At 71.8% G+C, this 56962-nt stretch carries 50 protein-coding genes and 1 pseudogene (2 of these 51 only partly in view); 29 read left to right on the forward strand and 22 right to left on the reverse strand.

Annotated features, from left to right (window positions below; translation table 11 throughout):
* The 4 genes and pseudogenes from IPI43_16535 to IPI43_16550 all read left to right on the forward strand — a co-directional run.
* A protein-coding gene (locus IPI43_16535; protein MBK7775714.1) for a hypothetical protein crosses the window boundary here: on the forward strand, window positions 1-732 show its 3' portion. It extends 1290 nt beyond the left edge of the window; the window shows 732 of its 2022 coding nt (coding positions 1291-2022); its start codon lies off the left edge, out of view; its stop codon occupies window positions 730-732.
* 375 nt (window positions 733-1107) lie between these two features.
* Window positions 1108-2023 (forward strand): annotated as a pseudogene (locus IPI43_16540) (MBL fold metallo-hydrolase).
* Window positions 2024-2052: 29 nt separating this feature from the next.
* Complete coding sequence (locus IPI43_16545; GenBank protein ID MBK7775715.1) at window positions 2053-3513, forward strand: sigma-54-dependent Fis family transcriptional regulator; 1461 nt, start codon at window positions 2053-2055, stop codon at window positions 3511-3513.
* Between the two features lie 176 nt (window positions 3514-3689).
* Window positions 3690-4358: a hypothetical protein gene (locus tag IPI43_16550; GenBank protein ID MBK7775716.1), complete on the forward strand. Its 669-nt coding sequence runs from the start codon at window positions 3690-3692 to the stop codon at window positions 4356-4358.
* Here IPI43_16550 and IPI43_16555 read toward each other — a convergent pair.
* Window positions 4259-6952, reverse strand: coding sequence for a right-handed parallel beta-helix repeat-containing protein (locus IPI43_16555; protein ID MBK7775717.1), 2694 nt, complete (start codon window positions 6950-6952; stop codon window positions 4259-4261). The two genes, IPI43_16550 and IPI43_16555, sit on opposite strands and share 100 nt — an antisense overlap.
* A 1446-nt stretch (window positions 6953-8398) precedes the next feature.
* On the opposite strand from IPI43_16555, the gene IPI43_16560 reads away from it, so the two are divergent.
* Entirely contained in the window at window positions 8399-9364 is a 966-nt protein-coding gene (locus IPI43_16560) for an NADPH:quinone oxidoreductase family protein (GenBank protein MBK7775718.1), read from the forward strand.
* Window positions 9365-9432: 68 nt separating this feature from the next.
* Window positions 9433-10218 carry a class I SAM-dependent methyltransferase gene (locus tag IPI43_16565; protein MBK7775719.1) on the forward strand — a complete coding sequence of 262 codons (786 nt, stop codon included), beginning with the start codon at window positions 9433-9435 and terminating at the stop codon, window positions 10216-10218.
* Window positions 10219-10227: 9 nt separating this feature from the next.
* On the opposite strand, the gene IPI43_16570 is transcribed toward IPI43_16565, so the two are convergent.
* Window positions 10228-10536, reverse strand: coding sequence for a tetratricopeptide repeat protein (locus IPI43_16570; GenBank protein ID MBK7775720.1), 309 nt, complete (start codon window positions 10534-10536; stop codon window positions 10228-10230).
* 192 nt (window positions 10537-10728) lie between these two features.
* On the opposite strand from IPI43_16570, the gene IPI43_16575 reads away from it, so the two are divergent.
* From IPI43_16575 to IPI43_16585, 3 genes are all read left to right on the forward strand, one after another.
* Window positions 10729-11634 (forward strand): hypothetical protein, encoded by a 906-nt coding sequence (locus IPI43_16575; protein MBK7775721.1) that lies wholly within the window; start codon window positions 10729-10731, stop codon window positions 11632-11634.
* Between the two features lie 133 nt (window positions 11635-11767).
* The gene (locus tag IPI43_16580) at window positions 11768-11983 is read left to right on the forward strand and encodes a hypothetical protein (protein MBK7775722.1); all 216 of its coding nucleotides are present in this window, start codon (window positions 11768-11770) and stop codon (window positions 11981-11983) included.
* 71 nt (window positions 11984-12054) lie between these two features.
* The gene (locus IPI43_16585) at window positions 12055-12348 is read left to right on the forward strand and encodes a hypothetical protein (protein ID MBK7775723.1); all 294 of its coding nucleotides are present in this window, start codon (window positions 12055-12057) and stop codon (window positions 12346-12348) included.
* 10 nt (window positions 12349-12358) lie between these two features.
* Here the strand turns inward: IPI43_16585 and IPI43_16590 are convergent, their stop codons facing one another.
* On the reverse strand, window positions 12359-14692 hold the full coding sequence (locus IPI43_16590) for a hypothetical protein (protein MBK7775724.1): 2334 nt from the start codon (window positions 14690-14692) through the stop codon (window positions 12359-12361).
* A 144-nt stretch (window positions 14693-14836) separates the two neighbouring features.
* On the opposite strand from IPI43_16590, the gene mtnB reads away from it, so the two are divergent.
* The 3 genes from mtnB to IPI43_16605 are packed head-to-tail and all read left to right on the forward strand — an operon-like array spanning window position 14837 to window position 17255.
* Window positions 14837-15505 (forward strand): methylthioribulose 1-phosphate dehydratase, encoded by a 669-nt coding sequence (gene mtnB, locus IPI43_16595; GenBank protein MBK7775725.1) that lies wholly within the window; start codon window positions 14837-14839, stop codon window positions 15503-15505.
* Window positions 15502-15951, forward strand: a complete 450-nt coding sequence (locus tag IPI43_16600; protein ID MBK7775726.1) for a cupin domain-containing protein — start codon at window positions 15502-15504, stop codon at window positions 15949-15951. Before mtnB ends, IPI43_16600 begins: the two co-directional genes overlap by 4 nt.
* Window positions 15952-15959: 8 nt before the next feature.
* On the forward strand, window positions 15960-17255 hold the full coding sequence (locus IPI43_16605) for an acetyl-CoA hydrolase/transferase family protein (GenBank protein ID MBK7775727.1): 1296 nt from the start codon (window positions 15960-15962) through the stop codon (window positions 17253-17255).
* An 11-nt stretch (window positions 17256-17266) separates the two neighbouring features.
* Here IPI43_16605 and IPI43_16610 read toward each other — a convergent pair whose 3' ends face one another.
* On the reverse strand, window positions 17267-18106 hold the full coding sequence (locus tag IPI43_16610; protein ID MBK7775728.1) for an alpha/beta hydrolase: 840 nt from the start codon (window positions 18104-18106) through the stop codon (window positions 17267-17269).
* A gap of 2 nt (window positions 18107-18108) precedes the next feature.
* A complete protein-coding gene (locus IPI43_16615; protein MBK7775729.1) occupies window positions 18109-18738 on the reverse strand; it encodes a hypothetical protein in 630 nt (209 codons plus the stop codon).
* 120 nt (window positions 18739-18858) lie between these two features.
* On the opposite strand from IPI43_16615, the gene IPI43_16620 reads away from it, so the two are divergent.
* The 5 genes from IPI43_16620 (at window position 18859) to cofH (ending at window position 25452) form a co-directional block, all read left to right on the forward strand.
* On the forward strand, window positions 18859-20154 hold the full coding sequence (locus IPI43_16620) for a L,D-transpeptidase (GenBank protein ID MBK7775730.1): 1296 nt from the start codon (window positions 18859-18861) through the stop codon (window positions 20152-20154).
* A 28-nt stretch (window positions 20155-20182) separates the two neighbouring features.
* Window positions 20183-21457 carry a beta-lactamase family protein gene (locus tag IPI43_16625; GenBank protein MBK7775731.1) on the forward strand — a complete coding sequence of 425 codons (1275 nt, stop codon included), beginning with the start codon at window positions 20183-20185 and terminating at the stop codon, window positions 21455-21457.
* 160 nt (window positions 21458-21617) lie between these two features.
* Window positions 21618-22817, forward strand: a complete 1200-nt coding sequence (locus tag IPI43_16630; GenBank protein MBK7775732.1) for a cytochrome P450 — start codon at window positions 21618-21620, stop codon at window positions 22815-22817.
* 71 nt (window positions 22818-22888) lie between these two features.
* Complete coding sequence (gene cofG, locus IPI43_16635) at window positions 22889-24163, forward strand: 7,8-didemethyl-8-hydroxy-5-deazariboflavin synthase CofG (GenBank protein ID MBK7775733.1); 1275 nt, start codon at window positions 22889-22891, stop codon at window positions 24161-24163.
* Window positions 24163-25452 (forward strand): 5-amino-6-(D-ribitylamino)uracil--L-tyrosine 4-hydroxyphenyl transferase CofH, encoded by a 1290-nt coding sequence (gene cofH, locus IPI43_16640; GenBank protein MBK7775734.1) that lies wholly within the window; start codon window positions 24163-24165, stop codon window positions 25450-25452. The genes cofG and cofH overlap by 1 nt, the downstream gene beginning before the upstream one ends.
* A 5-nt stretch (window positions 25453-25457) precedes the next feature.
* On the opposite strand, the gene IPI43_16645 is transcribed toward cofH, so the two are convergent.
* Window positions 25458-25964, reverse strand: coding sequence for a hypothetical protein (locus tag IPI43_16645; GenBank protein MBK7775735.1), 507 nt, complete (start codon window positions 25962-25964; stop codon window positions 25458-25460).
* Window positions 25965-26028: 64 nt separating this feature from the next.
* On the opposite strand from IPI43_16645, the gene IPI43_16650 reads away from it, so the two are divergent.
* Complete coding sequence (locus tag IPI43_16650; protein MBK7775736.1) at window positions 26029-26436, forward strand: hypothetical protein; 408 nt, start codon at window positions 26029-26031, stop codon at window positions 26434-26436.
* A gap of 366 nt (window positions 26437-26802) precedes the next feature.
* The gene (locus tag IPI43_16655; protein MBK7775737.1) at window positions 26803-29205 is read left to right on the forward strand and encodes a hypothetical protein; all 2403 of its coding nucleotides are present in this window, start codon (window positions 26803-26805) and stop codon (window positions 29203-29205) included.
* 99 nt (window positions 29206-29304) lie between these two features.
* Here IPI43_16655 and IPI43_16660 read toward each other — a convergent pair whose 3' ends face one another.
* From IPI43_16660 to IPI43_16690, 7 genes are read right to left on the reverse strand one after another with little or no spacing between them, the layout of a single operon-like run.
* The gene (locus tag IPI43_16660; protein ID MBK7775738.1) at window positions 29305-29820 is read right to left on the reverse strand and encodes a DUF4112 domain-containing protein; all 516 of its coding nucleotides are present in this window, start codon (window positions 29818-29820) and stop codon (window positions 29305-29307) included.
* Complete coding sequence (locus tag IPI43_16665; protein MBK7775739.1) at window positions 29795-30844, reverse strand: alpha/beta hydrolase; 1050 nt, start codon at window positions 30842-30844, stop codon at window positions 29795-29797. The genes IPI43_16660 and IPI43_16665 overlap by 26 nt, the downstream gene beginning before the upstream one ends.
* A 12-nt stretch (window positions 30845-30856) precedes the next feature.
* On the reverse strand, window positions 30857-31147 hold the full coding sequence (locus IPI43_16670) for a hypothetical protein (GenBank protein MBK7775740.1): 291 nt from the start codon (window positions 31145-31147) through the stop codon (window positions 30857-30859).
* A 9-nt stretch (window positions 31148-31156) separates the two neighbouring features.
* Window positions 31157-32476 (reverse strand): hypothetical protein, encoded by a 1320-nt coding sequence (locus IPI43_16675; GenBank protein MBK7775741.1) that lies wholly within the window; start codon window positions 32474-32476, stop codon window positions 31157-31159.
* Window positions 32473-35100: an Hsp70 family protein gene (locus tag IPI43_16680; protein ID MBK7775742.1), complete on the reverse strand. Its 2628-nt coding sequence runs from the start codon at window positions 35098-35100 to the stop codon at window positions 32473-32475. The genes IPI43_16675 and IPI43_16680 overlap by 4 nt, the downstream gene beginning before the upstream one ends.
* Window positions 35097-35534: a hypothetical protein gene (locus IPI43_16685; protein MBK7775743.1), complete on the reverse strand. Its 438-nt coding sequence runs from the start codon at window positions 35532-35534 to the stop codon at window positions 35097-35099. The genes IPI43_16680 and IPI43_16685 overlap by 4 nt, the downstream gene beginning before the upstream one ends.
* Window positions 35531-36796, reverse strand: coding sequence for a hypothetical protein (locus IPI43_16690; protein MBK7775744.1), 1266 nt, complete (start codon window positions 36794-36796; stop codon window positions 35531-35533). The genes IPI43_16685 and IPI43_16690 overlap by 4 nt, the downstream gene beginning before the upstream one ends.
* Before the next feature lie 1888 nt (window positions 36797-38684).
* On the opposite strand from IPI43_16690, the gene IPI43_16695 reads away from it, so the two are divergent.
* Window positions 38685-39233, forward strand: coding sequence for a putative metal-binding motif-containing protein (locus tag IPI43_16695; GenBank protein ID MBK7775745.1), 549 nt, complete (start codon window positions 38685-38687; stop codon window positions 39231-39233).
* A gap of 112 nt (window positions 39234-39345) precedes the next feature.
* Window positions 39346-40641, forward strand: coding sequence for a putative metal-binding motif-containing protein (locus IPI43_16700; GenBank protein MBK7775746.1), 1296 nt, complete (start codon window positions 39346-39348; stop codon window positions 40639-40641).
* 3 nt (window positions 40642-40644) lie between these two features.
* On the opposite strand, the gene IPI43_16705 is transcribed toward IPI43_16700, so the two are convergent.
* From IPI43_16705 to IPI43_16715, 3 genes are all read right to left on the reverse strand, one after another.
* Window positions 40645-41814, reverse strand: coding sequence for a CoA transferase (locus IPI43_16705; protein MBK7775747.1), 1170 nt, complete (start codon window positions 41812-41814; stop codon window positions 40645-40647).
* Between the two features lie 42 nt (window positions 41815-41856).
* Window positions 41857-42180, reverse strand: a complete 324-nt coding sequence (locus IPI43_16710) for an SCP2 sterol-binding domain-containing protein (GenBank protein ID MBK7775748.1) — start codon at window positions 42178-42180, stop codon at window positions 41857-41859.
* Between the two features lie 87 nt (window positions 42181-42267).
* Complete coding sequence (locus tag IPI43_16715; GenBank protein ID MBK7775749.1) at window positions 42268-42849, reverse strand: hypothetical protein; 582 nt, start codon at window positions 42847-42849, stop codon at window positions 42268-42270.
* A 103-nt stretch (window positions 42850-42952) separates the two neighbouring features.
* On the opposite strand from IPI43_16715, the gene IPI43_16720 reads away from it, so the two are divergent.
* Entirely contained in the window at window positions 42953-44017 is a 1065-nt protein-coding gene (locus IPI43_16720) for a YkgJ family cysteine cluster protein (protein MBK7775750.1), read from the forward strand.
* Between the two features lie 3 nt (window positions 44018-44020).
* Here the strand turns inward: IPI43_16720 and IPI43_16725 are convergent, their stop codons facing one another.
* On the reverse strand, window positions 44021-46237 hold the full coding sequence (locus IPI43_16725) for a bifunctional SulP family inorganic anion transporter/carbonic anhydrase (protein ID MBK7775751.1): 2217 nt from the start codon (window positions 46235-46237) through the stop codon (window positions 44021-44023).
* Between the two features lie 135 nt (window positions 46238-46372).
* Here IPI43_16725 and IPI43_16730 point away from each other — a divergent pair, with 135 nt between their 5' ends.
* Window positions 46373-47107, forward strand: coding sequence for a glutathione S-transferase (locus IPI43_16730; protein ID MBK7775752.1), 735 nt, complete (start codon window positions 46373-46375; stop codon window positions 47105-47107).
* Window positions 47017-47703, forward strand: coding sequence for a DUF501 domain-containing protein (locus IPI43_16735; protein MBK7775753.1), 687 nt, complete (start codon window positions 47017-47019; stop codon window positions 47701-47703). The genes IPI43_16730 and IPI43_16735 overlap by 91 nt, the downstream gene beginning before the upstream one ends.
* 979 nt (window positions 47704-48682) lie before the next feature.
* On the opposite strand, the gene IPI43_16740 is transcribed toward IPI43_16735, so the two are convergent.
* Window positions 48683-49030 carry a hypothetical protein gene (locus IPI43_16740; protein ID MBK7775754.1) on the reverse strand — a complete coding sequence of 116 codons (348 nt, stop codon included), beginning with the start codon at window positions 49028-49030 and terminating at the stop codon, window positions 48683-48685.
* Window positions 49031-49139: 109 nt separating this feature from the next.
* Window positions 49140-49463: a DUF2752 domain-containing protein gene (locus IPI43_16745; protein ID MBK7775755.1), complete on the reverse strand. Its 324-nt coding sequence runs from the start codon at window positions 49461-49463 to the stop codon at window positions 49140-49142.
* A 283-nt stretch (window positions 49464-49746) separates the two neighbouring features.
* Here IPI43_16745 and IPI43_16750 point away from each other — a divergent pair, with 283 nt between their 5' ends.
* The 5 genes from IPI43_16750 (at window position 49747) to IPI43_16770 (ending at window position 54597) form a co-directional block, all read left to right on the forward strand.
* Window positions 49747-50301 carry an RNA polymerase sigma factor gene (locus IPI43_16750; GenBank protein MBK7775756.1) on the forward strand — a complete coding sequence of 185 codons (555 nt, stop codon included), beginning with the start codon at window positions 49747-49749 and terminating at the stop codon, window positions 50299-50301.
* Window positions 50294-51037, forward strand: a complete 744-nt coding sequence (locus IPI43_16755; protein MBK7775757.1) for a hypothetical protein — start codon at window positions 50294-50296, stop codon at window positions 51035-51037. Before IPI43_16750 ends, IPI43_16755 begins: the two co-directional genes overlap by 8 nt.
* A 66-nt stretch (window positions 51038-51103) precedes the next feature.
* Window positions 51104-52078 carry a PEGA domain-containing protein gene (locus tag IPI43_16760; GenBank protein MBK7775758.1) on the forward strand — a complete coding sequence of 325 codons (975 nt, stop codon included), beginning with the start codon at window positions 51104-51106 and terminating at the stop codon, window positions 52076-52078.
* Complete coding sequence (locus tag IPI43_16765; protein ID MBK7775759.1) at window positions 52078-53907, forward strand: putative metal-binding motif-containing protein; 1830 nt, start codon at window positions 52078-52080, stop codon at window positions 53905-53907. Before IPI43_16760 ends, IPI43_16765 begins: the two co-directional genes overlap by 1 nt.
* Window positions 53908-54033: 126 nt before the next feature.
* Window positions 54034-54597: a hypothetical protein gene (locus tag IPI43_16770; protein ID MBK7775760.1), complete on the forward strand. Its 564-nt coding sequence runs from the start codon at window positions 54034-54036 to the stop codon at window positions 54595-54597.
* A gap of 79 nt (window positions 54598-54676) precedes the next feature.
* Here IPI43_16770 and IPI43_16775 read toward each other — a convergent pair whose 3' ends face one another.
* The 3 genes in view from IPI43_16775 to IPI43_16785 are tightly spaced (at most 10 nt apart) and all read right to left on the reverse strand, a layout consistent with a single transcriptional unit that may run on beyond the window.
* The gene (locus tag IPI43_16775; GenBank protein MBK7775761.1) at window positions 54677-55294 is read right to left on the reverse strand and encodes a DUF721 domain-containing protein; all 618 of its coding nucleotides are present in this window, start codon (window positions 55292-55294) and stop codon (window positions 54677-54679) included.
* A 10-nt stretch (window positions 55295-55304) separates the two neighbouring features.
* Complete coding sequence (locus IPI43_16780) at window positions 55305-56456, reverse strand: iron-containing alcohol dehydrogenase (protein MBK7775762.1); 1152 nt, start codon at window positions 56454-56456, stop codon at window positions 55305-55307.
* 10 nt (window positions 56457-56466) lie between these two features.
* Window positions 56467-56962, reverse strand: partial view of an NAD(P)-binding domain-containing protein gene (locus IPI43_16785; GenBank protein MBK7775763.1) — the final stretch only. It continues 512 nt past the right edge of the window; only the last 496 of its 1008 coding nucleotides appear in the window; its start codon lies beyond the right edge, outside the window; it ends in the stop codon at window positions 56467-56469.

The following is a 56962-nucleotide window of genomic DNA, read 5'->3' on the forward strand; positions in this document are numbered from 1 at the left end:
CGCGTCAACGACATCAAGCAGCGCGAGCGCTGGCGACCGCTGGCCCCGTCTGTCCTGGCGTCGGCACTGCCAGACTACTTCGAGATGCGCTGCCAGAACGCCTATATGCTGTTGGTCGCGCAGGTCACCGAGCGCGCGCGACGAGAGGCCCCCGCCATCGTCCACGTGGACGGCACGGCGCGTCCCCAGGCCGTCGAGCCCGACGCCAGCCCCTTGCTCCACGAGCTCATCACGGCCTTCGCGGCGCGCACTGGGCTCCCCATGGTGCTCAACACCTCGCTCAACACCAAGGGCGAGCCGCTCATCGAAAACCCAGAGCAGGCGCTGGTCTTCTTGCTGAGCAGCGGTGTCGATGCCCTGGTCGTCGGCAGCTTCGTGGCGCGACGCGGCTCGGGCGCTGGGCGAGTGCCCGCCATCACCGTACTCAAGACTCCGGATGAAGGGCCGCCCATCGATCTCGAGCGCTGCCGCCCGCATCTCGAGAGCGCGCTAGTGGGCCTCGATGTCCGGGACATCGCGTACTTCAAGGGCGAGTACCACGTGATCTTGGGGGTCGTGGTGGGGTCCGAGCAGCGAACTCTCGATCTGGGCTTCCAGGTGGTCGACGGTCGCGTCGGTTCGCTCATGAACCTCCGTCGCGGCAAGGCGTTTGCCGAGCGCCATCGTAGGCTGGTCGAGCCCTTCATCACCGCATTCGAGCGGTTCCTGGCCGAGTCGAGCGAGCCCAGATAGCTGAAGAAGCTTCCAGTCCGCGATGCGCCACTCGCCGACGTTCTCCGCTTCCCGCGCCATCCGGCTGGCCATGTGTGGCTGCACCGCCTGTGACCACCATGAGGAATGCTGCGGGGAGGCTCGCGAGCTGACGCGTGTCACGGTCGGGGACGCCGAGGTCACGCTCTCCGTGGACGTGCTGGACCATCACCGGCCGCTCATCCCTCGCGTGCGATCCAGACTGGAGCGGGCCGCCCGCAGGCTGCTCCACCATGGAGCGCGAGCGTGGTCACACTGCCGCACGGGGCCTCGGAAACAAGGGGAATGCGAGCTCCAGCGCGCCCGGAGCGCGGTGGCACGCGCCTCGCAACGCGTGTGTCTCGAAGGAGACCACCCATGACCCGCAACAGCACGCATCCCCCGTCCACCACTCTCTCGCGCGAGCGCACCAGCGTCACGTTCTGGGGCGTCCGAGGCAGCCTCGCAGCCCCCGGCGAGGCCACGCGCCGCATCGGCGGAAACACCAGCTGCGTGGAGCTGCGCAGCGGAGCCACCTCGCTGATCTTCGACGCGGGCACCGGCCTGCGCGCGTGCGGCGAGGCGCTCGTGCGTGAGCCCGCGCGCGACCTGCACCTCTTGCTCTCGCACCTGCACTGGGACCACATCCAGGGCTTCCCGTTCTTCGTGCCGGCCTACGTGCCCGGCACGCAGCTGGTGGTGCACGGGCCCTGTGCGCAGGACACGCTGCGCGAGACTCTCGAGACGCAGATGCGGGCGCCCAATTTCCCGGTGCGCTTCGCCGACCTGCGCAGCCACGTGGAGCTGCGGGGTACGCAGGCGGGAGTCACACAGCACCTGGGTGACTTTGCCGTGCGCGCGGCCCTCCTGAACCACCCGGGCGGCGTGTTTGCCTATCGCATCGAGTCGAGTGACGCGGTGGTGGTGTACTCCGACCGACCACGAGCACGGCAGCGCCGCGGACGAGCGCTTGGTGGAGCTGGCCAAGGGCGCCGACGTCCTGATCTACGACGCCATGTACACGCCCGAGGAGTACCGCGGCGAGGCCGGTCCCAGCCGCGTGGGCTGGGGACACTCCACCTTCGAGGAAGCCGCGCGCGTGGCCACGGCGGCGGGCGTGAGGCAGCTGGTGCTGTTCCACCACGACCCCTCGCGCAGCGACGACCAGGTGGACGCGCTGGTGTCCCGGGCGCGCGCGCTGTTCCCCAGCACCATCGCGGCGCGCGAGGGCCTGCGCCTGCTGCCCGGTGCGGGAGACCAGAGCGAGGCCGTGCTGCACGCACGAGTCGCGTGAACGCGCGGAGGCGAGTAGGCTCCGTGCACATGTCTCGGCTCTCGTTGCTGGTCGATCTGTCTGCGGTGCTGGGCCGGCAGATCGACCTCGACACGCTGCTCGCGGCAGCGGCCACCCGCATCGCCGAGGCCCTGCACGCCGAGCGCGCCACCATCTGGATCGCCGATCCGGGCGAGGGCGGCCTGGTCTCGCAGGTGGCCGTGCTGCCCGAGGTGGCGCGGCTGGTCCAGCCGCTCGGCGTGGGGCTCTCGGGGCGCGTGGCCCAGACCGGGGAGCGCCTGCTCATCCCCGACGTCACGCGCGATCCACGCTTCGACAAGCGCACCGACCAGCAGACCGGCTGGACCACGCGCAGCATGCTGGTGGTGCCCATCCGCGAGCAGCCCGACCAGCCCATCCGCGGCGTGCTGCAGGTGCTCAACAAGGTGTCGGGCACCTTCGTGCAGGAGGACCTCGACTACGTGACCGCGCTCGGCCGGCAGCTGGCGCTGGTGTTCTCGCTGACCAGTCTGCACGCGGAGCGGCGCACGCAACCGGGCCTCACGCTGCGCGGGCGCTTCAACAAGGTCATCGGGCGCAGCCCCGCCATGGACGCCGTGTACCAGCGCATCATGCTGGCCGCCGAGACCGACGCCACGGTGCTGCTGCAGGGCGAGACGGGCACCGGCAAGGGCGTGTTCGCGCGCGCCATCCACGATAACTCCAAGCGCCAAGCCGGACCGCTGGTGGTGCTGGACGCCACCACGCTGCCGGCCCAGCTCATCGAGAGCGAGCTCTTCGGTCACGAGCGCGGCGCCTTCACGGGAGCCAACCGGCGCGTGCTCGGCAAGGTGGAGCTGGCGCAGGGCGGCACGCTGCTGATCGACGAGATCGGCGACCTGCCGCTCGAGAGTCAGGGCAAGCTGCTGCGGCTGTTGCAAGACCGCGAGTTCGAGCGCGTGGGCGGGCGGGAGACCATCGCGTCCAGCGCGCGTGTGGTGTGTGCCACGCACCGGGACCTCGAGCGCATGGTGGCGGAGGGGCGCTTCCGCCAAGACCTGCTCTACCGCGTGAAGGTGGTGCAGATCGCCATCCCGCCGCTGCGCGAGCGCGGCGCCGCGGAGATAGCGCTGCTGGCGGCGCACTTCGGGCGCATGTACGCCGAGCGCTACGGTCGCCCGCAGCCCGAGTGGACACCGCGGGTGCTGGACTCGCTCGCCGCGCACGCGTGGCCCGGCAACGTGCGCGAGCTGGAGCACTGGGTGGAGAGCGCCGTGGTGCTGTGCCCGGACGGACAGCTGCAGCCCTTCGAGCCACATGCGTCCACGCCGCCCACGCTGCGCGACGAGCGGGTGGTGCTGTCAGGCATCCCGATGGGGCTGACGCTGGACGAGGCCATTCGCGCTTACGCCCAGCGCGCGCTGGACGACGCGGGCGGCAACAAGACCGAGGCCGCGCGTCAGCTGGGAATCGGACGCAACCGGCTCGCACGGGTGCTGGGTAGCGCCTGATCCAAGCGGCCACCGTGACAGCAGCGGGCCCGCGATCCGATCACCGCGGCGCCGACCGCCCCCCGGGGGGGGGTTGCGCAGCGGCGGAAAAATGTGCTCATCATGGAACCGGTGGTGTTCTCGCGCGGCGCTGCGCCTCGTCGTTGCGAGCCTCTCGGTGGCGCATGGGTGCGAACATGGCGCTGCACGATTTCTTCATGAAGCTCAACGTGGCTACGGCTGGGCAGAACCCGAACGACGGGCTTCATCGCGCCCTGGCCGGCGTAGGTCTCCAGCCGCGTAGCCAGAGCGGAGCGCAGGCCGAGTACGGTGGCCAGTTCGAAGGGCGGCCTGCGATGCTTCGTGTGGACGGTAGCGCCGTGACCGCAGCCGGAAACGCGGCATACGGCCGGGCCATCGGTACTGAGGTAGCGGCGGGCCTCGGGCTGATCTCGGGGGGCTTCGCCGACTGGCGCAACCAGATGAACGAGCTGCACTCCCGGCGCGGGATGCGTGAGGCTCGCATGAGCTTCCACTTCGGCCTGGATGGTGGGCGCCCACCGGCAGCGCAGGTGCTGGTCTCGCGCGACGCGAGCATGGGCCACCCCGTGGCGCAGGACGTGTTCGTGCAAACCAGCCAGGAGGCGTGGCCGCACGTGACCCAAGCCTTCGTGGTGCAGCGCCTTCAGCAGGGGTCGTTCGACCAGATCCGCACGCAGCCCAACTCGACCTGGATCGAGGCCATCTTCATGCCTCGCATGGCGGACTACCAGCGCGTGGCGGCCGACCCTGCCGCCTTCGGACGCATGGTGGGCGGGACGCTCGGGGCCATGTCGGGGCTCGTCCAGATCTTGTGCCCGCGGTGACCCACCTCACGGCCCAACACCGCTGCGTCACGGTCTCCACGTGAGCGCTTGCGCGGGCGCCGTCGCGACGCCGTGACCAACGCCATCGTCGCAAGGCAGGCGGGCCACGCGCTCGCGCCCTCTCCGCGTTCGACGCTGCATCCCCCGCCCGTGCTTGGCGGGACGGGGCCGGCATCCACGTTGCCCATCCCGGCGTCCGGCACGATGACCGGGTCGCCCACGATGATGCTGTAGCCCTGCGTGATGGCGCAGAAGTACATGCCCCGCGCGATGACCGTGAACGTGTAGACCGCGTCGCCCGCGGGCAGCGTGCCCGAAAGGGTGCCGTCGGTTGCGAGCGAGACGCCACCAGGGAGAGTTCCCGAACCCAGCATGTACGTGAAGTCGCCGCTCAGGCCCGTGACGCTCAGCGTGGCGTCGTAGCTCGCGCCCGGCTCACCTCCGGGCAGCGCCGCAGGCAGGAACGTGAGCGCTGGACACTGACCGATGGGCCTGACGTTCACGAGGCCCTCGCAGCCGTTCGCGTCGGTGGCCCGGATGTCGAGGTTGGTCTCCGACGAGTCCCCGAGCGTGCCCGACAGCGTGGCCGTGCTGGCGTCCCACATGAGCGGAGCCACCAGACCGCCAGTCGCGCTCCACGTGTACGGTCCCGTTCCGCCGCTGGCCGTGAACGTCTGCGCGTAGGGAACGCCCAGCACCGGGTTCGGAATGGTGGCCGGCGAGATCGTGATGGTGGGGCAGTCGGTCTCCACCGTGTACGTGCGCGCGACCGAGCAGCCCGTCGCGTCGGTGGCGGTGATGGTCACGGACCCGCTGGCCATCCCCCCCGTGGCGGTGCCGGTGATGCTGCTGCCGTTGATGCCGAGACCTGGTGGCAGCGAACCGCTGGTGACCTGGTACGTGTACGGCAGCATGCCTCCGGTGGTGGAGAGCGCCTGCGAGTACGGCACCGTGGACACCACGCTCGGCAGGGTGCTGGGCGACAGCGAGAGGGGGTTGCACACCTTGAAGCATGTGGAGAACGCCGACGTGTGGGAGGCGGCGATGCTGATGGCGGTGGCCGTGATGTAGCGGCCCAGCGGGACGTCCGCTCCGAACGACCCCACCAACGTGGCGTGCCCCGAAGCGTCGGTGGTGATGCCAGCGCCGCCGAAGAGAGTCTCGCCGCGGCCGCCCGCCTCGCAGCTCGCGCTGTCGAAGTACTCGATGGCGTACTCCGTCGACGGGTTGCCCTCGAACGAGCCCTCGAGCGAGATGCTCCCGGCGCTCGGCACCGCCGACGTGAGGACGGGCGTGCTCGGCAGGACGCTGCCGGTGATGCCCCCCGTGGCGTGATCGAAGATGGAGTTACCCTCCACGATGGCGGTGCCCCCGGACTCGAAGCGCACGCCGTGCCCGTTGTGCGCGATGAGGTTGCCGTTCATCAGCGAGCCGATTCTCACCGCGGTGGCTCCGGAGACCAGCACGCCCGTCCCGTTTCCGAGCGAGCCGCTGCCCGTTGCGGGCACACCGATGCGATTGCGGAAGACGGCCGCGCCCGACCCGAAGAACCCGATCTCGACGGCGGCGCCCGTGTTGCCGGAGATCACGTTGGCCTGGTCCGCCATGCCCCCTCCGATGATGGCGGAGCTCGCTTGCACGGTGACGCCCGTGCCGTTGGGGATGGCGAGCGTCCCTGTGTGGTCGGTGCCGATGTAGTTGCCCACCACGCGCCCCTGGTTCCCGCCCAGGTACACACCCGTGACGTTCCCCGAGATGACGTTGCGCGTGGCCGCCGAGTTGCCGCCGACGTAGGCGATGCCCAGCCCCGAGTGCACGCCGATGGCGTTCGGGATGGCCGCCGTGCCTAGCGCGTTGGTGCCGATCAGGTTGCCCGCCACGGTGAACGTGCTGCCGACGCTCCCTTCGACGCCCGCGCCCGTGTTGCCCGAGATGACGTTGCCCGGGCCCACGTACGCGCCGGTGGTGGAAGCGTCCATCTGGACACCCACGCCGTTTGGCGCGGCGGCTGTGCCAGCGCCGTTGGTCCCGATGTAGTTGCCGCGGATGACGGTGCCGTTGCTCGTCCCCGAGGCGAAGACCCCGGCGCCCACGTTCTCGCTGATCAGGTTGCGGTCGCTCGCGGCGGATCCGCCCACGGTCACCGAGCTCTCGTACACCCACACGCCGCCGCTGTTGTGGTGAACGTGGCAGGCGCGGATCACGGAACCCGGCGACGAGGAGAAGACCACCGCGCGGTCGCTGAAGTTGCGCAGCTCGAGGCCCGCGATGGTGGCGCTGACTCCGGTGACGAAGAAGGCCCGGGTGGCCGTCCCGCCCGCACCGTCCAGGGCCACTAGCGGCGTGCCGGCGTATCCCGTCTGCATGGTCCCGTCGATCGTGATGGCCACCTGCACCTGGGGCAGCGGCGTGGCCAGCTGGATGACAGCTGGCGTCGACGGCAGCGCGAACGAGATGGTGTGCGGCGCGCCCGCAGTGTTGGCGTTCGCCAGGGTGAGCGCCTCGCGCAGCGTGCCCGCGCCAGCGTCGTCGGTGCTGGTCACCGTGTAGGTCGCGGCGCTGGCTGCGGAGGCCGTGGCGAGCACGACGAACACTGAGGAGAGGAAGAGTGCTGCCGGAGCCGAGCGCATGACGTGGACCTTCGTTGGGGGAGCTCAAGGATACCCGGCGCGCCCATCACGCGCGACCGGGGCGGGGGGGGCGGGGGGGGGGGGGGGGGGCGGGGCCCGCCCCGCCGGGCCGGTCGCGGGGGCGGCCCGCCGGCCGGGCGCGCGGGCGGGGGGGGGGGGGGGGGGGGCGGGGGCGGGGGCCGGGGCGCGCGGGGGCCGGCGGGCGAGCGGCCCGGCCGGGCCGGGCGCCCGGCCGGGCCTGGGGGGGGGGGGGGGGGGGGGGGGAGGGGGGGGGGCGGGGAAGAAATCGGGCGGGGGGGGGGGGGGGGGGGGGCCGGTGCGCCCCAAAGGGGCCGGGCCGGGCGGGGGGGGGGGGGGGGCCGGCGGCCAGCGGGGAGGGGGCCGGCGCCGGGGCGGGGGAGCGGGGACCGCGGGGGGGCCCGGGGGGGCCGGACCGGGGGGGGGGGGGCGGGGGGGCTCCGAGCACCCCGGGCCCCCCGGGCGGGCGCGCGGGGGGGGGGCGGCCCAGGGGCCGGGGGAGCGGACGGGGGGCCACCACCTCGTGCTGCGCCGCGCGGGGTACGCCCGCGGCCCGGCCCGCGCACTGGGGCCCGGCCCCGGGGGCGGCGGGGACGGGGGGGGGGGGGGGGGGGACGCGGGGGGGGGGGGGGGGGGCGGACGGGGGGGGGGCGGGGGGCGGGACGGGGGGGCGGGGGGGGCGGGGAGAGGCCCGGCGGGGGGGGGGGGCGGGGCGGAGCGGGGGGACGGGGCGGGGCGGCGGGGCGGCGGGGGGGGGGGGGGGGGGGGGGGGGGGGGGCGGGGGGCGGGCGGGGGGGCCCGCGGCGGGGGGGGGGGCCGCGCGGGCGCGGGGGGGGGGACACCAGCGCGGGGGGGCGGGCGCGCACCCCGGGGCGGGGGGGGGGGCGCGCCGGGGCGGGGGCGGGGGGGCGGGGCGCGGCGCGGGGGGGGGGGGGGGGGGGGCGCGGGCGCGCGGGGGGGGGGGGGGGGGGGGGGCGGGGGGGGGGGGGGGGCGGGGGGGGGGGGGGGCGGGGCGGGGGGGGGGGGGGCCGGGGGGCGGGGGCGCAGGGGGATCGCGGGCCGGCCCCGGGGGGAGCGCGCCGCCGGCGGGGGGGGGGGCACCGCGGCGGGGGGGGGATGGCGGGGGGGGGGGGACGGGGGGCGGCGGGGAACCGGGATCGGCCGGAAGCCCGACAGCCCGCGGGCCCCGGGGGGGCCATCTGGGACCCGCCGCCGGGCGGGGGGGGGCCGCCCGGGGGGGGCCGGGGGGGGCCGGGGAGGGCGGGGCGGCGGGCCCGGGGACGGGGACGCAGAGGGGGAGAGGCCAAGGGGAGGGGCGGCCTGCGAAGCGCGGGGGGGTTGGCGGAGGCTCCTCCCGGTCCGTGACATCCTCCGCGCATGAAGCGGACTCAGATGATGATGGAAACGCTCGACGGCCCCAGCGCCCTCGTGCGCCGTGAAGACGACTGCCCCACGCCAGGGCCCGGTGAGGTGCTCGTGGCCGTACGCGCGGCCGGCTGCAACTTCTTCGACACGCTCATCACGCGCGGTCAGTACCAGGTGAAGCCGCCGCTGCCCTTCGCGCCCGGCGCCGAGCTGGCGGGCGACGTGCTAGCGCTGGGCGAAGGCGTGACCAGCCTCGCGGTGGGCGACCGCGTCGCGGGCTTGCTCGACTACGGCGCCTACGCCAGCCACGTGGTGCTCCCGGCCGAGCGCGTGTTCCGCATGCCCGACGAGATGTCCTACGACGTGGGCGCCGCGATGGGCATCGTCTACCAGACCTCGTACTTCGCGCTTCGCTACCGCGCGAACCTGCAGCCCGGTGAGACGCTGCTGGTCCACGCAGCCGCGGGCGGTGTGGGCCTGGCGGCGGTGCAGATCGGACGCGCGCTCGGTGCGCGGGTCATCGGCACGGCGGGCAGCGACGACAAGCTGGCCCTGGCGCGTGAGCACGGCGCCGAGCACGCCTTCACCTACCGCGACGATGCTTGGAAGGATGCTGTGCTGGAGCTGACGGGTGGTCGGGGCGCCGACGTGATCTACGACCCGGTCGGCGGCGACACCTTCGACCTGTCCACCAAGTGCATCGCCTTCTCGGGGCGCATCCTGGTCATCGGCTTTGCGGGTGGGCGCATCCCCACGCTCGCCATGAACCGCGTGTTGCTCAAGAACTTCAGCGTGGTGGGCCTGCACTGGGGCGCCTACTTCAAGCACGACCCGGCGCTCATCGGGCAGGCCCAGGCAGAGCTCTTCGAGCTGTATCGCGCCGGCAAGATCGCGCCGCTGGTCACGTCCACGTACGCCCTCGAAGACGCGGCGAAGGCGCTCGAGGACCTGGGCGGGCGGAACACGCTGGGCAAGGTGGTCCTGCACCCCTGAGCCTTCCGGTCGCCGCTTCCACCTGGACAACCCCTGCGCGTGACCCCCGACTTGGTCCAGGAGACCCCATGAGTCGCACGCACCTCGTCGAGCTCGAAGACCTTCCGTGGTTCCCGCGCGTCCTGCGTGACGGCGGGACTGCCTTCCTGGCCTTTGCGGAGCGCGCTTCAGGCCACGGGCGCATGCTGGTGGGCCCGCTCGAGAAGCTGCTCGACGCCACGGGCGAGACCCGCCTCGTGGACCTCTGCTCCGGCGGCGGAGGGCCGGCCGCCACCATGGCGGACGAGCTTGCCAAGCGCGGGCGTGCGGTGACCGTGACGCTCACGGACCTGTACCCCAACGTCGCGGCCTTCGAGCACGTGGCGGCGGGGAGCGGTGGCGCGGTGGTGGGCCGGCGTGAGCCCGTGGACGCCACCCACGTCCCCGCAGACCTAGCGGGCGTGCGCACCATCTTCAACGCCTTCCACCACTTCCGCCTCGAGCAGGCTCGCGGCATCCTGGCCGACGCGGTCGCACAGCGGCAGCCCATCGCGGTCTTCGAGGTGGTGAGCCGCGAGCTGCCCATGCTGCTCGGCCTGTTGCTGACCCCGCTGACCGTCACGCTCTCCATGCCGCTCTGGCGCCCGTTTCGCTGGGCGTGGGTTCTCTGGACCTGGCTCATCCCGGTCATGCAGCTCTTCGTGCTGTGGGACGGCCTCGTGTCCTGGCTGCGCATCTACAGCGTGCCGGAGCTGCAAGCCCTGGTGGCCGACCTCGACGCGCCCGACTGGGTCTGGGACATCGGCACCATTCAGCTGGGCAACGCGCCGCTGCACGGGACATACCTGGTGGGCTACCCCAAGCCGCCCGGCTGAACACGCCCGCTAGTCGTCCCCGAGCTGGATTCCCACGCGGTTCGGGTGCGACACCAAACGGTCGAGGTTCTGCTTCGCGGGTTCGTAGGTGGGCTCCACGGCGAGGCCTGCGCGGAGGAGGTCTACCGCCGCGTCGTGCCGTCCGTGCATCTCGCGCACGGCGGCGAGCAGGTTGTAGGCGGCCGCGCGCTCGGGATCATGCGCGAGGGCCTCGCGCGCCAGGTGCTCTGCCCGCACGCGGTCCCCCGAGCGAAACGCGTCACGTGCCTGCTGGATGAGCGCAACATACGCGCCGTCGGGACCGAGTCTTCGAGTCATGGTCGAGCTAGATTGACCACGTTGGGATCAAGTTTCCGTCAAGGTGACGCGCGGATTCGTCAAGAAGACCGACCGAGCTAGCATGGCTCGGTGTTGCAGACGCATCGCTACCGAGCTCACCCCCAGGCGGAAAGACCCGAGCCGCCGATCGAGCTCGCCCGACGCCTCGTGTTGGAGTGTGCCGAGGGACCCGTGACCTTTCGCGCGATGTTGCAGACGCCGCGTCGAGAGGTGGTCGCCCAGCTAGCGGCGCTCATCCAGCCTCCCAACGCAGACGTGGGCACGTGCTCGCTGCTGGCTGAGCCGCGCGACGTACCACTCGATGAGCCCGTGGAGGGGGAGACGCTGGCGTTCATCGAACAACACGGTGAGGTGGTGGGCCTCCTCCAGCAGTGGATCACCGTCTTCGTTGCGGCGGGCGAGGCGGGTGGCAGGACCACGCTGCACCTGCGCCTCGCGCGGGACGACGTGCACGCTCGAGGCACCATCCTGGCGCGCCTGCGGGCGTGTCAGGGCGCAGGTGTTCTGCCGCAGGATGCCGACATCGATGGGACTGTCGAACGTGTGCTTTCAGCCGACGTCGGCCCTGACCGCCCGCTCCGTGTTCCGCTCGGTGAAGGGTCGCTCCTCGCGCAGTCGTTCTTCGAGGGCTCGAGAGAGCTGCTCCTGAACCTGGAGCTGCCAACGCCCGCCCACGCAGGCCAGCTCCTGCGCACGGACCTCTGGAAGACGGACGTGCCCATCGAGCTGCGTCGCTACAGCACCGCGCTGGCCGCCCTGCGAGCGCCCCACGTGCAGCGCTTCGAGATCCACGCTCGGGAAGACGGGCCCCTCACCGATGCGCTCATCGCGGCGCGCTCGGTTGGCGAGGCGCTGACCGTCGAGTGGGAGGTCGCCGCAGAGTCCGAGCTCTGCGGTGTGATCGTGACCCACGAGGCGGGATCCAGGCTGCCCCACCTGGCCGACATGCATGCCCTTCACGTGGAGATCGAGGTCCGAGGAAGCGTGGACTGGGAGTACGGCCCGGACCCCATGGAGATGGCGGCGCCTCTCGCCGAGCGCGCACGCATCCAGGTGGAGCACCTGCACGGCGGGTAGTCAGGCGCCACGGTCGGCCGGAAACCACGAGACACAGCGTCCACCTCATTTCATTCAGGTGGTTGTGTTTGCACAATTGAGACTTAAGGTACCTCTCGAAATTGAGGTTCCCATGCGATCATTTGCTTTTCTGATGTTGACTCTCCCGCTCTGCTCGTTTCTCTCCCTCGCGGCCTGCGGGGACGAGCCCGAGGCCCCTGCGGAGAGCGCTCCCGCGACTTCACAGGGTTCGAGCGGCTCTGCCGACCGTCCCGCTCAGCGCGAGCGCACCACGGTGGAGATCAACGTGCCCCGGCCGCCCTCGGTGACCGTCACGCCGCCCCAGCCGGGTAGCGTCGAAGTCCGTTGAACGGTCTTCCGCTGATGTCACCACATAAACAATTCGAGGTTCGCATGCATACTTTCAAGATTCTTCCCATCGTGTCATTGTTCTCCCTGCTCTCCTTCACGGCCTGTAGCGAGCCGGAGGTGCCCGAGACGGCTCTCGAGCCCGCCAGCGTCACGTCGCCGGAGCCGCAGATCATCGTGCAGCCGGCGCCGGAGCCGCGCGTGGTCGTCCAACCGGCGCCCGAGCCGCGCGTCATCGTGGTGCAGCCCGCGGCGCCCCGCGTGGAGGTTCAGGCTCCCAGGCCTCCGAGCCTCGAGGTGAACATCCCGCGGCCGCCCTCGGTGCGCATCCAGGCGCCCACGCCTCCCAGCGTTCAGGTCAACTGAGCTCCGCCCCCTAGGGCGTGAGCACCGCCGTCGGAACGCGCTCGTCGAAGCCGTCGCCCAGGCTGCCGAGGTTTCGGTAGCCGCGACAGTGCCGCTCGGTGCCGTTGCGCAGGCCGCACAGGGCGCTGTTGTCGCCCGCCAGCTGGCTCCAGCCCGAGCTGGGGTCGATGGCCGGCGACGAGTTGAACCCGTTGTTGCTGCCGTTGTTCACGAAGCACCCCACGGCGCCCTGGCTGTCGAGCGCGCAGTAGGGGAAGCCCGGGCTCACGATGCTCACCCAGTTGGTGGCGGTGCCGACCTGGAACGCTCCCGCGACGGCCTGAAGGGTGCAGTGCAGGGTACCGTCGGTCTTGATGCCGCACTCGCCGAAGCCGGTGTCGTCCACGAGGGCCCAGTCCGCGCCCGTCACCTGCGTGGGGCTCGGCGCGGCGTTCACGCCCCAGTAATGGAACGACCCGTCGCTCCGGCGCGCTCCCGTCCGGTAGAAGCCCATCTCCACGGTGTCCCAGTTGGAGAGGGCCACCTGTGTGGGCAGCATGCGAGGCTCCGTGTCACCCACGCCGAGGTGCCCGTACGAATTCGAGCCCCAGCAGTAGAGGTCGCCGTTGGTGGCCACCGCGCACGTCGCCTGCACGCCTGCGGTCACGTGCTTCCAGCCCGTCACGCCTGGCACCGAGACCACCTGCACGGGCACCAACGACGTGGTGGTGTTCCCGGTGCCCAGCTGCCCCGCGTTGTTGTTGCCCCAGCAGTAGAGGGCCCCCGCGCGAATGCCACACGCGTGTGCCGCGTACTGCGTCGAGATCGACACGTGGGTCCAGTCGGTGTCGGCCGTGACCGCCGTGGGCGTCGCACGCGGCAGGCCCGCCGGGTCCCCGTTGGGCTGCGTGCTGCCCCAGCAGAGCAGCGACCCACTCGCCAGCCCGCACCCGCCATAGGGCGTCGTCGCGATGCGGTCGAACTGGTCGTCGATGAGCGTCATGGTGTCCTGGTTCGGCAACACGCCGCGACCGAGCAGGCCGCTGTCGTTCCGACCCCAGCACAGCGCCTCGCCCAGCTCGGACTGCCCGCACTGCGTGTCCGCCGTCCCGCTGATCGTCCGCAGGCCCGCGGTGGTGCTCACCGGCGTCGGCGTGTTCACCTCTTGCATGGGTGCGCTCAGCGATCCCAGCTGGCCGTTGTAGTTCGAGCCCCAGCAGAAGCCGCGTCCGTCGCTCTTGAGAGCGCACGTCCCGCTCTCGCTGGCGGACACCTCCACCCAATCGCTGTCGGTCCCCACACGCGTGGGCTCCACCACGCCGTCGAAGTCGCCCAGGCCCAGCTGGCCGTCGTAATTCTCGCCCCAGCAGTAGAGCTCGCCGTTGGTCTTGATCGCGCAGGCGTGCTCCTCGCCGATGGTCACGCGGCGCCAGGTGCTCGTGTCGGTTCCGAGCGTCGGAACCGCGAGCACCGTGTCGATCACCGGCTGCCGGCCCCAGCACAGGATGCGCCCATCCGAGCGGATGGCGCAGGCGTGTTGGTCCCCGACGGCGACCTGCGTGTACGTGTCGGTGCCCACTCGGGTGAGGGTCGCCACGTAGTGGCCGTTCGCTGTGATGCCATCCCCCTGCAAGCCGTCTTGGCCGTCACCCACGCAGTAGAGGGCCCCTGCGCTGTCGAGGCCACACGCCGCGTTGTAGCTCGCCTGCAGCGAGACCAGCGTGCTCGAAAGCACGGTCGGCGCGTAGAGGGGGTCCTCTGCCTGCTCGTCGCCGAGCGCGTAGTCGTAGCCCCAGCAGTAGAGGGCGCCGGCCCGTCGGCCGCAGAAGCTCTGCCGCCCCGCGAACAGCTCTTCCCAGTCCGACTCGGTGCCGACGCGCGTCGGGGTCGCGGTGGTGGCTGCTTCCGTCGGACCGTCGCCGAGCAGACCATTGCCGTCGGTGCCCCAGCAGTAGAGCGCACCTTCGCCCGAGATGGCGCACGCCGCCTCCCCGTTGGCCACCACGCTGCGGTAGCCGAAGCCGAGCGTCCACTCGTGCACCTGGGGCTCGGTCTCCACGTTGCCGGTGGCGTCGGTCGCGCGCACCGCGAGCGAGTAGCTCCCTGGCGAGAGAGGACCGAAGGACACGGACGCGTCACAAGGCGCAAAGGCCCCGCCGTCGAAGCTGCACTCGAACGTGCACACGGCCTCGTCACAGCCGAGCTCGAAGGCGCTGAGCACCCCGTTCGTCTGCTCTGGGAGGGGTGTCGCCAGGAAGCGGGAGGTCGGCGGGGTGTCTTGGTCGCCCCCGTCATCGCCCATCCCTCCGTCGGGCGTCATGTTCGGTCCGCCGTCATTGCCACAGGCCGCCAGCAAGGCAGCCATTCCGAGTAACCACACGTGAATTGGAGTTCGCATACGGAGTGAGTGTCGGCGGGGGCCGAATCGATCACGGCGAGCACCACGATGGCCAGAACTGTTGCGAGGCTGTCCCTCGACTTGCGGAGAGGGGGCTGGTAATTCCACGCGATGTCCGAGCCCACCCCCCAGCGCGTCATCACCGAGCTCTCCCGGCAGTTCTACGAGCAGGGCTGGGCCACGGGCACCGGCGGCGGCATCAGCGTGCGGCAGGGGGGGCGCGTCTACATGGCCCCCAGCGGCGTCCAGAAGGAGCGCATCGCCGAGGACGACATCTTCGAGCTGGACCACGAGGGCAACGTGCTGCGGTCCCCGGACAAGCCCGGGTTGAAGGTCAGCGAGTGCAGCTCCCTCTTCTACAACGCGTACCGCTTGCGTGACGCGGGCGCGGTGCTCCACAGCCACAGCGTGCACGCGGTGATGGTCACGCTGCTCTGCCGCGACGTCTTCGAGTGCACCGAGCTCGAGATGATCAAGGGCCTCGCCGGCCACGGCTACTACGACCGCGTGCAGGTGCCCATCATCGACAACACCGCGCGCGAGTGCGACCTGGCCGACCGCATGGCCGAGGCCATGGAAGAGTATCCGCGCTCGCACGCCGTGCTGGTGCGGCGCCACGGGGTGTACATCTGGGGCCGCGACTGGGCTCACGCGAAGACGCAGGCCGAGTGCTACCACTACCTCTTCGAGGCGGCGGTGCGCATGCGCGCGCTGGGCCTGGACCCCGCCGTGGGCGAGCCCCACGTGCGCGTGGTGGACGCCGCAGGAGGAAGCCGATGAAGGCCACATGGCTCGACCAGGGCACAGCGCTCAGTACACCGGAGCTGCTGGCCCACGACGTGTACTACGAGCGTCTCGCCACGCAGCCGGAGGCCTACCAGGCGCCCCTCGACACGCTCAAGGGCCAGCGCGGCTACGTGCAGCAAGACGAGGTGGCGCTCAGCCCACAGACGCCGAACATCGACGTCATTTGCGCCAAGTTCGTGGACGAGCACCTGCACGACGACGACGAGGTGCGCTTCGTGCTGGAAGGCGCGGGCATCTTCGACATCCGCTCGCGCGATGACCGCTACATGCGCGTTACGGTGGAGCCCGGCGACCTGATCGTGGTCCCGGCCAACCGTCACCACCGCTTCATGCTCACGGAGAGCAAGACCATCCGCTGCGTGCGCCTCTTCAAAGACGCAGGCGGGTGGGTGCCGCGCTACCGAGCCGAACAGGGCTGAACACCACCATGGCCACCTCCCTGCACGTCTCTCCGGTCTCCGCCGACGAAGCCGTCTCCATCGTGAAGAGCGGCGACCGTGTCTTCGTGCACGGCGCCTCCGCCACGCCCACGCCGCTGGTCGAGGCGCTCTGCCGCCGCCGTGACCTCGAGGGCGTGACCCTCTACCACCTGCACACCACGGGGCCGGCGCCCTTCCTGGACCCTGAGCACGAGGGGCGCTTCTTCTCCGTGTCGCTCTTCACCGGGCCAGCCGCGCGCCGCGCCATCGCCGAGGGGCGGGCCGACTTCATGCCGGTGTTCCTGTCGGAGATCCCCGGCCTCTTCCAGAGCGGCCGCATCCCGCTCGACGTGGCGCTGGTGCAGCTCTCGCCTCCGGACCGGCACGGTGACTGCACGCTCGGCACCTCGGTGGACACAGCGCTCGCCGCGGCGTGGCACGCCCGCCACGTGGTCGCCGAGCTGAACGCGCAGATGCCGCGCACGCTGGGGCACTCGGTGCTCCCCTTTCACAAGGTCACGCGCGCCATCGTCACGGACCGGCCCCTGCACGAGCACCCAGCCTGCGTGCCCAACGAGGTGGAGCGCCGCATCGGCGAGATCATCGCCGGGCTGGTGGAAGACGGGGCGTGCCTGCAGATGGGCATCGGCGCCATCCCCGACGCAGTCCTCGCATGCCTGGGGGACAAGCACGACCTGGGCGTGCACACCGAGATGTTCTCGGACGGGCTGCTGCCGCTGATCGACGGCGGGGTGGTCACCAATCACCTCAAGAAGGTGCACCCCGGCCGCAGCGTGACCTCGTTCGTGACGGGCAGCCGGCGCCTGTTCGACTTCGTGGACGACAACGTGCGGGTGGAGTTCCACCCCTGCGACCGCACCAACGACCCCGCGCTCATCGCCAAGAACGACAAGGTGACCGCCATCAACTCCGCGCTCGAGGTGGACCTCAGCGGGCAGGTGTGCGCGGACTCCATCGGTGCGGCCATCTTCTCGGGCATCGGCGGGCAGATGGACTTCATCCGCGCGGCCGCTCGCTCGCGCGGGGGCCTGCCCATCATCGCGCTCCCATCCACGGCCAAGGGCGGCACGCTCTCGCGCATTCGCGCCACGCTCACGCCCGGCGCCGGCGTGGTGACCAGCCGCGGCCACGTGCGCTGGGTGGTCACCGAGTACGGGGCAGTGGAGCTCCACGGGGCCACGCTGCGCGAGCGCGCCGAGCGCCTGATAGGCATCGCCCACCCGGACTTCCGCGCCGAGCTCCGGCGGGAGTTCGCGGAGCTCCGCCACGTGGTGCTGGGGTAGGGCGCAGGTCCTCAGGAGACGTGCGCGATGAGCTCCCGCGCGCCCTCTTCGGCGGCCGGGACTGGCAAGTTGAAGAAGCCGTGGGGTGCGCCCGGATAGACCACCAAGCGCGTGGGGAGCCCCAGCGACTCACGCGTCGCCGCGAGCCGTTCGGCCTGCTGGACGGGGATGAGATCGTCGTCGGTGCCGTGCAGGAGCAGGGTGGGGATGGTGGGCTGCGCGGCGTGACGCGGCGACCGTGACGCCCACGCCGCACGGTCCGGCGTGCGGAAGAGTAGGGGCGGCAGCACGCGCCCGAGGGGCCCCTCGATCTGGTCCACCTCATAGGCGCCGAAGCAGCACGCCAGGCGGTGCACCGTGGGCTCCTGCGCGGCGGCGAGGTAGGCCAGCGCGCCGCCCGCCGAGAGCCCCACCAGCGAGATGCGCTCCGGGTCGAGCCCCTCTCGAGGCGCCCGCGACCGCCAGAAGTCGATGCCCGCGGACACGTCATCGAGGGCCTCCGTGAGGCCTCCGCCCCGGAAGATGAGGCGGTAGTCCACGGACGCCACGGTGAGCCCCGCTGCGACCAGGCGCGAAGACAGGAAGCGCATGGCCTTCATGCGGCGCGACCCGATCACGAAGCCCCCGCCGTGCACCAGCACGACCGAGGCGCTGCTGCGCGGGTCACGTGGGCGGTAGATGTCCATCAGCGGCGTGATGCCCCGACCCCGCAGCGCGCGGAACGGCACGCCCACCTCGCATGGGGCGATGGCCTCGAAGTGGTCCGGCGCGGCCAGCGTGCGCAGCGTGCGAACGACAGCCCGGGGCCCGAGCGGGCGCACACCCGAGCGACGTGGGGCGCGGGGGGTCACGGCTAGAAGGCCCCCGAGAACGCCAGCGACCCGACACCGAGCGCCAGCGAGCCACCGCGCACGGGGACGGCGACCAACGGCGCGCCCAGGTCCAGCGCGGGCTGTCCGTCGCGGCGGCGCACGCGGATGGCACCGTACAGGGTCATGGTCAGACCGAGGCCGATCATGGCGACCCCCGTGCCGATCATGATGCGGGCCAGCGCACGACCGAACGTGCTGTGCAGAGACGAGCGCGCGTCGGCCAGGATGACCGCGCCGAGCGCCATGACCGGGCCACCATAGATGGCGAGGCTGCGCAGCATGCACCCGTTGCGGGCCCACTGCGCGTAGTCCGAATTGACGCCCACGGGGCTGCCCGGCTGCAGGATGCGCAGCGTCATCCCCGTGGCCAGCGTGGCGCCCGAGGCCGCGATCATGGTGGCGCCCATTCCCACGCGGTCGTCGTCGGTCACCATCAAGAGGCCGACGGGCGCAGTGATCAGCCCCGCCACCATGACGTTACGGGCGACGCAGCGGTTGCGCACCCAGTCGGCTGGGTCGGTGGACCGGAAGTCCGCTCGCGCGGAACCGGCCAGGCTGGCGACGAGGCACACCGTGGTGAAGACGAGCCCGAGGCGGGAAACGTGACGCATGAAGCGATTGTTGTAGCATGGAGGGAGCACCGTGTTCCCAGGGAAGGAACCCCGGTGGCATGACGTTACTTGCCTGTGTTGGCGTCCTCTCGGGCGCCGTGGGATGACGTCTCGGGCGGGATGAACAGAGAAGGCAGCGTGGTGGTCACAGGGAAACAACATCGTCCGTTCTGGGTCGCGTCACTGGGGGCGCTCGCGTCGCTTGCCGTCACGTCGCTGGCGGTGGCGCCCTGGGACGCCGGCGCGCAGGCCACCATGGCCGCCGTGGCGCCCGCCGTCCTGCCTGCGGGCACGCGCTCGGTCGAGGCCGTGCGAAGCCTGATCGTGCGCATGGGTCCGCAGCCCGCCGCGGCGATTCGGGGCCGTGTGCGCGGCGAGACACGCTTGCCGGCCCGCACCGCCATTCGGACCACGGACCGCTGCGGCTACTGGGTGGCCGTGGGCATCGACGCGTGGGCCTGCGGCACCGAGGTCCGCCCCAGCACGCGCGAGCCCGAGGGACGCCCGTTCCCCTCGGTGGGCCGACGCGGCCTGCTTCCGCACAGCTACCTCATCGTGCCGGACGGCGGCGTGGACGCGTACCGCAGCGAGGAGGCAGCGCGCACACGTGTGCCAGCGGAGCGGCTCCCCGGGGGCTGGATGCGCCGTGTCTTCAGCGTGCCGGGTGGAGACCTGGTGCGCACCAGCGACGGCCTCTTCATGCACCGCGACGAGGTCAGGCGCCTGGGCGGCTCACCCTTTCAGGGGGTCGAGCTCGCGACTCCGGAGCGGCTCACCACGCTCGGCTTCGTGGCCCGCGACCGGGTCCGCACGCTGAACGCCAACCGCCGGCAGCAGCGCACGCTCACGCGTCTGGCGGCGCTCGAGATCACCGGCGAGCCCGAGCCGGGTGTGCTCCTGCTGTCCGACGGGCAGCGCGTGGCCGCCCGCGACGTGGTGCGCCCACGCCGTGCTGCGCGCCCTGCCGCGGTGGCGGCCACCGAGCGCTGGATCGATGTCGACGTGGGCACCCAGACCATGGTGGTCTACGAAGGCGACCGTCCGGTCTATGCGACGCTGGTCTCCTCGGGGCGCCGCGAACGCGACCACGACACGCCGCTCGGTGAGTTCCGCATCTGGGTGAAGGTGGGCGAGACCACCATGGACGACATCGGCAACGCCGACGCCGCCGAGGACTACTCCGTGGAGGCCGTGCCCTGGGTGCAGTACTTCGACGGCTCCATCGCGTTCCACGCGGCGTACTGGCATCGCCGCTTCGGCAACCGCATGAGCCACGGCTGCGTGAACCTCTCGCCCAAGGACGCCCGCTGGCTGTATGGCTTCACCTCGCCCACGGTCCCGGATGGCTGGGTGGCGGTGCACCCCACGGACAACGAGCGCGGCACCTTCGTGCGCGTCCGCGATAGCGCCGGCTGAGGACGCCTCGGCGTGATATCGTCCGCGCGTGAAAGACGCGATGGCGAAGATCTGGCGCCGCGTCAGGATCGACGATCCTGACTCGGTCACGCGGCGTGCAGGCGACGAGGTCGACCCCCGCTCGGTGGGGCTCTCGGAGGCCGACGTCGAGGCCATCTGGTCGGCCGTGGTGCGGCTCTACAAGACCGCCATCCACCCCGGCATCGCCATCTGCGTGCGGCGCCGCGGCCAGGTCGTGCTGCACCGCACCATCGGACACGCGCGCGGCAACGGCCCCGACGACCCGCACAACGGCGTGAAGGTGCAGGCCACGCCCGACACGCTGTGGAACTTCTTCTCGGGCAGCAAGGCCATCACCGCGGTGCTGGTGCACATGCTGCACGAGCGCGAGCTCATCCACATCGACGAGCCGGTGGCCACGTTCATCCCGGAGTTCGCGAAGAACGGGAAGCATCGCATCACCATCAGTGATGTTCTGACGCATCGCTCGGGCATCCCGAACATCCCGTCGGACCTGGTGGACCTCGACATCCTGCACGACCGCGAGCGCGTGGCGAACATCGTCTGTGAGCTCAAGCCGCGCAGCAAGCCCGGTCGCGAGGTGGCGTACCACGCCGTGACAGGCGGCTTCATCCTGGGCGAGATCCTGCATCGCGTCACGGGCAACGACATTCGTGAGTTCATGCGCACGGAGGTCAGCGGCAAGCTGGGTTTCGACCACCTGAACTACGGTGTCCCCGAGTCACGCTTGAGCGAGGTGGCCATCGAGGCCTTCACGGGGCCCATCCCAACGTGGCCGCACAAGAACCTGCTCGAGAACGCGCTCGGCTTCGACATGCCCACGCTGGTGAACTTCGCCAACGACCCGCGCTTCCGCACTGGGATCATGCCCGCCGGCAACTGCATGGGCACCGCCAACGAGGTCTGCCAGTTCTTCGAGATGCTGCGCGCCGGCGGCGAGCTGAACGGCGTGCGCATCTGCAGCGAGGACACCGTGCGCCGCGCCACGGCGCCGAAGACTCGCGGCGAGGTGGACCGGATGCTCATGCTCCCCATCCCGTACTCGGCGGGCTTCATGCTGGGCAGCGACCTGGTGGGCTTCTATGGGCCGAAGACGGGCAAGGCCTATGGGCACCTGGGCTTCACCAACGTGCTGGGCTGGGCCGACCCCGAGCGGGACCTCAGCGTGGCGCTCATGAACAACGGCAAGCCGCTGATCGCGCTCGAGCTGCTGGCCTGGCTGGACGTCATGCGCACCATCAGCATGCGCGTCCCGCGTGACGGCGTGGCCATCCGGGGCTGATCGGCCCTTCCGCTCGCCGCGGAAGCGTCATGGTTCTGTCAAAGTGAAACGTTCGTTCTGATTTGGGCTTGCGGGCCGGTAGAACGCGTTCTACTTTGCTGTGGAACGCGTTCTAGAGTGACGAACGCGCCCCGAGCCCAGAGCCCAAGGAGCCGTTTCGATGACCGAGCTGAAGTACCGCGGCGTGGACATGTGTGCCCCCGAGACCCACGACGAGCCGTGGGAGATGTACGACTACCTTCGCGAGAACGACCCGGTCTACTGGGACGAGCACAACGAGGTCTGGTACGCGTTCCGCTACGACGACATCGTGGACATCGCGCGCGACCCCGCCACGTTCTGCTCCACGGAGGGCAACCGCCCGAACCTGCCGCCGGACCCGTCCATGATCCATCAGGACGGCGAGGCACACACGAAGCAGCGCGGCCTGGTGTCGAAGGGCTTCACGCCGCGAGCCATGCGCGAGATCGAAGAGCACTGCTACGAGATCGTGGCCGAGCTGATCGCCGCGTTCAAAGACACGGGCGAGTTCGACGTGGTGGACGACCTCGCGGCGCTGCTGCCCATGCGCCTCATCGGCGAGATGCTGGGCGTGCCCTACGAGAAGCACGACACGCTGCGCCGCTGGGTGGCCACGTTCGTGAACGGCGGCATGGGCCCCCAGTACGTGACCGACGAGGTGAACGACGCCTTCGGCGAGTTCTGCGAGCACCACGCCGAGATGGTGGCTGAGCGCGAAGAGAGCCCGGGCGATGGCGACCTGCTCCGCCGCTGGATGCAGGCCGAGATCGACGGGCAGCAGCTCACGGAAGAGCAGCTGCTCTTCGAGCACGCGCTCTTGCTGGTGGGTGGCGCCGAGACCACCCGCAGCGCCGTCTCGGGTGGCCTCGAGATGCTGGCGCAGAGCCCCGAGCAGTGGGCCTACCTGCGCGCCAACGTGGACGACGAGAAGGTCATCGCGACCGCCATCGAAGAGATGGTCCGCTGGGTCACCCCGTTCAACAACATGTTCCGGACGGCCACCAAGGACGTCGAGCTGCGCGGCAAGACCATCAAGCAGGGCCAGATGATCGCCATGCAGTACCCGTCGGCCAACCGCGACCCGCGTATCTTCAAGGAGCCCTACAAGTTCGACGTGCGGCGCGACCCGAAGGAGGAAAAGCACATCTCCTTCGGCTACGGCTCGCACTTCTGCTTGGGCGCCAACCTGGCGCGCCTCGAGCTGCGCGCCACGCTGATCACGCTGCTGAAGACGTTCGAGACCATCTCCCTGAAGCCCGGGGGCCGCAACGAGATCGTGAGCTCGTCGTTCGTCCGCGGGCGCACGCACGTGGACCTGCTCTTCACGCTGGCGAAGTAGGGGCGTGGTGGTCGGCTGCACCGGGGTCGCGAGCGCGTGACCCCCGTGAGGCGTTCTGGTACATCAGGCGGGTGAAGCACGTGACTTCCGTCTCCGAGTCCACACGTCGGGCGCTCAGCGCGGCCTGCTCGAGTGCCCCGCTCTCGGCGGAAGACGCTCACGTGCTGGCTGCCGTCGACGCGGCGAGCGTGCCTGCGGTGCTCGAGGCGGCGGCCGCGCGGCGAGACCGGCTCTTCGGGCGGACGCTCACGTTCTCGCCCAAGGTGTTCCTGCCGCTCACCAACCTGTGCCGCAACCACTGCGACTACTGCTCCTTCCGGCGGTCGCCGGGAGACGCGGGCGAGCACACCATGTCGCCCACCGAGCTGCGCGAGCGCTTCGACGAGGCCCGCCTCGAGGGCTGCGTGGAGGCGCTCTTCTGCTTGGGGGACACGCCCGAGACCGGCTTCGGGGCCTACCGCGCCCAGCTGCGCACCTGGGGCCAGGCCAGCACCGTGGACTACCTCGAGTGGGCCGGCGCGCTGGCGCTGGAGTACGGGCTCCTGCCGCACACCAACGCCGGCATCCTGTCGCGCGAGGAGATGCAGCGGCTGGCCCGTGTGAACGTGTCGCTCGGGCTCATGCTCGAGAACGTGAGCCCGCGCCTGTGCGAGAAGGGCATGCCGCACCACAAGGCGCCCGACAAGCGGCCCGACAAGCGCTTGCGCATGACGCGCGAGGCCGGCGAGCTGCGCATCCCGTTCACGTCGGGGCTGCTCATCGGCATCGGCGAGACCGTGCGCGAGCGCATGGACACGCTGCTGGCCATCCGTGACCTGCACCGCGAGCACGGGCACATCCAAGAGGTCATCGTGCAGAACTTCCGCGCGCGGCCGATGATCCCCATGGCCAGCGCGCCCGAGCCGGAAGACCACGAGATCGCGCTGTGGGTGGCGCTGGCGCGGCTGGTGCTGGACGACGACGTCAGCGTGCAGGCGCCGCCCAACCTCAACCCGGCCAGCGTGGGGCTCTTGATCGCCGCGGGGCTCAACGACTTCGGCGGGGTGTCGCCGGTCACACCGGACTTCATCAACATGGACCACCCGTGGCCTCAGCTGGAGGAGCTGTACGCCACGTGTGCGCGCGCCGGTCACGTGCTCGGGCCGCGTTTGCCCATCTACGAGCGTGATCTCGCGCGTCCCGGTTTCTTGCACCCCGAGCTGCTGGCCCCGGTCGAGCGGGCCGCCGCGCGCCTCTCGCGCGTGAGCTGCGCCGCGGACCTCGCGCGGCACGTGGCCCCGCCTCCCCACACCCCCGGTTCCGCCGCCGAGCGGGCGCCCCTCGACTCCCTTCCTGGAGGCCTCTGATGACCACCCTCGCGAGCGTGCTGCTCAACGAGACGCGCCCCGAAGTGCGCGCGATCCTGGAGAAGAGCCTGAGCGGTGGGGAGACGTCGTGGCAAGAGGGCGTGGTCCTCTCGGCGGCGCGCGGGCGCGAGCTGCACGCGCTGACCGCCGTGGCCGACGAGCTGCGCAAGCAGCAGGTGGGCGACCGCGTGAGCTACGTGGTCAACCGCAACATCAACTTCACCAACGTGTGCGTGAAGACCTGCCGCTTCTGTGCCTTCGCGCGCGGCATCCGCAGCGAGCAGGGCTACATGCTGCCGCACGACGAGGTGGTGGCGCGCGTGCTGCAAGCCAAGGCCATGGGGGCCACCGAGGTGTGCCTGCAAGCGGGCCTCGCGCCCGATCTGACCGGCGACTCCTACGTGCAGCTCACCGAGGCGGTGCGCCGCGCTGCTCCCGACCTGCACATCCACGCCTTCTCGCCGGAAGAGGTGCTCTTCGGGTCGCAGCTGGCGCGTGAGCCGGTGCCCGTGTTCTTGGCGCGCCTCAAGGAGGCGGGCCTGGGCTCGCTGCCCGGCACCAGCGCCGAGATCCTGGACGACGAGCTGCGCAAGCGCATCGCGCCCACGCGCATCAGCACGGCCAACTGGGTCCACGTCATCGAGAGCGCGCACGAGCTGGGCATCCCCACCACGTCCACCATGATGTTCGGGCACGTGGAGACCGCCGAGCAGCGCATGCGCCACCTGGACACGCTGCGCAGCATCCAGAAGCGCACGGGCGGCTTCACCGAGTTCGTGCCGCTCAGCTTCGTGCACGCCGAGTCGCCGCTGTTCGTGAAGCACGAGGTGCCCGGCGTGACCCCCGGGCCCAGCGGCGACGACGTGGTTCGGCTCTACGCCATCGCCCGGCTCATGCTGGGGGCGCACATCCCCAACCTGCAGGCCTCGTGGGTGAAGGAGGGCATCCGCACCAGCCAGTGGCTGCTGCACTGCGGCGTGAACGACCTGGGCGGCACGCTCATGAACGAGAGCATCTCCACCGCAGCGGGGGCCACGCACGGCCAGCTCATGACGCCCGCTGGGCTGCGCCGGGTGATCCGCGACGCCGGTCGTGTGCCGGTGCAGCGCAACACGCGCTACGACGCCCTGCGGGTGTTCGACGGAGACCCGGCGCTCGAGGTGCCCGAGCCGCTCGACCTGGTGGAGGACGCGAGCGCGGTGTTCGGGGACTACAAGACGCTCACCGCCGACCCGCGCTTTCACTACGAGCCGCGGAACCAGCGGCGCCTGCAGGTCATCGACGCGTAGAGGGCTCACGACCGGGTCGCGAGCCAGGCCAGCACCGCGGCGAGGACGATGCCGACCACGATGATCGGTCCCTTCGAACTCGATGAACGAATCGGCACGGCGGGCGCGGCGTCAGCGCTCGAGCGAGCACTCGCGGAAGCCTCGGAGGGCGAGGGGTCTGTAGCGGCGCCGTACCGACCAGCGCTGGGCCTCGTGGCCGGCTGCTCGGGGGATGCGCTTCGAGCCTTCTTGGCGCTCTTCGCGTGGATGGTCGCCTCGCCCCCCTCGGGCTTCGGCGGCTTCGCCTTGGGCTGCTTCTTCTTCTGCTGAGCTTTGATCTCGGCCTGCTTCTCCGCGCGCAGCTGCAGCTTGCGCTGGTCGCGGCGCTTCCGCGCCTCGTCCCGCTCGGCTCTCGACTTGTGTTGCTTGCTGGGCTTGCTGGCCTGTGGCTCGGCTGGCTTCTTGGGCGCAGGCGTCACGGACTTGGCGGTCGCCGGCTTCGGGTCTGCGTAAGTCTCCACGACGCGCGGCATGCCCAGCTGTGTCTTCCCGGCCGACGACGCGGAGACGGCTACCCGCTTGAGAGCCACTGCGCCGATGGCGGCCGGGTTAGCCGCGGGCGTGGTGGCGCTCACCGCGGGCCGGGACGTCAGCGGGAAACTGAAGACCGACGTCGGAGCTGCACCGACCGCGGGCTTCGGTGCCAGTGGAGAGGTGGCCGCCGGCTTCTGCGCGAGCGGAGAGGTGGCCGCAGAGGCGGGAGCAGCGCTGACCGCGGGCTTCGGTGCCAGTGGAGAGGTGGCCACAGAGGCTGGAGCTGCGCTGACCGCGGGCTTCGGTGCCAGTGGAGAGGTGGCTGCAGAGGCTGGGGCTGCGCTGACCGCAGGCTTCTGCGCGAGCGGAGAGGCCGCCCAAGGCGCTGGAGCTGGGCTGACCGCAGGCTTCTGCGCGAGGGAGGACGCGGCCGTCTGCTTGGCGGCCTCCGCCAACCCAGCCAGCGTGTAGGGCTTCGGTGCGACGGGGGGGGACGTGGATACGCGCGAGGGAATGCTACTGCCCGCAGGCTTCGTGGCGACAGGCGGCGGCGCTGATGCGTTCGTCGCGGGAGGCAGGGGCTGGGCAGCGGAAGCGGAAGCAGGCTTGGTCGCGTCGGTGAGGGGGGCCTTGCCCTCCGGCTTCGTTGGGTCGGTCATGGAAAAGGCCCGTACCATGGACAACGTAATTCTTCACAGAATCGACGATCGGTAGGGTGCGAACGCGCAAGCCTGTCACCGCGTCTGCACCTGGCGCGCCACTTGCGCGCACGCCGCTCCGAACGTGGCGAAAGATGCTTGGAGCATGTTGGGCACGCGGCGTGCTTGAACCACGGCCATGGCGAACCACCCGGAGTTCTGGGCCACCTTGGAGCGCCGCGCGCCCCTCACCCTGCTGTGCTCCTGCGCGTTGCTCGTCGCGTGCGTTGGCGATTCGCCCCCGCCGCCCGACGCCGGAACCGACGCGGACGTCCTCTTGGACGGAGGCCCGCCGCCCGACGGCGGACCCGAAGACGCCGGGACCGACGCGGGCGTCCCCGACGCAGGGCTCACCGCGCCCGTCGTGACCTCCACGGCTCCGACGGAGGCGACGGAGGAAGCGGCTTACTCGTACGCGGTCACCTGCACCGACCCGAACGGCGACGCCGTGATGGTCGCCGAGGGCGCGGCGGACACGTGCGGCGGCGTGGTCACGGGCACGACCTACGCGTTCACGCCGACGGAGTCGCTGGGCGGCACGTCCTGCGTCGTTGCCGTGGAGTGCAGCGACGGCACGGAGATGGTCCCGCAGACGACGACCGTGACCATCGCGGAGACGAATTCGCCCCCGACGCTCACGAACCTTCCCGACACCGTGTTCACCGTGCACGACCTGGCCGGGTTCTTCGACGTCAGCGCGACCGATCCGGACCTGCCCGCGCAGACCCTCACGTACGGCGTCGGCGCGACGACCTGCGCCTTCGCCCCGACGGTGGCCGCGAACCGCGTCGGCTGGACCTGCGGCGCCAGCGTCGGCTCCTGCACCGTGGACGTGACGGTCATCGATCCCACCAACCTCAGCGACACGAACCAGCTCACGATCTCGTGCACCAACGTGGCTCCGCAGCTCACGTCCACCGCCCCGGCGGTGGCCTCCGAGGGGACCGCCTACTCCTACCCGGTCACCTGCACCGACGCGGACGGCGACACCGTGACGGTCTCGAAGGCCCCCGAGGACACCTGCGGCGGGACGCTCGCGGGCACCACCTACGCCTTCACGCCGACCGAGGCGCAGGGCGGTTCCACGTGCGTCGTGGCCGTCCAGTGCACCGACGGAACCGAGACCGTCTCCGAGGGCACGACCGTCACGCTGGCCGAGACCAACTCCCCGCCGGTCCTCACCAACCTGCCCGCTACGGTCCCCACGATCCGCGAGCGCGCCGGGACCTTCACGCTGACGGCGAGCGATCCCGAGCCGCCGCCGCAGGTCCTCGCGTATTCGGTCGGCACCCACGGCTGCGGGTTCCCCGTGTCCGTGAACGCGACGAGCGGCGTCCTTTCCTGGACGTGCGGAAGCTCCGTCATCACCTGCGGCGTCCCGATCACCGTCACCGACCCAGGCTCCCTCACGGACTCGAAGCTGCTGACGATCGAGTGCACCAACCGCGACCCCGAGCTCACCTCTACGATGCCGGCGGCCGCCAGCGAGCACGTGCTCTACACACAGCCGATCACGTGCACCGACCCGGACGGGCACGCGCTCGCGCTCTCGACGGCGGCCGGGAACACCTGTGGGGCGCTCACGGCGAGCGGCGGCACGGGCACCTATGCCTTCACTCCGACGGAAGCTCAGGGCGGCTCGAGCTGCGTCATCGCCCTCTCGTGTACCGACGGCGTGGGGACGGTCACCCAGACGACGACGGTCGACATCGCCGAGACCAACACGGCTCCGGCGCTGTCGAACCTGGGCGCCGCCGTGACCACCGGGCGCAACACGCCCGGCACGTTCACAGCGACGGCGACCGACCCCGACGTCCCGGCCCAGACGCTGACCTTCAGCCTCGCGGCCACGACGTGCTTGTTCACTCCCACCGTTGCCACCGGCGGCCTCGTGAGCTGGACGTGCGGCTCGGCGGTGAGCACCTGCAGGGTGGACGTGCGGGTCTCGGACGGCTCCCTCAGCGATACGAGGCAGCTCACCATCGGCTGCGTCAATGCCGCTCCGGAGATCACCTCCACCGGCGGGACCACCGCGGCCGAGGGCACGCCTTACACGTACGCGGTCACCTGCACCGACGCCGACGGCGACCCAGTCTCGATCAGCCAGGGCTCCGGTGACACCTGCGGTGGCACGGTCACCAGCACGACCTACTCCTTCGTGCCGGGGGAGACCCTGGGCGACTCTTCTTGCGCCGTGGTGATCGACTGCGGCGACGGGCTGACAACCGTCTCCCAGACGACCACGGTCGCGGTCGTCGAGGTGAACACCCCGCCGACCCTGACGAACCTCCCCGCCACCGTGAACGCGCCGCTCAACCTTGCGGGCAGCTTCAGCGCCACGGCGACCGACTCCGACGTCCCGGCCCAGTCGCTGACCTTCAGCCTCGCGAGCACGACGTGCGTGTTCGCTCCCACAGTCACCGCCGGCGGCCTCGTGAGCTGGACGTGCGGCTCGGCGGTGAGCACCTGCGCGGTGGACGTTCGGGTCTCGGACGGCTCCCTCACGGACACGAGGCAGCTCACCATCGGCTGCGAGGAGTGATGGGTTAGACGGCGCGCCTGCGGGGAAGCTATCCAGCAGCTGGACCACGCGCCGCTTGATCTGGGCCACCAACGCGGCTGCCCTCCCGCCTCTTCGGCGTCAGCCCCCGCTGAGCAGGCGAATCACCGAGAACCCCAACACCGCGCTGATCACGAACGGCATCGCGATGGCCGCCGCCGCGAGCGAGATGCCGAAGACCACCAGCGCGAAGTCCGCGGGCGAGGGCTGCACCTTTCCGTCGGCGTGCTTCTCGATGAGCTCTAGGTTGCGGCGGTTGCTGCGGAAGGCCACGTCGAAGATGTCGCCCAGCACGGGGATGGTGCCGGTGAGCACGTCCACGCCGATGTTGCCCAGCATCTTCACCAGGATGACGGTGGGCACGCGGCGGCGCAGCGCCAGCAGCAGGAGCGCCATGGACCCGAGGCCGGTGACCGAGTCGCCCACGCCGGGGATGAGCCCCAAGAGCCCGTCGAGGCCGATGCCCTGCTCGGTGCCCGGGATGCGGATCAGATCGTCCAGCAGGCGCGTCATCACGCGCGCCCACGCGGGCAGGGGCGGGCGGCCGTCGTCCGTGGCGAGCGCCGTCTGGCTAGGGGGTGGCAGTGGGCTTGGCAATGTCAGCGCTCCGTCGGGTGAGCCACTCGCCGATGAGCGGCCACACCGTGCGCGTGGCCTCGCGGCCCACGATCAGGTCGATGTGACCGAGGGGGAACATGCGGAAGCGCTTGTCGCGGCTGCGGCTGCGGAGCACGGCCGCTTCCACGGAGTCGGGCGGCGCCAAGAGGTCGAACTCGCCGGCCACCGCGAGCAGCGGCTTGTTCAGCGACTCGAAGGCCAGCGCGTAGTCCACGCGCCCGTCGCGGCTGCGTAGCGAGACGTTCTGGCCGCCCTTGAGCACGTCGAACAGCACGCTCAGGCTGGTGACGTCGAAGGCGCGGTTGAGGTAGCGGTCCAGCAAGTGGGGCTCCACGGTGCCGGGGTGCCAGGCACGCACGGGCAGGGGCACGCTCTTCACGTCCCAGAAGCGGCGCAGCATGCGGAACTGCTGGCCGATGAGGCGCAGCGGCAGGCGCGGGTTGCTGTCCAGCACGCCGGTGAAGCGCACCCCCTCGGCCAGCGCGGCGAACGCCGAGAGGAAGCCGGTGCCGGCGCCGAAGCGGTAGGGCGAGCCGATGGTGACGATGCCGCGCACATAGTCTCGCAACACCGTGGACGCGGTGGCGTAGCTGATGAGCCCGCCCATGGAGTGCCCCACTAGGAACACCTGCTCGTGGCCCGAGAGGCGGATGGCCTCGCGCACGAACGAGGGCAGGTCTTCGCGCACGTACTGCTCCACGGCGTGGGGGCGCGCGTCGCTGTACTCACCCGAGCGGCCGTGCCCGCGCAGGTCCACGGTGAACACGTCGAAGCCCTGCTCCGCGAGGTAGGCCGAGAACGAGCGCCCCTCGATGTGCCACGTGTAGCGGTTCTGGCCGAAGCCGTGGATGAGGATCACGGCTCCGCGCGTGACAGCCGGAGGCGGCAGGCGCTTGCGGACCATGCCGAGCGGCACGCCGCTGGTCATGACCACGTCTTTCACCAGGGTGACGGTGTGCGTGCCGTCGACGACCTGATCCACCAGCTCCGTGCGCAGGATCATGCGGGGGCGCCGTCAGTCCTTGGCCTTGGCGCGCGCCTCGGCGAGGGCGGCCTGGGCCTTGCTCAGGTCGCGCTCCATCTTCTTCATGGAGCGCTTGATCTCACGCAGTTCCTTCTTGGTGGCCAGGTTGAGCGACTCGGCCACGGTCTCCACGCGCTCGTCCACCTGCGCCTGCACCTGCTGACGCATCTGGAGCCCACGCATCATGGTCTTCACCACGCGCTCGTCCTGCATGACCTTCTGTACGCGGGGGTCCTGCATGAGCTTCATGCTCTGTTCGGTGAGGAGCTGCTTCCAATCCAAGGGGGCCTCCTAGGGCGTCGGTCGGCGGGGGGGAGGGGGGGCGAGCGCCTCGGCGTCGAGGCGGTCGGCGCGTCGAAGGGCGCGCAGGGCGGCCGCTCGATCTCCCTCTGCATACGCTTTCCACGCTTCTGCGACAAGTACTCGCACCAGGGCCGGGATGGCTCCGGGCTCACGCCGCTCGGCGGCCCGCTCCCGAGCCACCGCTCCGAGCGCGGGGTACTTCGGCGCCAGCGCGTCGGCGAGCGGCAGAAACCCACGACGCGGGGCGCGCGTGCTCTCGCGCAGCAGCGTGTCCAGCAGCAGGCTCCCCTCGAGCGCGACCTCGGCGTCCTCCGAGAGGGCCGCGAGCCACCCGGCGGCGTAGAGCGAGCTGGGCGCGTCCTCGTGGGCGCTGTGCACCCGAGCGTGGCGCAGGGTGCGCACGGCATCTGGCAGGGCTCCTCGCGTGAGCTGAGTGGCGATGGCGTCGGCCTCGCTGGGGGCCGCCGCGGGCGAGAGCGCTTGCTCGGGCGGGACGTGCGGCGCCCGGCTGCGCGCTGCCAGGGCCTCCGCCACGGTGGCGCCATAGGGCGCGAGCGCAACCTGCAGGCGCTCGCCCTCCACGTCGCTCAGGTCGGTGCCGCGCTCGTCGGCGTGGCGTCCCAGGAGCCGCACGGCCGTGAGCTGCAGCCCGCGCTCGACCGCCGGGTCCTGCGCCAGCGCCGCCAGCTGGTCGATGGCCAGGGCGCGCGCGTAGCGCCCCCCGTGGGTCAGCCGCGCGGCCGCGTCGCTCAGCGCCTGGCGCGGGTCTTCGGGGGCCACCGGCGGGGCTGCTCCGGCCCCCGAGGACGCGGGAGCGGGCGCGCGCCGTGTCAGCGCCAGCAGGCGTCGCTGGTGTTGGGCGGCCCGGCGCAGCCCGTCGCTCGGGGAGCTCTCCGCCGCGCGGTATGCGGTGTCGGCGTCGGCGGCGTGCTGGCGGTGAAGGCAGCGCCCCAGCAGGTACTGCGCTTCGCAGCTGGGTGCACGACGCAGCTCGGCGCGCGCCAGCTCCACGGCCAGCCGCGGCCGACGCTCGCTCAGCAGCCGCGCGCACAGCTGCGTGAGGGCCGGCAGGTGGACGCGCGCATCGGCGTCGGTGATCTCGGCGTGCAGCGTGGCGAGGGCCAGCACGGCGGGCTCGTCGGCCAGCTGGGCGGCATGGCGTGCCGCGGCCAGCAGCGCGGCCACGCGGTCGTCGGGCTGGCTGAGGGTCAGCACCAGCGAGCGCAGCGCCGAGTGGGCGGCGCGGGAACCCAGCACCCGGCCGGCCTGCTCGGCGGCGGCGATCGCCAGGCGCCCTTTGGGCGTCACGTGCCGCGCTCCGTCACCAGACCCAGCTGCGGGAGCCGCTCGGCCGCCGCGTGGGCGCGGTCCAGCTCGTGCGACAGCTGGTCGAGGCGCTGGCGGGCGGTCTGCGTCTGGGCGCTGTCCACGGCCTCCACCTGCTTCAGCGTGGTGCTGACCACGCCCAGCAGGCGGTCGCGCTCGCCCAGCTGGCGGGCGCGCACGTCCGGGTCGCTCGACGGAACGAAGTCCTCGAGGTCGTTGGCCAGCCGCTGCGCCACGTAGGTGAGCGTGACCTGCTGGCGCGCCAGGTGCGCCGGGTCGTTCAGGTCTTGCGTGGCGAACTCCTGCTGGATCACGGTCTCGCGCAACGCCTGGGCTTCGTTGTAGCAGCGCCGCCAGGCCACCTCGTCCTGCGCCTGCCAGGCCGCGTCGCCGCGCTCCGCCAGGTCCCGGATGCGTGCCTCCCAGGCGTCGCGGTCGAGGCCCAGCATGGGGCCGGTGGAGCGGTACACGATGCGGCGCAGGCCATCGAGCGTGTCCTCGAAGCGCTCGCGCGGAGGGCTCAGGGCGTCGCGCCCGCCGCCACGGTACTCGTCCAGCAGCGCGTGCAGCCGCAGCGCCAGCGCGCGGGCCTTGTCGGGGTCCACCTGGATGACCTCGCGCAGCCCCGCGGAGAGCAGCTCTTGCTCGGCGCTGAAGCGCTTGGCTTCGTGGCCCCAGAGCGCGCGCCCCACCGCCTCGGCGTCCGCCAGCAGCGCCTCGTAGGCCTCGGCGTTCGCGGGGACGTTCAGCTTGGCGGCCTCGATCTGCGCCCACAGCTCCTGGCCGGCGACCAGCGCGCGCGCCTCGATGCGCATGGCGGTGTCGCAGCGCAGCGTGAGCTCCACCGGCGTGCCCACCGGCAGGTCCGTGGGCACGTCCACCACCAGCGTCTTGATGGGCAGGCGGTTCTGAAGCACGCGCAGCACCACGGCGCCGCTCTGGTCGGCGGTGAAGAAGCGGTGCTCGGCGCTGGCCGGCAGCCCGGATCCGCGGGCGATGAGCACCTTGCGCTCGCGGCGCCCGGCGCGGACCACCTCGAGCGCGATGTCCTTCGCCACCACGGAGGGCTTGCTGAGCGCGCTGGCGCGGGGTCGCACGTCGCCCCGATAGATGGTGAGCGGGAGGCTCACCGAGCTGTCGCGCCCCACCACGCGCAGCTCGAGGCGCTGCTCCTTGGAGTCACTGGCAGGCAGCGGGATGTCCAGCCGCAGCCCGTCACACGGCACGCCGGGCAGCTCGGCGCTGGCTACCAGCGCGCCGGCCACCAGCGCGTCGAGGCGCTGGGCATCGCTCGGGGCCAGCTCCACGTCCACGCGCATGCGCAGCACGTCGCGCGCGGTCACTAGCGGGGTGCGCACGGACAGCTGCGCGCCGGCGCTCGGCGGGGTGGTCGCTTCGCCGTCTGCCTCCGTGTCCGTGGTGGCTGCGGTGGCGCTGCGTCCGATGCGCAGACCCTGCAGCTGAGCCGCGTGCACCGCCGCGCCGAGCGCCACGCAGGTGTCCACCTCGTCTTGCAGCGCAGCGTCCGCGCGCGAGTCGCGCACCAGGGTCTCGGCCACACGGCGCTGCACCAGCGGCACGCGCGTGGAGCCACCCACCAGCACCACGTGGTCGATGTCGAGAGCCCCCACGCCGGCGCTCTCGTGGCTCTGCGCCAGCGCGCGCGTGCAGCAGGCCAGCGTGGCCTCCACCAGGTCGGCGATGGCCTCTTCGTACTCGGCGCGCCCGATGTCGAGGGCCACGCTCACGGACTCGCCGGCGCGGTCCACGAGCACGTTCTCCTTCGACACGCTGAGCACCTCCTGCGTGCTGAGTGACTCCTTGATCTCCTGCGCCAGGTGCACGAGACGCGCGAAGCGAGCGCGGTCCTCGGCGCTGCCCTGCACGTCCAGCGTGAGGTCGTAGCCCGCCGCGCACAGCTTCACGCGCAGCTTCTCGGCGAAGCGCCGGTCGAAGTCGTCGCCGCCCAGGAAGTTGTCGCCGTCGATGGCCAGCACCTGGTACTCGCCGCCCAGGCAGCGCAGCACGCTCACATCGAAGGTGCCGCCGCCCAGGTCGTAGATCAGGAAGTTCCCGTCGCCGAGAGCGCTCCGCCAGGTGTGGTACATGGCGGCGGCGGTGGGCTCCTGCAGCACGCCCAGCACCTCGAGCCCCGCGAGCGTGCCGGCGGTGCGCGTGGCCTCCAGCTGTGGGGCGTCGAAGTAGGCGGGCACCGTGATGACCGCGCGGCCCACTCGCACCTCGGTGTCGGCAGGGGCTCCGCTGCGCAGGTACTCGTGCATCTGGTCGCGCAGCGCCCGCAGGATGTGCGCGGACACGTCTTCGGGGCGCAGCGTGTGCGGCCCGCACTGCACCGTGCTGTCCTGCCCCATCTTGCGCTTGATGCTCTCGATGGGCGGGCTCGCCGTGCCTCGCTTGGCCCGGGCGGCGCGGCCCACCACGAAGGTGCTCTGGGCCTCGTCCCAGGCCACGGCCGACGGCATGGTCTTCCGGCCGAAGCGGTCGGCGTAGACGTGCAGGTCACGCTCCGACGGGTCCAGCACCGCCACCTCCGAGTGGGTGGTGCCGAGGTCGACGCCGATGGGACGGTCTACGTAGAGGGTCATGCGTTGCCTTGGGGAGCGGGTCGACCCATCAGCACGGGGTCGTGATCGAGGGCAGGGGAGAGCGCGTCATCGAGCGTGGGCACGGGCTCGCCGCGCGCGAAGAGGGCGGCCAGCAGCGCGGCCTCCACCGACGGCGGCTCGTAGAAGTCCTCCGCGCCCGGCAGCGCCACCGCGCCGGTCGTGGACTCGGCGGCGCTCGGAGTCGGGACCAGCCCCCGTGGTGGCAGTGGCGCGCGGCTCTCGGGGTGGGCCAGCAGCGCCAGCCGCACGCGCTCTCGGGGGTGGCGCGTGAGCTGTTCCCACGTGGCCCGGAGCGCCTCGCGTTCCTCGTCGCTGGCGGCCGTCTCCATGCGCTCGCGCAGCTGCTCGGTGATGCCCAGCGGCCCCTCCTCGGGGTCGAGATCGAAGTGCTCGAACGGGTTCGTGGGCGTCATCCGCGCACCACCCCGCTCGTGCGGTCGAGCCGCTTCCGCAGGCTCGCCACGCGCGGCAGCCCGGCCCACAGCTGGTCCGCGCGGTCCAGGTCGCGGCGCGCGTCGGCCAGGGCGGCATCGCGCCCCAGCACGCCCGTGCTGTCCAGCGTGACGTTGGCGCGCTCCGCCAGGAGGTCGGCCAGGATCACGCGCGCGTTGCGGTGCGTGTCGCACAGCCGCAGCGCGCGCTCGGCGTCCAGGATGCGCGTGGCCAGCACGCTCCCCATCTCCGCGCGGAACACCAGCATCTGCGCCACCAGAGACGAGTAGGGCAGGGCGCTCGGGTCGGTCGAAACGCGCTCCGCAGCGTCGTTCACCATGGGGCGGAGCACCTCGCACAGCGCGCCCAGCGCGGGCCACTGCTTGGCTTTGTAGATGCTCCAGCCGGTGGTCTGCGCGCGCTCGAGCGTGAAGAGCGCCACGTACCAGTCGCGCTCCGACCATGCGTAGAGCGCCGCGGCGTCCCCCAGGATTTCGCGCTCCACACGCAGCCCGTCCGGGTCGGCCTCGGCCTGGGCAAATCGGTCGGTCAGCATGGCCAGGGCGCCATCGATGGCCTGCCGGATGCCCCTCACGCACTCCGCGCGGAGGCGCTTCACCACCGCCTCGGAGGACTCCGCGGGGTAGGTGTGAGCCTCGAAGCGCCGCAGCAGCCCGAGGGCCGCGCGCGCGTCGACGGTGTGTTGCTCGGCGCCTGCTGCGGCGCGCTGGGCGAGCCCGCGCACGCGCTCGAGGGCCGCCGCTTCGACGGCCGCCTGGATCTCCGCCTGCGGCAACGTGACGCCGGCCACGCGCTCGGCGAGCTGCGTCAGGTACCGTTGCTCGGACAACAGCAGCGCCCAGGCCTCGAGCGCGCGCAGCTCGAGCGTGGCCGCGCGCTCCTCGCTCCCGCTCGAGCCGAGCTCACGCGCGCCATCGGCGGCGCTGGCGAAGAAGAGCGCGAGGTGGTGCAGCAGACGGGGCGGCGCCGAGCCGTCGAGGGGCGCGTCCAGCAGCGCGTCGAGCGCGGTCAGGTCGCCCGCATGGGCCCGCTCCAAGGCTTCGCGTCCAGGCTCGGTCCCGCGCATGGCCAACAACAGCCCGGCCGCGCGCGGCGCGATGACGGGCGCTGGGGCCGTTGTGCGCTGCGCCACCGCGCCCTCCACCCGCCTCCGGAAGACGCGCTCGAGCAAGCTCTCGTCTTCGAGCCGCTCGAGGAGCGCGCGTTCTGCGGTGCCCAGCACGCGCGTATCATTCCCACCCGTTGGCCCGGGGTCAACGGCGGTGGAAAGGAAGGTTGGATGCGACCGTCCGTGCCGTCGTGGGGCGTGGGATATGTCGGTTGCTCAGCTCGAAGGCGCATGTAGACTGGTGTGCACCAAGAACTTCCTCCTTGGAGGGGAGCTGTGACCGATGTCTCGTGCAATTCGAATGCTGGTGGTCGCGGGGGTGCTGTGTGGGGGTTGCGGCGGTGAGGCGTCGCTAGCAGCCCGTTGAAATACCCCGGGGGGGGCCGCCCCGGGGGGGGCCCGCCCGGGGGGGGGGGGGGGGGGCGGGGGGGGGGGGGGCGGCGGCCCCGCCCCCGCCGGGGGGGCGGGGGGGGGGGGGGGGGGGGGGGGGGGCGGGGCGGGGGGGCGCCGGGGGGGGGGGGGGGGGGGGGCGCCGCGGGGGGGGGGCACGGGGGCGGGCCGGGGGGGGGGCGGGGGGGAGGGGGGGGGGCGGGGGGGGGGGACGGCCGCGGCGGGGGGCGGGGGGCGGGGGGGGCGCCGGGCGGGGGGGCGGCGGGGGGGCGGGGGGGGGGGGGGGGGGGGGGGGGGGGGGGGGGGGGCGCCGGGGGGGGGGGGGCCGGGGGGCGGGGGCGGGGGGGGGGCCCGGCGGGGGGCCGGGGGGGCGCGGGGGGGGGGGGGGGGGGGGGGGGGGCGGGGGGGGGGGGGGGGGGGGGGGGGGCGGGGGCGCGGGGGGGGGGGGGGGGGGGGGGGGGGGGGGGGGGGGGGGGGGGGGGGGGGGGGGGGGGGGGGGGGGGGGGGGGGGGGGGGGGGGGGGGGGGGGGGGGGGGGGGGGGGGGGGGGGGGGGGGGGCCGGGGGGGGGGGGGGGGGGGGGGGGGGGCGGGGGGGGGGGGGGGGGGGGCGGGCGGGGGGGGGGGGGGGGGGGGGGGGGGGGGGGGGGGGGGGGGGGGGGGAAGGGGGGGGGGGGGGGGGGGGGGGGGGGGGGGGGGGGGGGGGGGGGGGGGGGGGGGGGGGGGGGGGGGGGGGGGGGGGCAAGGGGGGGGGGGGGGGGGGGGGGGGGGGGGCGTGGGTTGGGGGGGGGGGGGGGGGGGGGGCGCGGGGGGGGGGGGGGGGGGGGCGGGGGGGGGGGCGGGGGCCCCCCGGGGGGGGGGGGGCCGGGGGGGGGGGGGGGGGGGGGGGGCCCGCGGGGGGGGCGGGGGGGGGCGGGGGGGGGGGGGGGGGGGGGGGGGGCCCCGGGGGGGGGGGGGGGGGGGGGGGGGGGGGGGGGGGGGGGGGGGGGGGGGCCCCGGGGGGGGGGGGTCCCGGGGGGGGGGGGGGGGGGGGGGGGGGGGGGGGGGGGGGGGGGGGGGGGGGGGGGGGGGGGGGGGGGGGGGGGGGGGGGGGGGGGGGGGGGGGGGGGGGGGGGGGGGGGGGGGGGCGGGGGGGGGGGCCCCGGGGGGGCGCGGGGGGCCGGGCCCGGGGGGGGGGGGGGGGGCGGAGGGGGGGGGGCGGGGGGGGGGGGGGGGGGGCCGGGGGGGGGGGGCCCGGGGGGGGGGGGGGGCGGGGGGGGGGGGGGGGGGGGGGGGGGGGGGGGGGGGGGGGGGGGGGGGGGGGGGGGGGGGGGGGGGGGGGGGGGGGGGGGGGGGGGGGGGGGGGGGGGGGGGGGGGGGGGGGGGGGGGGGGGGGGGGGGGGGGGGGGGGGGGGGGGGGGGGGGGGGGGGGGGGGGGGGGGGGGGGGGGGGGTGGGGGGGGGGGGGGGGGGGGGGGGGGGGGGGGGGGGCGGGGCCCGGGGGCCCCCGCCCGGCCCCGCCCCCCCCTTTTTCAGGGGGTGGCGATGCCGGCCTGGTCGACGCAGGCCCGTGTCTTTCCAGCGCTCAATGCGATGACCGTGTCTTCTGCAATGGCGTCGAGACCTGCGATGAAGGCGTGTGTCGCGCGGGGAGCGCTCCGTGCTCCGCGGCAGCATGCGATGAGGCTGCGGCCCGTTGTCGCACCCTCGGGGTCGACTTCGACGGCGATGGATATCCCGAAGGCGCGGACTGCGATGACGAGAACGCGAGCCGCTTTCCGTATAATCCGGAGCGCTGCGACGCCATCGACAACGACTGCGACCCGGAAACGCTCGGCCCCGACGCGGATGGGGATGGCGTGGTGGCCACGGCGTGCTGCAACCAGCAGCCGAACGGCGCCGCACCCGTGTGCGGCACGGACTGCAATGACGCGGCTCCAGCGGTCAAGCCCAGCGCCATGGAGATCTGCAATGGCGTCGACGAGGACTGCGACGGGGTGATCGATGACGGCGTTCAGACCACCTACGGTCGACGCCGACGGCGACGGATACGGCTCGAACGCGCCCGAAGCGATGACGACCCTCGGGTGTGTCCCGGCTCTCGGGTATGCGCCGACCGCAGACGACTGCAACGACACACCGGGGGTGGGTCGCGGCATCAACCCTTCCGGCGTCGAGGTCTGTGATCCGACGATGCGCGACGAGAACTGCGATGGCGCCGTCAACGAAGGCTGCGGTTGTCCGTCGGTCGGCTCTTCTCAGCCATGTTGTGGCACGCGTGGCACGCAGACTTGTCAGATGACCGCAGAGGGGTCGATCTGGAGCGAGTGCTCGGTGCTCATGGCGGAGGAGATCTGCAATGGCATCGACGACGACTGCGACACCATCCGGGACGAGGAGCCCCCCACCGGCAGCTTGTGCGAAGTCACCGGCCAGGTCTGCACCGGCGCTACTTGTCAGTGCCCCGTGGGCCAGCAAGCGTGCGGCGGCACGTGCCAACCGTACGCGGAGGCGTGCACCGTCGGCATCGGGGCGTGCATGCGGATCGGCGCCAACACCATCTGCGACGGCGGAACGTTCGTGTGCAACGTGAGTCCCGGCACCCCCGTCACGGAGGTGCCCTGCAATGGAAGCGACGACAACTGCAGCGGAGAGCCGAGCGACGACGCGGCCAATGCGCCAATCTACTACCGCGACTGTGACGGCGATACCTTCGGAGCTGGCCCCGCGATCAGGGCGTGCGTCCGCGGGAGCAGCTGCAATGGCAACCTGGACTCCACCACCAGCACGGACTGCCAGGATGGCTTGCCACTGCCTGCGGTGGGCGGCGTTCCTCACCCCGAGTCCATCTATCCGACTCGTACGGACCTCTGCGACGGCGTCGACAACAACTGCGATGGAACCCTGGACAGCGTGTGCACGTACAACGTCAGCACCCGCTCCTGTGGCAGAACCTGTCCGACGACGCAGTGGACATCTGGCCCGCTCAGCTGGACGGGTCAGCAGCGCTGCACCGCGGGGATGAACACCAACGCGTGCGGCTTCGCCTCCGCGTGCACCACCACGGCACCTTTGCCCGAGCTCATCGAGAACTGGACCCTCGACACCATCGGCGTTCGCGCCAACCCTTCTGTTGCCTGCTCGCCGACGCTCATCAATTTCAGCGTGCCGTCTCCCGGAGTCTTGGTCATGGGGAGCGACTATCGGTGGGACGGGACCGGGCTGGGCGGCGCGTGCAACCTCTTCGGGCTGTCTCGCGTGTACTACGGCGTCTACCGGTTCTTGCCGCCCGGGCGCTACCGAATGGCCGTGTCCTACTCGAAAGAAGCTGGCGGGCGATTCCAAGCGAGCTTGCGCAACGCCAACCTCTCTTGCTGCACCGATATCCCCGACACCGAAGTGGAGGACCGGAGCGACGCCGCCGTCCCGGGCGCGATCCGCGTCCGGGAATTCGACATTGTGAACCCCGACGGCTGCAGCCAGGTAGAGCTTCAGATCAACTACCAGTCGCTCACCGCTCCGAGCAGCGGTGTCGGCAACTCCGTCGCGTTCTACGGCGTGAGCATCACCCGCATCGGCGATCTCCAGCTCTGACGCTCAGCCGAAGGCGCCGCCCTCGTGCAGCTTCTTCAGCTCGTCCTCGCTGAAGCCCGCCTCGCGCAGCACCGCCGCGCTGTGCTCGCCCTGCTTCGGGGCAATCCCCATGGCGGCCGGGGCCACCGGCGTGCGCGCCTGCTTCACGCTGCCGCCCTTGTGCGTGGGCCGCTCCACCCACACGCCGCGCGCGTTCAGGTGCGCGTCCGCCATCACCTCTTCGGGCGTCAGCACCACCTCGAGGCAGCAGTCGTGCTCGTTGGAGAACGCCTCCCACTCGTCGCGCGTGCGGCTCGCGAAGATCTCCGCGATCTTGGCCTTCCACTCCACCTGCTTGGGCCCGGGCATCTGCGCGCGCATGTCGAACGGGATGCCCACGCCCTCGCAGAACGTCTGCCAGAACTTGGGCTCGAGGGCGCCCAGCGACACGGCCTTGCCGTCCTTGGTGGCGTAGGTGTTGTAGGTGCAGATGCCGCCCAGCAGCATGTCCTCTCCGCGCGGCAGCTGGAAGCCGCCCACGGTGGCGCCAAAGCCCGTGTGCGCCAGGCACAGCGCCGCCTCCGCCATGGCGATGTCCACGAAGCGACCCTGACCCGTGCGGCCGCGCGAGTGCAGCGCCGCCAAGATGCCGATGACCGCGAACAGGCCGCCGCCGATGTCGGCCATCTGCACGCCGGGGGGCTGGGGCGGGCGGTCCGAGGGGCCCGTGTACCCGAGCACGCCACCGCGCGCGAGGTAGTTGAGGTCGTGGCCCGCGCGCTGCGAGAGCGGGCCGTCCTGGCCGTAGCCCGTGATGGCGCAGTAGATGAGCCCGGGGTGCACTGCGCGCAGCGTCTCGTAGCCGAGGCCCAGGCGCTCCATCACGCCGGGGCGGTTGCCCTCGAGCACGATGTCGTAGGTGGGCAGGATGCGCAGGAACGCCTCGCGCCCCGCGTCGGTCTTGAGGTCCAGCACCAGGCTGCGCTTGCCGCGGTTGGCCCAGTGGAAGAGCGTGCCCATGCCGTCGTCGGCGAGCGGGGGCGTGATGCGCAGGAAGTCTCCGCCGCGCGGGTCCTCGAGCTTGTCCACCTGGGCGCCGAGGTCGGCCAACACCATGGAGCAGTAGGGGCCGGGCAGCAGGCGCGAGACGTCGAGCACCTTGACGCCTTCGAGGGAGCGGGATTCGTCGTTCATGCGTTCTTCTCTGCGGTGGGGGGAGTGCGGGGCGCCGTGGGCTCAGCCCAGGATGGCGGGCAGCTTGATGGCCAGCATGGCGTTGCCGGTGACGTGCACCACGCCCGACGTGAAGTGGTTCATGGCGCGGGCCGGGTGGTCGCTGATCTCGCGCCACGCGTCGTGCGTCATGGTCAGCGTGCAGTCGGCCCCGTTGGTGTCGCCCTCGCGCACCTGCACGGGGTCCTTGAGCTGCACCGTCCACGTGCCGCCGCCTTCGCCGGTGATGCGGAACACGAAGGTGGCTCCGATCAGGCTGGCGCGCTCCGGGCTCTTGGCGAGGCGCTCGGGGATGTCGCGCGTGAAAGAGGTGGTGGCGTCAGGCATGAATCGGCGCTCCTCGGGGGTGGGGCTACCGCGTACCGCGCACCTCTAGTGCTGTCAACGCTACTCGCCGTGTGGCGCGCGGCGCCGTCAGGCGTCGTCCAGGTCGTCGGCCAGGTAGCTGAGGATCACCTCGTCGAGGGACTTCTCGCTGACCAGATCGCCGCCGAAGATGGAGCCGGAGGGCTGAGGCCGGGCGGGCGCTGCGGGGGGCGTGGAGATGGCCGCGGGCTTGCGCGTGGCGGCGTACAGGTTCTGCGGGGCGGGGCGGGAGTCGCGCTTGCTCTCGGCCAGCTTGGCGGCAGCGGCGTCGAGCGCGGCCACATCGAGCGGCGGCGCCCCCGGGGCGGGGCGGGGCGGGGCAGACGGGCTCGCGGCCCCCTCGCTGGCTCCCTCGGCGGCTTCGTCGAACGCGCCGTCCCGCAGGCCGATGAACATGGCCTTGTGCTGATCCTTCATCAGCTGCTTCACATGGGTGGCGAGGTCCTCCGAGCCGATCAGGTGCGAGTAGGAGGTTTTTTTGGACGCAACGATGCGCCCGCCGTCTGCGAAGAGGTGCGTGATGAGGTGGGGGCGGTTGACACCCGAGTCCTCAGTCTGGATGTGGTACAGCTTGCCCTTGTGTCGAACGTTGGTGTTGTAGCCGACGAGGGGGCTTTGGCCCTGTGCCATTCCGCCGATGCTAGTCCATTTCTCCTAGTTCCATCAAATCGCAATCAAAGAATTTGGTGTGCCCAACATGAAAAGCCCCGATCGTTCCACAGCCAAGTCTCTCGTGCCCGACCCGAAGTTGCCCCTGGTGAGCGCCGAGGCGGGCAAGAGCGCCCAGATCGAGCCCCTGTTGGTCCGTCCGGGGGCGCGCTACCGCTGCTTCGGCGACGGGCTCTGCTGCATGGACATCCACATGATTGGGCCCATCGACCAGGCCGAGGTGGACCGCGTGGAGGGGTTCCTCGAGGGCTCCGCCGTGTGGGACGAGGCCTACGAAGAGCACGCCCTGTGCACCGCCGCCGACGGGGGCTGCGTGTTCCTCGAGGCGGACATGCGCTGCCGCATCCACGCGGATCACGGGCCGGAGCAGAAGCCCGAGGGCTGCCGCCGGTTCCCCATCGGCCTCACGGCCACCCCCTACGGCGGGCGCGTGACCACCGAGCACCGCTGCCCCTGCCGCACCATGGGTGACCGCCCGCTGCTCGAGGCCGAGCACGCTGCCCCGGCCCTGTGCGACGACGACGGCCACCTGTTCGAGGACCGCCGCGTCAAGCGCGTGCGCCTCACGCGCAAGGGCAAGAAGGTCTCGTTCGACCAGTGGCTCGAGGTGGAGCGCCCGCTGCTGGCCGAGCTGCAGAAGGGCAAGGCGCCCTGGAGCGTGCTCACGGCCGAGCCGTTCCCGCGGCTCAAGCGCAACACGTGGAAGGCCGTGGCCCAGGAGCTCATCGAGGCCCGCGACGGAACGCGCTACGGCACGGCCAGCGCATGGTTCGGGGACGCCATCCTGGTGCTCCAAGAGGGCGCTCGCCCGCGCACGCCGGGGCGGCCCTGGGCCGCGGCATTCGAGCGCGCGCAGGCGCGCGCCACCACCCAGCGCCTGCCGCGGCAGGTCTACGCCGATTTCATCGCCGACGCGATCTGGTCGCTGCGCTTCACCGAGTTCACCTCCTTCGACCTGGCGTGCGCCGACTGGGCCACGCGCCTGGCCATCGCGCGCCACTGCGAGAAGGAGATCCGCGCGCAGGGGGAGAGCGCCGAGCGGGCCGCCGCCGAGGCGCTCACCATCATCGAGGTGGTCGGCGAGGCCGAGGCCTGGCGCGACGTGGTGTCCAAGAACATGCGGGTGTGAGCCTCAGGCCGTGAAGTGCACACGGCCGGTGCCCACGTCGTACATGGAGCCCGCGATGGCGATGCTGCCGTCCTCCAGCAGCGCCCGGAGCGCGGCGCTCTGTGTGGAGATGACATCGATGGTGCGCTGCACGTTGAGCCCGGCCACTTCGTCCACCAGCGCGGCTCGGAGCTCGGGGTCGGCCAGCGTCGCGGGGTCCGGGACGTGGTGCATGCACGCCTGGATCTCACCCACTAGCGTGTCGATGTGCTCGCACCCCGTGGTCTCCGCGGCGGTCTGCCCGTTGGCCTTCAGCGTGACGGCCGAGGTCACCGCGCCGCACAGCGTGTGACCCATCACCACGATGAGCTTGGCGCCCGCCACCTTGCAGGCGTACTCGATGCTGCCCAGCACCTTCTCGCTCGTGACGTTGCCGGCGATGCGCACCGTGAAGATGTCGCCGATGCCCACATCGAAGACCTGCTCCACGGGGGCGCGGCTGTCGATGCAGCTGAGCACCACGGCCAGCGGCGCCTGACCCTGCGTGGTGCGCGCCATCTGGTGGCTGAGGTCACGTGTCAGGTGCGTGCCCGTCAGGAAGCGCTCGTTCCCCACCTTGAGCAGCGCGAGGACGTCTGCGGGTGAGACCGAGCGCTGCACCGCCTGCGTGGAGTAGCCCTCGAAGTTGATGCCCGTGTTGAGCACCTCGTACGTGCCCTTGAAGCCGATGCAGCTCACGCCCACGCCGAGAGCAGGGCCGGTCTCGGCGATGAAGTCGCGGATGAGGTCCACGATGTCCGGGTCGATGTAGTCGGTCTGGCGCGCGTCGATGAGCAGGTGCCCCCCGCGCGGGACCTCACGCATGGCGTTCTCGAGCGCGGCGCGGTTCAGGAAGCTGACCTGGTTGGCCAGCTCGATGCGCACCACATCTCCGCTGGCGTGCTTCTCCACCACCCGCTGCACGGGGCGGCGCAGGTTGCTCCAGAGGATGAACATGGTGGCCACCCCGAGCCCGATCATCACGCCCACCAAGAGGTCGGTGAACACGATGACCACCACCGTGAAGACGAACGGCAGGAACTGCTGCAGGCCGTCGGCCCACATCTGCTTGAACAGGCCTGGCTTCGCCAGCTTGAAGCCGGTGACCAGCAGGATGGCCGCCAGCGCGGCGAGCGGGATGGTGTTGAGCAGCGCCGGGATGAGCAGCACCGAGCCCGCCAGCAGGACGCCGTGCACCACGGTGCTGAGCTTGGTCTTCACGCCCGCGTTGATGTTCACGCTGCTGCGCACGATGACGCTGGTGACCGGAATGCCGCCGATCAGGCCGGCCACGATGTTGCCCACGCCCTGCGCCACGAGCTCGCGGTTGGGCGGCGAGCGGCGCTGCTCGGGGTCGAGTTGATCCACGGCGTCCAGGTTGAGCAGCGTCTCGAGCGTGGCCACGATGGCCAGCGTGAGCGCGGCCATGTAGACCGCCGAGTTGCTCAGGATGGACCAGTCCGGGAAGGCGAGCAGACCTGCCGCGTCGGAGACGCTGGCCGAGACGGGCACCTGCACCAGATGCGACCCGGTCACCACCCAGGGGCTGGCGGTGGCCTGCATCACCGCGTTGGCAGCCACACCGAAGAGCACCACGACCAGCGCGGAGGGGACGGGGCTCTGCTTGAGCACCTTGACCTTGTCCCAGTAGACCAGGATCAGGATGGACAGCACGCTGATGAGGACCGCGCCGGGCTGAATGTCGAAGAACGCCGCCAGCAGCTCCGTGATGGAGTTCTCGCCGTCGGGCTGCTGGAACGACATCTCACCTTCGGGGTCTTGGTCGTGGCCCAAGAGGTGCGGGATCTGCTTCAGGATGAGGATGACGCCAATCGCCGCGAGCAGGCCCTTGATGACCGAGTTGGGGAAGAACGAGCTGATGAAGCCCGCGCGCGCGATGCCGAGCGCCACCTGCATGACGCCAGCCAGCACCACCGCCACGAGGAAGGCCTCGAAGGAGCCGAGCTGCGAGATTTGCACGGCCACGACCGCGGTGAGGCCCGCGGCGGGACCGGCCACGCTGGTGTGCGAGCCGCTGAGCAGGCCGACCACGATGCCGCCGAGGACGCCTGCGATGATGCCCGAGGCGAGTGGTGCACCGGACGCGAGGGCGACACCGAGGCAGAGAGGGAGCGCGACGAGGTAGACGACGACGCCCGCCATGACGTCACGGCCGGCGTACTGGAGGGTCAGGGACTTCATGGACTCCTGCGAATTTATGGGGGAATCCGCATAACAGCGGAACCGCCAGGCATCAAGTGTGCTCGAGATGATTCTCCCTCGGCGCTCGCGGGGGGGCGCTGGGCTTCCCCGCGCCGTCAAGCTACCATCGCCGTCATGAGAAAGCTGGTGGCGCTTCACTACTCGCCCTGGTCGGAGAAGGCGCGCTGGGCCCTCGACCATCACGGGGTCGCGTACCGCTACGAGGAGTACAAGATCCTGCTGGGCGAGCCCAAGCTGCGGCTGGCCACCAAGAACGTGCGCGGCAAGGCCACGGTCCCGGTGCTCTTCGACGGCGGTGAGGTGCTCTCCGAGTGCTGGGACATCGCGCAGCGCGCCGAGGCCGTGGGGCGCGGGTCCACGCTGTTCCCCGAGGGCTGCCGCGAGGGCATCCGGCGCTGGCACGAGCGTGGCCAAGACGCGTGCGCGCTGGCCCGGGTGCGCTTGGTGGACAACATCCGGGAAGACTCGGATGCCATGCGGGCGCAGATTGACGCGGGCGTCCCGCGCCCCCTGCGCAGCGTCATGTACCCGAGCTCGCCGCTGGTCATGGCCTGGTTCGCCCGCAAGCACGCGGGGGCTTGTCCTGGTGATGGCGCTGCCCTGCGCGACGCCTGCGCCACCCTGCGCGCGGAGCTCCGCGGCCGCCCCTATCTCTACGACGGGCTCACGTTCGCCGACATCTCCATGGCGGTCATGCTGCAGTTCGTGGAGCCGGTGTCCGACCGCTTCATCCCACTCGACCCGCGCACGCGCCGGGCATGGCAAGACCCCGTGCTGGCGCGCGAGTACACCGACCTGCTCGAGTGGCGCGACGGGCTGTACGAGCGGCATCGGCTGAGGTCGGCGTGACGCATCCCGAGCCCGCGGGAGGTGCCCGCGCGGACGACCTTGCCATCCTTGGTGCCCAGCTGGGGCGCCCGCCGCGGGGTGCGCCCGAGGTCGCGCGGCGCTGCTCGCTCGGCCTGCCGGTCGTGGTGCGCATGCCGCCCGTGCTGGACTCGGGCGAGCCGTTCCCCACACGCTACTGGCTCACGTGCCCGCTGCTGCACCGGCGCATCGCGCGGCTCGAGGGCGCGGGCGAGGTGCGCCGCATGGACCAACTGCTCGAAGACGACAGCGCGGTGGCAGAGCAGATGCGCGCCGCCCACGAGCGCTACGCCGCCGAGCGTGACGCGCTGGTGGCCGCCGACGTCGCCTACCCGCCGCTGGGCGGCGTGGCCGGTATCCGCGTGGATGACGCTGGGCGTGCGGGGGTGAAGTGCCTGCACGCGCACGCCGCCGACTTCCTGGCAGGGCACGCGAACCCGGTGGGTGAGCGCGTGGCGCTGCAAACGCTGCCGGCGTGTTGCCCCACGCCGTGCGTGGCTCCGCGGGCTGCGGGCGAAGGCTGGGAGCGCGCGGCCGCCTGGAGCGAGCCGGAGCGGGAGCTGGGTACCCCGGAGTGAAGCGAGTGAAGCCTGGTGATCCTACACATCTCGTCCGCGGGCCGAATCGCCTTGCTGCAAGGGACAATGGGCACCCCCGGCTGGAAGCCGGGGGCAGCAAACCAGCTGGCTGATGAGCATAAAGTCCCCCGCCTTTCGGCGGCGGACTACGTGGCTCCCAGCAGGGTTTGCCCTACTGAGGGTACTCAGACATTGCGTCCGGCCACCCTTGGTAGAACACACCCTGTTGTCGATCGGGTAGTCCGCCCAAGGGCGGACTTTCGGCAGGTCCAGGCCTGGTCTGCTGCCCCCGGCTTCCAGCCTGCCCACTCATCGCTTCTTCATCAGCTTTTTGGCGAGTTCTGGGTGTTCAGCGATCGCTGAGAAGAACTCCATGTAGCGGGCCAACTCGACGAGGCCGCGAGCAATCGTGGTCGAGCCGGGTTCGTACTTGGTGTAGTGACCGGCCCACCCACCGAGGTCGGCGATCCAGGGGGTTTATCGGGGGAATCCGTCGGGAACCGGCTGAGGCGGGGGGGGCGGGCGAAGATGAGGACTTGGATCCGTCTTCGGGGGGGCGGTGGCGGTTCAGGCGGGGGTGCGAGCCAGCCGCTTGGGTGTTCGGTTCGTGCGGCCACAGAGGCGGAGGGGGATGGCCCATTTCCGGATTCCGTCGGCGCTGCGGAGGTGGATGTTTTCGGCGTCGCAGCCGCCGGCCTCCACGTCCGATGAAACTCTTCGATTCGCCAGCGCGGCGATAGCTGTCGATGACGCGCTCGGCGTCCGGAGCTCGCCAGGGACGGTTCGTGAGCAGGACCCAGTGAATGGGCGTGCTGGTGTTCCGCACTTCGAGGACTGACCACGCCGACTTCGAGCGCGACCCGCTCGTCTCGCCTGGGAGCATTGTTTCAGGGACCTTGCGCGAATGACGACTTCGCAGTACGGGCAGCACGAGTGCGATCGGGGACCTGCAAGACGCGTCGACCCAGAGGCTGCGCGCTCACCGCCGAGACAGTCTCGTCGACTTGCCTCGCCACTCGACCAGGTCCTGGGCAGCCCGGATCGTGAACCATGTGCCAGCCTGTCCGAGTTGCCTGAGCAGCTTGGACTCATCCGCCTCGCGGTCCATCACGAACCAAGATCGGACGCCAGGAGCGTGCTTCTCGAGGACCTGGTTGACGCTCTCGACGGATGCACTCCAGTGCTTCATCTCGGTGTCTCGCTTACGACGACGAAGGTGTCGGCTCGGCTTCTTCTGGCTCTTCCGCCGCTTCTTCTTCGCCGCTGCGCGCGTCCAGAACTGCACGTCGAGAATGCCGTTGAACGTGCCGTCTGGCGCGACGGCCACCGCGTCCGAGGTCCGCGGCGGTCGGAAAGGCGGGGGGGCGCGAGGCTTCCAGCCGGGGGCAGCAGAGCACCTTGCAGCAAGCCGAATCGGCCCCGCATGGAATGCCCCCTCAGCCCAGCATGTGACGCGCCACGCGGACCACCCACACCAAGATCGACGTCACCGACAGCAGGATGGCCCACTTCTCCGCGTGCAGGCGCTCCAGCGTGTCCAGCACGGGGGTGCCGCGGTAGAGGCCCACCGCCGCGATGGGGATGGTGAAGAACGTGACCAGGAAGAGCATCACGCCGAAGGGGTTGGCGTACGTAGCCCCGGTGAACTGACCGCGGACCATGTGCGCGAAGCTCGTGGTGAGCCCGCACCCGGGGCAGGGGATGCCCGTGATCACCAGGAAGCCGCACGGCGGGAGGCCGAGCTGCTGGTGGGTGCCCATGCCCTCGGCGGCGGGCGTGAGCTGCGTGGCGGTGATGACCACTGCGAGCGGGATGATGAAGAAGAAGAACCACCCGAGCCGCGAGAGCCAGCTGGACGGGCGCACCGGCACGCGTGGCGCCTGCACCCCGAAGCCGAGCGGGCGCCCGGGGTCGGCATCGTGAGGGGGCTGCTCGGCGTGCGGGTCGGAGATGGACACGGAGCGACCTTCGCCCCCGGGTCGCCTGCCGTCAAGGGCCCCGAGGGCTCGACCATGCACGGGGTGGCGCGTACCTTCTCGCGCGATGCCGGAAGCCAGGTCCGACGAGGAGCTGATGCGCGCTTACTGCGGTGGCGACCGTGCGGCGTTCGACGAGCTCTTCCAGCGCTACGCTGGGCTGCTGCTGCGCGTGGCGCGCCGTCAGCTCGAGACCGAGGACCAGGCGCGCGACGTGGTGCAGGAGACCTTCGTGCGGCTGCACGCGGCCCGGCACGACTTCCGGCAAGACGCGCGCTTGCGGCCCTGGGTGATGACCATCGCCATGAACCTGGTGCGTGAGCACTGGCGCCGCACCAAGCGCCGCAAGACCTCGCTGGACGACACGCTCGATGCGCGCCCGGGGCCCGTGGCCGAGCGCGAGCCGCTCGAGACGCGCCAGCGGGCCGACCTGCTGCGGCGAGCCCTCGGCCAGCTGCCGGCCTCGCAGCGGGAGGTGGTAGAGCTGCACTGGCTGCAGGAGCGGCCCTTCGCCGAGGTGGCCGAGATCGTGGGAACCAGCGAGGGCGCCGTAAGAGTTCGGGCCCATCGCGCATACAAGACCCTGAAGGAGCTCCTCGAGCCGGAGCTTGGCCATGACTGAAACGGACATCCAGCACCCGGAAGACGACGCGGACCTCCGCCGCTGGCTCGCGGCCGCCGAGGCCGAAGTGCCCCGCGACGTGGCCCCCGAGGACCTGTCGGCGCTGGCGGCGCGCGTGCGTGCGGGCATCACGGAAGAAGACGCTCGGCCCCTCGCGGGCGTACGCCAGCGGCCGGCGTGGCAGCGCAACCTGCTGGGCGTGGTGTCGCTGGTGCTGCTGGTGGGGAGCACCTTCGCGGCCTTCCCGCGGACCGACGTGGCTCACTATCCGCTCGGGCGCCTCTCCCTGGAGCTGGGGGCGTTCGTGGCCGCGTTCGCGCTGTGCCTGGCCGTGGCCACGCGCGGCGCGCACCTCCCGGAGCTGCCGCGTCGCTGGACGTATGGGCTCGCTGTGCTCGCCGTCCTGGTGGTGGCGGCGGTGGGGCTCTTGCCGCCGGCGCACCTACACGACCCGTATGTCTCCCGAGGCCTCGGCGAGCTCTTCAGCCACTGCGGGCTCGTGGGGGTGGTCCTGGCGCTTCCGGTCTATGCGCTCATCCGCCTGGTGGATCGCGGCAGCTCGCTCGGCGCGCTGGCGGCGGCCTCGGCGGCGGGGCTGGCCGCAAACACCCTGCTCCAGGCGCACTGCCCGGTGGTCGACCGAGCGCACATGCTGCTGGGGCACGCCATGGTGGGGGTCTGGCTGCTGCTCGGCCTGCTGTTCGTCAGGGCTATCGAACGCGGTCGCGGTCTCTGATACGCTCGCCCCGTGATTGACCACGGCGGTTTTGGGTGGACGCTGCGTCTCGCGGTGTTGTCATTGATGTTGGGGACCAGCGGCGCAGCGCATGCGGACGAGGTGCCCGTCGATCAGGTGGTCGCGCCTCCAGAGGAAGCGCCCGCACCCACCGCGTCGGACACCGCCCTCGCCGAAGCCCGCGAGCGCATCGGCACGGGTGAGCAGTTGTTCGAGATGGGCAACTTCAACGCCGCGCTCGCCGAGTTCGAGCGCGCGGGCACCCTGCTAGAGGGCCACCCCATGCACTACCTGGTGCTCTACAACATCGGCCAGTGCTACGAGCAGCTGTTCCAGTACGGGCGCGCCATGTCGTACTACCAGCGCTACCTGGACGAGGGCGGCGCCGATGCGGAAGACGCCGGCGAGGTGCGCGGCAAGATCCAGGTGCTGCGCAGCCTGCTCGGGACCATCACGGTCACCGTCAACACCGAGCACTTCGTGGTTTGGATCGACGGGCAGCGCGTGGGCGAAGACGAGACCGAGTTCATGGTGCCCGGCGGCACGCACCAGGTGGAGGTGCGCGCCACGGGCTTCGAGGTGGAGCGCCAAGAGGTGCAGCTCCCTGCCCGCGAGGCGCGCGCGCTCACGTTCGAGCTGGCAGCGCTGGCCGAGGAGTACGAGGGCACCAGCCCCGTGCTCTTCTACGGCAGCGTGGGAGTCGCAGGGGCCGCCCTGGTCGGCGGGGTGGCGCTCGGCATCGTCGCGCGCGCCGCCCGCAACCGGGTGGACGCCGCCAACGCGGCCGGCGGGGCACAGGCCATCACCATCGCCACGCAGGCCGAGCGCGACCGCATCCGCGGCCTGTCCATCGGCGCCGACGTGCTCTTCGGCACGGCGCTGCTGTTCGGCGCCACGGCGCTCATCCTGGGGTTCACCACCAACTTCGGGGGTGATGACGATGACGAGGAAGAGGCAGCGTCGGCCTCCCGGCCACGGCTCTACTTCGACGGGACCGTGGCGCGCGGCGGCTTCGACCTGCGCCTCGGGGGGTCGTTCTGATGCGCACGCTCCACTTCATGCGCAGCCTCTCGCTCACCGCCCTGCTCGGCAGCAGCCTGCTAGGGGGCTGCACCCTGACGAAGCTGTGGGACTTCCCACTCGGCGAGTGCGAGGTCAGCGAGGACTGCTTGGTGCTCACCGACGAAGACCAACCGAACAGCTGTCAGCAATACGTCTGCCAGCTCGACGTCGACGAAGCCCGGCGCGAGTGCGTGCTCGTCACGGACTCCGAGATCTGTGACGGCGCCGACAACGACTGCGACGGCGTGGTGGACGAGCGCGCGGAGGGCATCCCCGTGGTGGGGCAGACCAGCAGCATCGTGCGCGACGGCCGCGCCACCGAGGTGACCACGGCCCCAGGGGCCCCGGAGATCGTCGTGTGGAACACGGGCACCGAACAGCTCTTCGGGCGCGTGGAGAGTCCGAGCAGCACGGGCGCTGGCGTCCTCTCGGGGGCCGTCCCCACGTACCAGACGCACACCGGTGAGACCCTGGTCAGCACCCAGCTCACGAACGCCGGCATGGGCGCGCGCTGCTTCCGCGGAGACCCGACGGCTGCCGTGAACCAGTGTGCAGGCTCCCGCGTGGCGGTTGCCAACGCGGGCGAGGCCGTGGTCTATGCGCAGGTGTCCACCCTGGGCTGCGCGGCCGGGCAGCTGCGCCTCGGCGTGGCCAGCCCAGAGTCTCCCGAGGCCGTCGTGGCCATCGGGCCCGCGCGCCGCTCCAACGCGTACCTCGGCATCCAGCCCGTGGCCACGTCGGCCTTCTGCTCCATGAACACCACCCAGGCCTGCGCCGACGCCATCGCGGGCATCTCGGGCACGGTGGTCACGGCCTGCGGGCTCACGCAGCCGGCCATCGCCATGAACGGCCCCATCGGCGCCCTGGCGTTCCTCTCGGCGCCGGCCACGCGCTCCGTGTGCGGCGCTCCCGATGCTGTCGATGTGGAGCTGCTGGGCGTCATCGCGCGCACGGGCGGTGCGGTGCCCGACCGCGTGGAAGTCACGGGCGAGGGGCAACCCGAGACGCTCGGGACCACGCGCTCCGGCTCTCCTCCCGCGGTCATCGCGCTGGGCGAGGGCTTCCTGGTGGCCTTCCCGGACGCCGCGGGCGACATCGCCGTGTACTACGTGCCGGCCCAGGTCGCGCCGCCCACCAACACCGGCGCCTACACGTCCGGCACGCTGGACTCGCGCACCGGCATCGAGATCCCCGCGCTCGCGGGCGTCACCCTGGTGGGCACGGTCACCACCGGCGACGCGGCCGCCAACGACGTGGCCCTCGCGGTCTCGCCGGTGACGGGCACCGAGACCGAGGCGCTGGTGGGCGTCACCTGGCTCTCCGCCTGCGGCGCGGAAGGGCGCGTACGCTTCGCGCGGCTCACGCTGGGCCTCGACGCGGGCAGCGAGCCCAACGCGTTCACCATGGACCCCATCAAGTCGCTGGACGGCCCCGGGCTTTTCCGGGCGCCACGCATCGCCTACGCCTCGCGCGGCTTCCTGGCCCCGGACGCACAGCGCGGCGGCGTGGACGTGGATGGCGAGACGGGCGGTTGGTACATCGTCTGGGGCGGCGCCGACAGCGCCTCCGCTCCCATGACCTCGTCCACGCGCGACACGGCGGGCACGCTCTACATCGACCGCGTCGCAGCGTTCGACGGTGAGGCAGTCGACGGCGGCGGCGTGATCACCGCTTCAGCGACGGGCGTCAACGACTACGACCTGGCCACGCGCGTGGAAGACGTGGCGGGCGTGGGCCCCCTCGAGCGGGTGTTCGTGCGGGCCGCGACGGAGAGCGCGCTCCTGGGCGTGCCGCTCACCTGCCACTGAGTCCGCTGGCCAGACCTGACCCCAAGCGAATGGAGGTGACCGTTGGCCCCCGCAAAGCCAAAGCGTAGGACCCCCACGCTTGCCAAGCGCTCCCCGCGCTCTCCAGCCAAAGTTGTCCAGCGGGTGGTGGCCATCCTCGAGAGCGCGCAGGCCCGCGTGGCCCGCAGCGTGAACTCGACCCACGTGGTGGCGAACTGGCTGGTGGGGCGTGAAATTGTCGAAGGAGAGCAGGCCGGCGCACGCAAGGGCGAATACGGGGAACGCCTGATCGAGACTCTCTCCGAGGCCTTGAGCGTGCGCTTCGGGCGCGGCTACTCGGCCACCAACCTGCGTTGGTTTCGGCAGTTCTACCTCGAGTACCCCATGTTGCTCTCGACTCATCACGCGCTGGGTGATGAGTTCCCCTTGCCTGGGACCCCGGTTGCCAGCTCGATTCATCACGCAGCGAGTGATGAATCGCCATCGGCGGTCGGCGCGCTGAACCTCGACTTGTCATGGACGCACTATCGCCTGTTGCTCAAAGTCGACCGTGCACCGGCTCGCAGTTTCTACGAGCTGGAGGAGTGGAGTCCCTCGTGGACAGAAGGCCTCCGCGTTGCGAACGCATGTCCGCACGTGTTCGCGACGCAGGCCTGGCGGGGGGCGGGGCTGTCCACTCCAGACCCTGGCGTTCCGTTCATCTGTCACTGAGCGGAGCGCGGGCAGAGAACCGTGGGTCGGTCGGTGGCGGCCGGCGAAGCTCCGCTCGGTTGCTCGTCTTCGACGGTGCTTAGCGCCGCCGTGGCCCCCGCGGTTCCTGCCGCGCAGCCTCCATCCGCCGCCGCTCCCTCGCCTCCTCGGCCCGCTTCACTCGCGCCTCGTGCTCTTCCAGCCGCCCCAGCCCCACGCGCGCCGTCTCGCGGATGATCTCGCGCAGCGCTTCATCCGGCACGAACTCGAGCGCCAGCTGCAGCTCCGGGGTCAGCGCCGCGCGCCTCGGCGGCGGCACCGGAACCGGCCGCTCCAGGCTCGGAATGCGCGCCACCTCCGGCAGCGGCCCCACGCGGAACCGCACGTCCTTCACGTTCAGCTGAGGCGCCTTGGCGCGCAACTGACGCAGCAGGTCTTCCTTCAGGAAGCTGAGCTCTTGCGCCCACACGGGGCTGGTCACGTGCACCTGCAGCGTGCCCCGCTGAAAGCGCACGGGCTGGGCGTTCAGTGCCACGCGCGGGGGCACGGCGTCGTTCCAGCCGCCGAACACCAGTGCCTCGTCGAACTGCTCTTTGCCCGGGTAGACCTCGCGCAGGGCGGTGCCCAGCATGGCCAGGCCACCCACCCGGCGCTTCCGCTTGCGCGTGATGCGTCGGGGCGGGAGCAGTCCGTTGCCGGGTGGGGGCGGCTGCGTCATGCGATCCGCTCTAGAGCGAGGCCCGGTAGAGCGCGAGCATGTCCTCTTCGGTGCATGGGCGCGGGTTGCTGGCGTGGCAGCCGTCCGCGAACGCCAGCTTGGCCAGGCGCGGCAGGCCGGCCTCGGCGACGTCGGCGGCGTCGAGGCCGTCGGGCAGGCCAATCTTCTTGCGCAGCGCGCGCACGGCGCCGGCGCACTCGAAGGCCAGCGTCTCTTTGTCTTCGCCGCGGGCGCCCAGCAGGCCAGCCAGGCGCGCGATCTTCAGCGGCACGGCGCCGCGGTTGAAGTCCAGCACGGCGGGCAGGCACAGCGCGTTGGCGAGGCCGTGGTGCATGCCGTTCTCGGCCGAAAGCGGGTGCGCCAGCGAGTGGCACGCGCCGAGGCCCTTCTGGAACGCCACGGCGCCCATCATGGCGGCCTTCAGCATGGCCCCGCGCGCGGCGAGGTCGTTGCCGTCGTGCACGGCGGTGACCAGGTGCTTGGCGATGAGCGACACGCCCTCGAGCGCGATGGCGTCGGCCATGGGGTGGTCGCCGAGCGCGCAGTAGGCCTCGATGCAGTGCGTGAGCGCGTCCATGCCCGTGGCCGCCGTGGTGCGGGGGGGCAGGGCCACCGTGAGCAGGGGGTCCAGGATGGCCACGTTGGGGATGAGCGACGGCGCGAAGATGACCGTCTTGCGGTTGGTGGCCTGAATGGTGAGCACGCCGCTGCGGCCCACCTCGCTGCCGGTGCCCGCCGTGGTGGGGATGGCGATCATGGCGGGCAGCGGGTTCACGATGTGCTCGCCGCCGTTGACCGCGTCGTCGTAGATGGCGAGCGGCAGCGGGTGCGTGACGGCCACGCGCACCAGCTTGGCCACGTCGAGCGGGCTGCCGCCGCCGAGCCCGATGATCATGTCGCAGCCGGCCGAGCGATAGGCCTCCGCCGCGCTGAGCACCTCGGACTCGAGCGGGTTGGACGAGATGCCGCTGTAGACGGAGTGGGCGATGCCCACGGCGCCCAGGCGGGTGGCCACCGTCTCCACCATGCCGGCGGCGACGACGCCCTCGTCGCTCACGATGAAGGCGCGCTTGGCGCCGAGGCGCGCGGCCTCGGGACCGACTCGCTCGACCGCTCCGGCACCGAAGAGGACACGCGTGGGGAAGCTCCAGACGGAGATCATGACGGCCGTTTTACTCCTTGTGGACGATGCGCGCCATGAGGGACGCGAGGGCCTCCTGGGGACCGAGGGCGCCGCCCACCAGCGCGGCGATCGCGGCGAGGATGGGAGTGTCGAGTCCGGCCTCTTCGGCGAAGTGCGCGATGCGGGGCGCCAGCAACACGCCCTCCACGTGGCCACCCAGCTCGGAGAGCGCGCCGGCCACGCCGTGGCCCTGAGCCAGGCGCTGACCGAGGCCCAGCTCCACGCGGTCGTCGCCGGCCACGCAGGCCACCAGGTCGCCGAAGCCCGCCAACCCCGCGAAGGTGCTGGCTTCTGCGCCCACCTCGAGCCCCACGCGCGTGGCCTCGGCCATGCCGCGTGTGCACAGCAGCGCGAGGGCGCCGGGGCCCACGCCCAGCCCGCGCGCCACGCCCACGGCGATGGCCAGCACGCCCACGCAGGCGCTGGCGATCTCCACGCCCAGCAGGTCGTCCGTGTCGTACAGGCGCATGCTCGGCCCACCCAGC

The sequence above is a fragment of the Sandaracinaceae bacterium genome (assembly GCA_016706685.1).
Classification (GTDB): domain Bacteria; phylum Myxococcota_A; class Polyangia; order Polyangiales; family Houyiibacteriaceae; genus JADJJE01.

Excerpts from the sequence above, each read along its gene's own strand:
- IPI43_16735 (MBK7775753.1), top strand. The coding sequence starts at position 47,017 with ATGGCAAGACCCCGTGCTGGCGCGCGAGTACACCGACCTGCTCGAGTG.
- IPI43_16570 (MBK7775720.1), bottom strand. The coding sequence starts at position 10,536 with ATGACTCGAAGACTCGGTCCCGACGGCGCGTATGTTGCGCTCATCCAG.
- IPI43_16650 (MBK7775736.1), top strand. The coding sequence starts at position 26,029 with ATGGCGGCCGGGTTAGCCGCGGGCGTGGTGGCGCTCACCGCGGGCCGG.
- IPI43_16620 (MBK7775730.1), top strand. The coding sequence starts at position 18,859 with ATGAACAGAGAAGGCAGCGTGGTGGTCACAGGGAAACAACATCGTCCG.
- IPI43_16550 (MBK7775716.1), top strand. The coding sequence starts at position 3,690 with ATGGCGCTGCACGATTTCTTCATGAAGCTCAACGTGGCTACGGCTGGG.
- mtnB (MBK7775725.1), top strand. The coding sequence starts at position 14,837 with ATGTCCGAGCCCACCCCCCAGCGCGTCATCACCGAGCTCTCCCGGCAG.
- IPI43_16600 (MBK7775726.1), top strand. The coding sequence starts at position 15,502 with ATGAAGGCCACATGGCTCGACCAGGGCACAGCGCTCAGTACACCGGAG.
- IPI43_16750 (MBK7775756.1), top strand. The coding sequence starts at position 49,747 with ATGCCGGAAGCCAGGTCCGACGAGGAGCTGATGCGCGCTTACTGCGGT.
- IPI43_16710 (MBK7775748.1), bottom strand. The coding sequence starts at position 42,180 with ATGCCTGACGCCACCACCTCTTTCACGCGCGACATCCCCGAGCGCCTC.
- IPI43_16765 (MBK7775759.1), top strand. The coding sequence starts at position 52,078 with ATGCGCACGCTCCACTTCATGCGCAGCCTCTCGCTCACCGCCCTGCTC.
- IPI43_16685 (MBK7775743.1), bottom strand. The coding sequence starts at position 35,534 with ATGACGCCCACGAACCCGTTCGAGCACTTCGATCTCGACCCCGAGGAG.
- IPI43_16705 (MBK7775747.1), bottom strand. The coding sequence starts at position 41,814 with ATGAACGACGAATCCCGCTCCCTCGAAGGCGTCAAGGTGCTCGACGTC.
- IPI43_16580 (MBK7775722.1), top strand. The coding sequence starts at position 11,768 with ATGTTGACTCTCCCGCTCTGCTCGTTTCTCTCCCTCGCGGCCTGCGGG.
- IPI43_16680 (MBK7775742.1), bottom strand. The coding sequence starts at position 35,100 with ATGACCCTCTACGTAGACCGTCCCATCGGCGTCGACCTCGGCACCACC.
- IPI43_16730 (MBK7775752.1), top strand. The coding sequence starts at position 46,373 with ATGAGAAAGCTGGTGGCGCTTCACTACTCGCCCTGGTCGGAGAAGGCG.
- IPI43_16755 (MBK7775757.1), top strand. The coding sequence starts at position 50,294 with ATGACTGAAACGGACATCCAGCACCCGGAAGACGACGCGGACCTCCGC.
- IPI43_16615 (MBK7775729.1), bottom strand. The coding sequence starts at position 18,738 with ATGCGTCACGTTTCCCGCCTCGGGCTCGTCTTCACCACGGTGTGCCTC.
- IPI43_16760 (MBK7775758.1), top strand. The coding sequence starts at position 51,104 with ATGTTGGGGACCAGCGGCGCAGCGCATGCGGACGAGGTGCCCGTCGAT.
- IPI43_16565 (MBK7775719.1), top strand. The coding sequence starts at position 9,433 with ATGAGTCGCACGCACCTCGTCGAGCTCGAAGACCTTCCGTGGTTCCCG.
- IPI43_16545 (MBK7775715.1), top strand. The coding sequence starts at position 2,053 with ATGTCTCGGCTCTCGTTGCTGGTCGATCTGTCTGCGGTGCTGGGCCGG.
- IPI43_16780 (MBK7775762.1), bottom strand. The coding sequence starts at position 56,456 with ATGATCTCCGTCTGGAGCTTCCCCACGCGTGTCCTCTTCGGTGCCGGA.
- IPI43_16700 (MBK7775746.1), top strand. The coding sequence starts at position 39,346 with ATGACCGCAGAGGGGTCGATCTGGAGCGAGTGCTCGGTGCTCATGGCG.
- IPI43_16775 (MBK7775761.1), bottom strand. The coding sequence starts at position 55,294 with ATGACGCAGCCGCCCCCACCCGGCAACGGACTGCTCCCGCCCCGACGC.
- IPI43_16645 (MBK7775735.1), bottom strand. The coding sequence starts at position 25,964 with ATGCCGCGCGTCGTGGAGACTTACGCAGACCCGAAGCCGGCGACCGCC.
- IPI43_16655 (MBK7775737.1), top strand. The coding sequence starts at position 26,803 with ATGGCGAACCACCCGGAGTTCTGGGCCACCTTGGAGCGCCGCGCGCCC.
- IPI43_16665 (MBK7775739.1), bottom strand. The coding sequence starts at position 30,844 with ATGATCCTGCGCACGGAGCTGGTGGATCAGGTCGTCGACGGCACGCAC.
- IPI43_16715 (MBK7775749.1), bottom strand. The coding sequence starts at position 42,849 with ATGGCACAGGGCCAAAGCCCCCTCGTCGGCTACAACACCAACGTTCGA.
- cofH (MBK7775734.1), top strand. The coding sequence starts at position 24,163 with ATGACCACCCTCGCGAGCGTGCTGCTCAACGAGACGCGCCCCGAAGTG.
- IPI43_16630 (MBK7775732.1), top strand. The coding sequence starts at position 21,618 with ATGACCGAGCTGAAGTACCGCGGCGTGGACATGTGTGCCCCCGAGACC.
- IPI43_16745 (MBK7775755.1), bottom strand. The coding sequence starts at position 49,463 with ATGGGCACCCACCAGCAGCTCGGCCTCCCGCCGTGCGGCTTCCTGGTG.
- IPI43_16605 (MBK7775727.1), top strand. The coding sequence starts at position 15,960 with ATGGCCACCTCCCTGCACGTCTCTCCGGTCTCCGCCGACGAAGCCGTC.
- IPI43_16560 (MBK7775718.1), top strand. The coding sequence starts at position 8,399 with ATGATGATGGAAACGCTCGACGGCCCCAGCGCCCTCGTGCGCCGTGAA.
- IPI43_16725 (MBK7775751.1), bottom strand. The coding sequence starts at position 46,237 with ATGAAGTCCCTGACCCTCCAGTACGCCGGCCGTGACGTCATGGCGGGC.
- IPI43_16590 (MBK7775724.1), bottom strand. The coding sequence starts at position 14,692 with ATGGCTGCCTTGCTGGCGGCCTGTGGCAATGACGGCGGACCGAACATG.